Annotated in this window: 51 protein-coding genes (1 of these 51 running past the window's edge); 35 read left to right on the plus strand and 16 right to left on the minus strand. The window is 28.5% G+C overall.

Going from position 1 to position 57,671, the window contains the following annotated elements; translation table 11 throughout:
- Both RWJ08_RS05475 and RWJ08_RS05480 read right to left on the minus strand, forming a co-directional pair.
- Window positions 1-3,751 (minus strand): VaFE repeat-containing surface-anchored protein (locus RWJ08_RS05475; RefSeq protein ID WP_313961355.1); only part of this gene is annotated, 3,751 nt, incomplete at its 3' end.
- A 440-nt stretch (window positions 3,752-4,191) separates the two neighbouring features.
- Window positions 4,192-5,475, minus strand: a complete 1,284-nt coding sequence (locus RWJ08_RS05480) for an SH3 domain-containing C40 family peptidase (RefSeq protein WP_313961356.1) — start codon at window positions 5,473-5,475, stop codon at window positions 4,192-4,194.
- A 306-nt stretch (window positions 5,476-5,781) separates the two neighbouring features.
- Between RWJ08_RS05480 and RWJ08_RS05485 the strand changes: the two genes are divergently transcribed.
- From RWJ08_RS05485 to RWJ08_RS05520, 8 genes are all read left to right on the plus strand, one after another.
- Window positions 5,782-6,576, plus strand: a complete 795-nt coding sequence (locus RWJ08_RS05485) for a ParA family protein (protein WP_313961357.1) — start codon at window positions 5,782-5,784, stop codon at window positions 6,574-6,576.
- Window positions 6,576-7,406, plus strand: coding sequence for a ParB/RepB/Spo0J family partition protein (locus RWJ08_RS05490; protein ID WP_313961358.1), 831 nt, complete (start codon window positions 6,576-6,578; stop codon window positions 7,404-7,406). Before RWJ08_RS05485 ends, RWJ08_RS05490 begins: the two co-directional genes overlap by 1 nt.
- A 4-nt stretch (window positions 7,407-7,410) precedes the next feature.
- Window positions 7,411-8,559 (plus strand): aminotransferase class V-fold PLP-dependent enzyme, encoded by a 1,149-nt coding sequence (locus RWJ08_RS05495; protein WP_313961359.1) that lies wholly within the window; start codon window positions 7,411-7,413, stop codon window positions 8,557-8,559.
- Window positions 8,559-9,056 carry a DUF4446 family protein gene (locus RWJ08_RS05500; RefSeq protein WP_293439769.1) on the plus strand — a complete coding sequence of 166 codons (498 nt, stop codon included), beginning with the start codon at window positions 8,559-8,561 and terminating at the stop codon, window positions 9,054-9,056. Before RWJ08_RS05495 ends, RWJ08_RS05500 begins: the two co-directional genes overlap by 1 nt.
- On the plus strand, window positions 9,056-9,934 hold the full coding sequence (locus tag RWJ08_RS05505; protein WP_313961360.1) for a YegS/Rv2252/BmrU family lipid kinase: 879 nt from the start codon (window positions 9,056-9,058) through the stop codon (window positions 9,932-9,934). The genes RWJ08_RS05500 and RWJ08_RS05505 overlap by 1 nt, the downstream gene beginning before the upstream one ends.
- Window positions 9,935-9,943: 9 nt before the next feature.
- The gene (gene pta / locus RWJ08_RS05510) at window positions 9,944-10,915 is read left to right on the plus strand and encodes a phosphate acetyltransferase (RefSeq protein ID WP_248111539.1); all 972 of its coding nucleotides are present in this window, start codon (window positions 9,944-9,946) and stop codon (window positions 10,913-10,915) included.
- Window positions 10,916-11,466: 551 nt separating this feature from the next.
- Window positions 11,467-11,913, plus strand: a complete 447-nt coding sequence (locus tag RWJ08_RS05515) for a GNAT family N-acetyltransferase (RefSeq protein WP_313961361.1) — start codon at window positions 11,467-11,469, stop codon at window positions 11,911-11,913.
- Window positions 11,914-11,938: 25 nt separating this feature from the next.
- Window positions 11,939-13,174: a hypothetical protein gene (locus RWJ08_RS05520; protein WP_313961362.1), complete on the plus strand. Its 1,236-nt coding sequence runs from the start codon at window positions 11,939-11,941 to the stop codon at window positions 13,172-13,174.
- 14 nt (window positions 13,175-13,188) lie between these two features.
- On the opposite strand, the gene RWJ08_RS05525 is transcribed toward RWJ08_RS05520, so the two are convergent.
- The gene (locus RWJ08_RS05525; RefSeq protein ID WP_313961363.1) at window positions 13,189-13,662 is read right to left on the minus strand and encodes a hypothetical protein; all 474 of its coding nucleotides are present in this window, start codon (window positions 13,660-13,662) and stop codon (window positions 13,189-13,191) included.
- A 154-nt stretch (window positions 13,663-13,816) separates the two neighbouring features.
- Between RWJ08_RS05525 and RWJ08_RS05530 the strand changes: the two genes are divergently transcribed.
- The 6 genes from RWJ08_RS05530 to RWJ08_RS05555 all read left to right on the plus strand — a co-directional run bounded on the left by RWJ08_RS05530 (window position 13,817) and on the right by RWJ08_RS05555 (window position 19,442).
- Window positions 13,817-14,497 carry a response regulator transcription factor gene (locus RWJ08_RS05530; RefSeq protein WP_009354627.1) on the plus strand — a complete coding sequence of 227 codons (681 nt, stop codon included), beginning with the start codon at window positions 13,817-13,819 and terminating at the stop codon, window positions 14,495-14,497.
- A gap of 2 nt (window positions 14,498-14,499) precedes the next feature.
- Window positions 14,500-15,402, plus strand: a complete 903-nt coding sequence (locus tag RWJ08_RS05535) for a sensor histidine kinase (RefSeq protein ID WP_313961364.1) — start codon at window positions 14,500-14,502, stop codon at window positions 15,400-15,402.
- A 9-nt stretch (window positions 15,403-15,411) separates the two neighbouring features.
- Window positions 15,412-15,690 carry a GIY-YIG nuclease family protein gene (locus RWJ08_RS05540; protein WP_313961365.1) on the plus strand — a complete coding sequence of 93 codons (279 nt, stop codon included), beginning with the start codon at window positions 15,412-15,414 and terminating at the stop codon, window positions 15,688-15,690.
- Window positions 15,691-15,892: 202 nt separating this feature from the next.
- Complete coding sequence (locus tag RWJ08_RS05545; protein WP_313961366.1) at window positions 15,893-16,543, plus strand: MmcQ/YjbR family DNA-binding protein; 651 nt, start codon at window positions 15,893-15,895, stop codon at window positions 16,541-16,543.
- A gap of 153 nt (window positions 16,544-16,696) precedes the next feature.
- Window positions 16,697-17,461, plus strand: a complete 765-nt coding sequence (locus RWJ08_RS05550) for an ABC transporter ATP-binding protein (RefSeq protein ID WP_269754182.1) — start codon at window positions 16,697-16,699, stop codon at window positions 17,459-17,461.
- Window positions 17,451-19,442: an FtsX-like permease family protein gene (locus RWJ08_RS05555; protein WP_313961367.1), complete on the plus strand. Its 1,992-nt coding sequence runs from the start codon at window positions 17,451-17,453 to the stop codon at window positions 19,440-19,442. Before RWJ08_RS05550 ends, RWJ08_RS05555 begins: the two co-directional genes overlap by 11 nt.
- A 75-nt stretch (window positions 19,443-19,517) precedes the next feature.
- Here the strand turns inward: RWJ08_RS05555 and RWJ08_RS05560 are convergent, their stop codons facing one another.
- Complete coding sequence (locus RWJ08_RS05560; protein ID WP_313961368.1) at window positions 19,518-20,555, minus strand: choline/ethanolamine kinase family protein; 1,038 nt, start codon at window positions 20,553-20,555, stop codon at window positions 19,518-19,520.
- 482 nt (window positions 20,556-21,037) lie between these two features.
- On the opposite strand from RWJ08_RS05560, the gene RWJ08_RS05565 reads away from it, so the two are divergent.
- Genes RWJ08_RS05565 through fni form a run of 3 tightly spaced genes read left to right on the plus strand, consistent with a single transcriptional unit; the run spans window position 21,038 to window position 23,680 of the window.
- Window positions 21,038-21,580, plus strand: a complete 543-nt coding sequence (locus RWJ08_RS05565; protein WP_313961369.1) for an isochorismatase family protein — start codon at window positions 21,038-21,040, stop codon at window positions 21,578-21,580.
- A 10-nt stretch (window positions 21,581-21,590) separates the two neighbouring features.
- A complete protein-coding gene (locus tag RWJ08_RS05570; RefSeq protein WP_313961370.1) occupies window positions 21,591-22,652 on the plus strand; it encodes an LCP family protein in 1,062 nt (353 codons plus the stop codon).
- Window positions 22,653-22,663: 11 nt separating this feature from the next.
- On the plus strand, window positions 22,664-23,680 hold the full coding sequence (gene fni, locus RWJ08_RS05575) for a type 2 isopentenyl-diphosphate Delta-isomerase (protein WP_313961371.1): 1,017 nt from the start codon (window positions 22,664-22,666) through the stop codon (window positions 23,678-23,680).
- 56 nt (window positions 23,681-23,736) lie between these two features.
- Here fni and RWJ08_RS05580 read toward each other — a convergent pair whose 3' ends face one another.
- The 7 genes from RWJ08_RS05580 to rpmH all read right to left on the minus strand — a co-directional run bounded on the left by RWJ08_RS05580 (window position 23,737) and on the right by rpmH (window position 29,106).
- Window positions 23,737-24,981 carry an MFS transporter gene (locus RWJ08_RS05580; RefSeq protein WP_313961372.1) on the minus strand — a complete coding sequence of 415 codons (1,245 nt, stop codon included), beginning with the start codon at window positions 24,979-24,981 and terminating at the stop codon, window positions 23,737-23,739.
- 500 nt (window positions 24,982-25,481) lie between these two features.
- Window positions 25,482-26,852, minus strand: a complete 1,371-nt coding sequence (gene mnmE / locus RWJ08_RS05585) for a tRNA uridine-5-carboxymethylaminomethyl(34) synthesis GTPase MnmE (protein ID WP_313961373.1) — start codon at window positions 26,850-26,852, stop codon at window positions 25,482-25,484.
- A 62-nt stretch (window positions 26,853-26,914) separates the two neighbouring features.
- Complete coding sequence (gene jag / locus RWJ08_RS05590; protein ID WP_313961374.1) at window positions 26,915-27,625, minus strand: RNA-binding cell elongation regulator Jag/EloR; 711 nt, start codon at window positions 27,623-27,625, stop codon at window positions 26,915-26,917.
- A 17-nt stretch (window positions 27,626-27,642) separates the two neighbouring features.
- The gene (locus RWJ08_RS05595; RefSeq protein ID WP_313961375.1) at window positions 27,643-28,341 is read right to left on the minus strand and encodes a YidC/Oxa1 family membrane protein insertase; all 699 of its coding nucleotides are present in this window, start codon (window positions 28,339-28,341) and stop codon (window positions 27,643-27,645) included.
- 9 nt (window positions 28,342-28,350) lie between these two features.
- Entirely contained in the window at window positions 28,351-28,563 is a 213-nt protein-coding gene (gene yidD, locus RWJ08_RS05600; protein WP_009355122.1) for a membrane protein insertion efficiency factor YidD, read from the minus strand.
- Complete coding sequence (rnpA, locus tag RWJ08_RS05605) at window positions 28,560-28,901, minus strand: ribonuclease P protein component (protein ID WP_293439786.1); 342 nt, start codon at window positions 28,899-28,901, stop codon at window positions 28,560-28,562. Before rnpA ends, yidD begins: the two co-directional genes overlap by 4 nt.
- 70 nt (window positions 28,902-28,971) lie before the next feature.
- On the minus strand, window positions 28,972-29,106 hold the full coding sequence (gene rpmH, locus RWJ08_RS05610) for a 50S ribosomal protein L34 (RefSeq protein WP_004832453.1): 135 nt from the start codon (window positions 29,104-29,106) through the stop codon (window positions 28,972-28,974).
- 231 nt (window positions 29,107-29,337) lie between these two features.
- Here rpmH and RWJ08_RS05615 point away from each other — a divergent pair, with 231 nt between their 5' ends.
- The 14 genes from RWJ08_RS05615 to RWJ08_RS05680 all read left to right on the plus strand — a co-directional run bounded on the left by RWJ08_RS05615 (window position 29,338) and on the right by RWJ08_RS05680 (window position 46,206).
- The gene (locus RWJ08_RS05615; RefSeq protein WP_313961376.1) at window positions 29,338-29,883 is read left to right on the plus strand and encodes a GNAT family N-acetyltransferase; all 546 of its coding nucleotides are present in this window, start codon (window positions 29,338-29,340) and stop codon (window positions 29,881-29,883) included.
- Window positions 29,884-30,058: 175 nt separating this feature from the next.
- Window positions 30,059-30,907: a KilA-N domain-containing protein gene (locus RWJ08_RS05620; protein WP_313961377.1), complete on the plus strand. Its 849-nt coding sequence runs from the start codon at window positions 30,059-30,061 to the stop codon at window positions 30,905-30,907.
- 264 nt (window positions 30,908-31,171) lie between these two features.
- Window positions 31,172-32,719, plus strand: a complete 1,548-nt coding sequence (locus RWJ08_RS05625) for an ABC transporter ATP-binding protein (RefSeq protein WP_313961378.1) — start codon at window positions 31,172-31,174, stop codon at window positions 32,717-32,719.
- Window positions 32,720-33,204: 485 nt separating this feature from the next.
- The gene (gene dnaA / locus RWJ08_RS05630; RefSeq protein ID WP_313961379.1) at window positions 33,205-34,620 is read left to right on the plus strand and encodes a chromosomal replication initiator protein DnaA; all 1,416 of its coding nucleotides are present in this window, start codon (window positions 33,205-33,207) and stop codon (window positions 34,618-34,620) included.
- A 276-nt stretch (window positions 34,621-34,896) separates the two neighbouring features.
- A complete protein-coding gene (dnaN, locus tag RWJ08_RS05635) occupies window positions 34,897-36,003 on the plus strand; it encodes a DNA polymerase III subunit beta (protein WP_313961380.1) in 1,107 nt (368 codons plus the stop codon).
- Window positions 36,004-36,012: 9 nt separating this feature from the next.
- Window positions 36,013-36,234, plus strand: a complete 222-nt coding sequence (yaaA, locus tag RWJ08_RS05640) for a S4 domain-containing protein YaaA (protein WP_269722550.1) — start codon at window positions 36,013-36,015, stop codon at window positions 36,232-36,234.
- Between the two features lie 2 nt (window positions 36,235-36,236).
- Complete coding sequence (recF, locus tag RWJ08_RS05645; RefSeq protein ID WP_278478296.1) at window positions 36,237-37,337, plus strand: DNA replication/repair protein RecF; 1,101 nt, start codon at window positions 36,237-36,239, stop codon at window positions 37,335-37,337.
- Window positions 37,330-39,246 (plus strand): DNA topoisomerase (ATP-hydrolyzing) subunit B, encoded by a 1,917-nt coding sequence (gene gyrB / locus RWJ08_RS05650; protein ID WP_313961381.1) that lies wholly within the window; start codon window positions 37,330-37,332, stop codon window positions 39,244-39,246. The genes recF and gyrB overlap by 8 nt, the downstream gene beginning before the upstream one ends.
- 9 nt (window positions 39,247-39,255) lie before the next feature.
- Window positions 39,256-41,685 carry a DNA gyrase subunit A gene (gene gyrA, locus RWJ08_RS05655; protein WP_313961382.1) on the plus strand — a complete coding sequence of 810 codons (2,430 nt, stop codon included), beginning with the start codon at window positions 39,256-39,258 and terminating at the stop codon, window positions 41,683-41,685.
- A gap of 9 nt (window positions 41,686-41,694) precedes the next feature.
- Complete coding sequence (locus RWJ08_RS05660; RefSeq protein ID WP_293439793.1) at window positions 41,695-42,000, plus strand: STAS domain-containing protein; 306 nt, start codon at window positions 41,695-41,697, stop codon at window positions 41,998-42,000.
- 2 nt (window positions 42,001-42,002) lie between these two features.
- Window positions 42,003-42,350, plus strand: a complete 348-nt coding sequence (locus RWJ08_RS05665; protein ID WP_041953162.1) for a hypothetical protein — start codon at window positions 42,003-42,005, stop codon at window positions 42,348-42,350.
- A 4-nt stretch (window positions 42,351-42,354) separates the two neighbouring features.
- Window positions 42,355-43,119 (plus strand): SigB/SigF/SigG family RNA polymerase sigma factor, encoded by a 765-nt coding sequence (locus RWJ08_RS05670; protein WP_248111278.1) that lies wholly within the window; start codon window positions 42,355-42,357, stop codon window positions 43,117-43,119.
- Between the two features lie 393 nt (window positions 43,120-43,512).
- Window positions 43,513-44,895, plus strand: a complete 1,383-nt coding sequence (locus RWJ08_RS05675) for a DUF4026 domain-containing protein (protein WP_313961383.1) — start codon at window positions 43,513-43,515, stop codon at window positions 44,893-44,895.
- 357 nt (window positions 44,896-45,252) lie between these two features.
- Window positions 45,253-46,206 (plus strand): Abi family protein, encoded by a 954-nt coding sequence (locus RWJ08_RS05680; RefSeq protein ID WP_313961384.1) that lies wholly within the window; start codon window positions 45,253-45,255, stop codon window positions 46,204-46,206.
- 170 nt (window positions 46,207-46,376) lie between these two features.
- Here the strand turns inward: RWJ08_RS05680 and RWJ08_RS05685 are convergent, their stop codons facing one another.
- From RWJ08_RS05685 to RWJ08_RS05710, 5 genes are read right to left on the minus strand one after another with little or no spacing between them, the layout of a single operon-like run.
- Window positions 46,377-46,661 (minus strand): DUF5960 family protein, encoded by a 285-nt coding sequence (locus tag RWJ08_RS05685; protein ID WP_313961385.1) that lies wholly within the window; start codon window positions 46,659-46,661, stop codon window positions 46,377-46,379.
- On the minus strand, window positions 46,654-47,010 hold the full coding sequence (locus tag RWJ08_RS05690; protein ID WP_313961386.1) for a hypothetical protein: 357 nt from the start codon (window positions 47,008-47,010) through the stop codon (window positions 46,654-46,656). Before RWJ08_RS05690 ends, RWJ08_RS05685 begins: the two co-directional genes overlap by 8 nt.
- Entirely contained in the window at window positions 47,007-48,419 is a 1,413-nt protein-coding gene (locus RWJ08_RS07595) for a Y-family DNA polymerase (protein WP_399533518.1), read from the minus strand. The genes RWJ08_RS05690 and RWJ08_RS07595 overlap by 4 nt, the downstream gene beginning before the upstream one ends.
- Before the next feature lie 19 nt (window positions 48,420-48,438).
- Window positions 48,439-48,993 carry an ImmA/IrrE family metallo-endopeptidase gene (locus RWJ08_RS05705; protein ID WP_313961387.1) on the minus strand — a complete coding sequence of 185 codons (555 nt, stop codon included), beginning with the start codon at window positions 48,991-48,993 and terminating at the stop codon, window positions 48,439-48,441.
- Between the two features lie 8 nt (window positions 48,994-49,001).
- Window positions 49,002-49,400, minus strand: coding sequence for a helix-turn-helix transcriptional regulator (locus RWJ08_RS05710; RefSeq protein WP_313961388.1), 399 nt, complete (start codon window positions 49,398-49,400; stop codon window positions 49,002-49,004).
- Between the two features lie 311 nt (window positions 49,401-49,711).
- On the opposite strand from RWJ08_RS05710, the gene RWJ08_RS05715 reads away from it, so the two are divergent.
- The 4 genes from RWJ08_RS05715 to RWJ08_RS05730 all read left to right on the plus strand — a co-directional run.
- The gene (locus RWJ08_RS05715; RefSeq protein WP_313961389.1) at window positions 49,712-54,547 is read left to right on the plus strand and encodes a S8 family serine peptidase; all 4,836 of its coding nucleotides are present in this window, start codon (window positions 49,712-49,714) and stop codon (window positions 54,545-54,547) included.
- Window positions 54,548-54,694: 147 nt separating this feature from the next.
- Window positions 54,695-55,831, plus strand: a complete 1,137-nt coding sequence (locus RWJ08_RS05720; protein ID WP_313961390.1) for a cysteine desulfurase family protein — start codon at window positions 54,695-54,697, stop codon at window positions 55,829-55,831.
- The gene (gene thiI, locus RWJ08_RS05725; protein WP_313961391.1) at window positions 55,831-57,003 is read left to right on the plus strand and encodes a tRNA uracil 4-sulfurtransferase ThiI; all 1,173 of its coding nucleotides are present in this window, start codon (window positions 55,831-55,833) and stop codon (window positions 57,001-57,003) included. Before RWJ08_RS05720 ends, thiI begins: the two co-directional genes overlap by 1 nt.
- A gap of 170 nt (window positions 57,004-57,173) precedes the next feature.
- A protein-coding gene (locus tag RWJ08_RS05730; RefSeq protein WP_313961392.1) for a DUF6612 family protein crosses the window boundary here: on the plus strand, window positions 57,174-57,671 show its 5' portion. It continues 300 nt past the right edge of the window; only the first 498 of its 798 coding nucleotides appear in the window; it begins with the start codon at window positions 57,174-57,176; its stop codon lies off the right edge, out of view.

Here is a 57,671-nt window from a genome sequence, read left to right on the forward strand (position 1 = left end):
CTGTTCCACCTAAGTCTACTTTACTTACTTTTACTGGATTGAAGTTTTCTCTTACCACAACTGATTGATCTACATCATTTATGTCTTCGTGTGCTCCAATTTCAACATTATTTTCAAATAGCTTTTCAAATGCTACTAATGTTGTATCTTTTTCAAAGTATTTTGAATCTACATTTACACTTAATTCTATTTCACCTTCGCTAGCTTCAGCCACAAAAGTCTTTTCTGCTGTTAATTCTTTTCCATCAGCTAAGAATGGCTTTCCTGTTTCCTTGTCCATCCAAACAAGTTTAACTGTATATTCTTTTCCAATTACCAAATTCTTATAGCTTACTTTATCTGTTAATGTTAATTCGTCTTTTGCTTTTACTTCCTTTTCTCCATTAACTTTTGCTTCAGTCTTTAAGTCTGGTTTTGGTTGTTTTACTTTTACTGTTTGATTTTCATCATTTATATCTTTATGTGCTGCTACTAGAACATTGTCCTTATACACTTCTTCAAAAGCTACTAATTGTGTATCTTTTTCAAAATGTTTAGCATCAACAGTTACACTCAATTCTACTTCGCCGTTTTCTTGTTCAGCTACAAATTCTTTTTCTGCTGTAACTTCTTTTCCGTCTACTAAGAATGGCTTTCCTGTTTCCTTATCCATCCATACTAACTTAGCTGTATATTTCTTTCCTACTATTAAGTTCTTATACTTAACAACATCTGTTAATACTACTTTGTCAGTTGGTGCATCTTCTTTTTCGCCATTTACTTTTGCTTCTGTTTCTACTGTTGGTTTCTTACGGTCTGTTATTGTAACTTTTCCGCCTTCTGATTTTACTATATCATCTTCTGCTACTTTTGTTACTTTTACATTTCCGTCTTTATCAACTTCAAATTCTATATCTGTTACTGTTAAGTATCCTTCTGGTGCTGCTTCTTCATGGAATACATATTTTCCTGGTAACAAGTTTAACTCTTTTGCTGTATCTGTTGATTCCCAGCTTATTGTATTAACCTTTGTTCCATTATCATTTATCAAGTTTGTTCCATCTGCTGACTTAACTGTTATCTTTGCTCCAGCTAATTCTGTTCCACCTAAGTCTACTTTACTTACTTTTACTGGATTGAAGTTTTCTCTTACTACAACTGATTGATCTACATCATTAATATCTTCATGAGCAGCTACTTTTACACCATTTTGGAACATCTCTTCAAATGCTACTAATTTAGTTTCTTTAGTGAAATAATTTGAATCTACAGTTACATTTAATTCTACTTCACCATCTGCTTGTTGAGCTACAAATGTAGTTTCAGCTTTAATAGGGTTTCCTTCAGCTAAGAATGGTTGATTAGTTTCCTTATCCATCCATACTAAATTAACTGTGTAAGTTTTTCCAACTATTAAATTCTTATAGCTTACTTTATCAGTTAAAGTTAATTGACCTTTAGCTTTTACTTCCTTTTCTCCATTAACTTTAGCTTCTGTCTTGATTGAAATTTCTTTACGGTCTGTTATTGTAATTTTTCCGCCTTCTGATTTTACTATATCGTCTTCAGCTACTTTTGTTACTTTTACATTTCCGTCTTTGTCAACTTCAAATTCTATATCTGTTACTGTTAAATATCCTTCTGGTGCTGCTTCTTCATGGAATACATACTTACCAGCTCTTAATTTCAATTCTTTTGCTGTATTTGTTGATTCCCAAGAAACTGAATTTACACTTTTACCATTATCGCTAATTAAGTTTGTTCCATCAGCTGATTTAACAGTTATCTTAGCTCCCGGTAATTCTGTTCCACCTAAGTCTACTTTACTTACTGTCACTGGATGATATTTATAATCATCTACCATTGAGATAATAGTTGTTGAACCATCAACTTTTACAGTAGTTCCACTTACTGATCCATCTTTATTTACTGTAAACTTAATTGTAGTAGCTAAAGAGAATCCTTCTGGTGCTGCAGTTTCAACAAATGTATAATTACCAGGTTCAAGAGTTAATTGCTTAGCAGTTCCATCTGATATCCATTCTACTGATGGTACTTTAACTCCATTTTCTTTTATTGTAGCTCTTCCGTCATCTGAGCTCAATTTAATCTTTGCTCCTGCTAATTCTTTTCCCGCAACGTCAGTTTTTCTAAATTTAAAGTCATATTCCTTTGGTGTGAAAGTATTCTTTACATTCATACCTGAAACTTCAGAAGTATAACCTTCTGGAACTTTTACTTCTTTTACAGTATAAACTATAGGAATATCATCTCCGTTTGCATCACGTTTATCTGTTCTGTATTTAGGCAAATCTTTAAATTCATATTTCCAATCTCCGTTTTGATCCGGTTTTACAATTTGAGTTTTGCCAGGTACATCCTTCCCGTCAGCAACTAATTGGATTGTAATTTGTGATGGACGAACATTATAACCGTCGTCATTTACCCAAGTTTTTCTACCACAAATATTTGTTAAAATACGTTTATTTTTAACAGCTACAGTTGTTAATTTATTTAAATCTGGTTTAAATTCCAAGTTTTCACTTGTTGATTCAACTTGATATCCAGGAGGAGTACTGATTTCTTTTAGTACATATTTCTTAATAGGATTCAATGTTGTTTTAGAAATAGCTTCCCCATTATCTCCTGTAACCATTGTTTCAATTAATTCATCTGTATCTTTAACTCTAATTTCAAATTTCGCTTGTGGAAGTTTAATATTAGGGTCGATTGCATCTACTTTAACAATCTTTACTTTTCCCTTATTTCCTTCTCCTGTTCCTGAAGAACTAGCTGAATTAAATCCGCCATGATACTCTTTATGAATTCCATCACCTTTTAAAATAACTTTATTGACAATTTTATCATCAGGATAAGTGGTTTGATAACGTAATTGAAAACTCTTTTTTCCCGGACTTCCTATATTCAGTGTAAAGGATGACTTATCCCCATTAAACTTAATCATTGAATTAAGTTCAGCTTGAGAATATTCCTTGATAATTTTCTTTACAGTTCCAGTATTGTCAAATTCAACTTCTCTAAGTATTATTGTCCCATCAAGATACTTTGCTCCAGCTGGAGAAAGTTCATCTGATACAAAAGTATGTTGCATATTAAGATTTTTAGATAAATTGATTCTAACAACCCATTGAACTTTTTGTTCAGCATTATCAGGGTCATATGCATATTTAGCTAAATCCTCACCTTCCACTGAGCCCGGTTTATCTACATGGATTTTATGAGTAATAGGCTTTCCATGTACAGAAATTGTAAAAGTATTATCAGAATCAACTTTTATTTTACTCCTAACAAATGATGCCTCTAATTTCATTGTCCCTTTAACATTATACAAATTTTCTACCGATTTAGTAAAGGTTACAACAATTTTTCCTCCACCACCATTAACTGCATTGATTTTTCCTTTTGCTACAACAGTTCCTTTAGTGTCTACTAAGTCAAACTGTGTAGCTGAACCGGATAATGGAAATTGCATTTCTGTTGGTAATTGTACTTCAAAATAATCTCCTTGTTTTAAATTGTTACCATACATCGTTGCATCCCAATCAAGCTCTAAATCAAACTGATCAGTTGAATACAGTTTAGTAAGCGGAGAATCCCCTTCTTTATGCTTATGTTTATAAATATTAAAGCGTGTTACCTTAACATTTGGTTTTACTTCACCTGCTGCGTGAACAAATGATGCTCCAATAGTCTGAAGAACCATTGATAAAATCAAAAAAAACACTAAAAAACTTTTTGATCTTTGTTTCATATTTCCTCCTTATAAAATAAATAAATATACAATAAATAAACCTTCGTTTACTTCTATATTATATCAGAATAATAAACAAATGTCTATAGTTTTTGTAAAAAGTCATATAATAAAACGTTTTTATTTGCAAATTTTGATAAAAATTATTATAAGTTATTTGTTTATCAATTTATTTCAAGAGATATTTTACAATATTTCTCTTATATTAATGTTGATTTACATTTATTTTTACATTGTACAGCAAAATTTAGTTATAAGAAATTCTTAATTAATTTTCAAAAATTTTCACATGATAATATTATCCTAAATATTTATTGTAAATTTAATATATGTTAAACAATTTTCTTCTTTAATATATATATTATTATTAATGTTTCACAAATATTTTTTAACACAAAAAAAGACGGTATTAAACCGTCTTAATTTCAAAATTCAAAGAATTATTTTATAAGTCTAGTAGCTCCTACGAAAGTATTTCCGAAATAGCTTCCAAAAAGTTTACTTACAATAACACCAGTACCTGGAGTTGATGCATGAACAAACTTGTTGTTTCCAATGTAAATACCAACGTGGCTAATTCTTCCGCCACCATTATTAAAGAATACTAAATCTCCTTTTCTTAATTCTGATGATGAAACTCTAGTACCATAATTAATTTGAGTATATGATGTTCTACTTAAATTAATTCCTACTTGTTTGTAAACATAATATGTTAATCCTGAACAGTCAAATCCAATGTTTGGATTAGATGTTGCCCAGATATATGGTTTACCTACTTGTGCTAATGCTAACTCAACAACTGTATCTATGTCAGCATTATAAGTTTGATTTTCTTTCTTAGATGAACTATTTGAATTTGAACTATTTTGCTTCTTATTTTCTTGTTTTGGTTGTTCAACTTCTGGTTTCTTATCAGAAAGATAAGTTTTAATTACATAACCAGTCTTTCCATTGAAATTGAATTCTACCCATTCACCTTTATCAATACCGTTAACTTTTTCGCCTTTTGATAAAATACCAAGCTTAGATGAAGTAGCAGATTGTTCAGATCTAACATTTAAGTTTTCTGTAGCATAAAGGCTTACTTTCTTAACTGTAGCTTTTTTAGCTTCTTCCGCTTTCTTTTCTTCAGCTTTCTTAGCTTCTTCTGCTTTTTTAGCTTCATCAGCCTTCTTAGCTTCTTCTACTTTTTTAGCTTCTTCTGCCTTCTTGGCTTCTTCTGCTTTCTTTTCAGCTAATTTAATTTCAGTTTCATTCTTTTCAGGTTCAACAGTTTCCTTAGTTAAAAGTTCAACATCAATTGTTCCAACTTTATCATCAACAGAAACAGTTGCCATTTTATCCCCGCTCATTTCAACTTTAACAACAGATCCTTTTTCAACTTTAATAGTTTCTTCTGTATTATTGCTTAAAACTGGTTTTATTTCTGTAGATTCTTTTACATAATATGCATTTTCCTCTAACTCTGGCATTTTAGTATCTTCTTCAGTAACTAATGAATATATTTTATTTTGTTGATCTACTTTTTCTAATTCTGAAACAGAAGGAGTTCCTAAGGCCATACTTAAATTGCTAACTAATGTTTTATTTACTTCCTCAATATTTGTACTATGAATTTCAACTGCAACTTTGTCTGCTTCGTCTGCATAAGATATTGCTGCTGGTATACCAGTACAAACTAATGCACACAACATAGAAGTTGTCAAAACTTTCTTAATTTTCATAATTACCTCCTAACTCATAGACACATTTTACACTAACTATTGAAAAAAGTCAATAAAAAGTTACAAAAAAATTACAAAAGGTTACAAATAAGTTACAACATATTATTTTTTACATTGTTTCACGTGAAACAATAATTTTAAACCGCAAGCGTTTCACGTGAAACATATTTTTTTAATAAATTTTCTTAAATTTAAAAAAATACATAAAATTTATGGTATAATAATTATGTTAATAATATAAAAAACGAATCATTATATAGTATATGTTAATGAAAGTTTAGAAAATTAAGCAATAAGGGAAGTGTTATGAAAATTTTTGATGCTTTTAAAAAGAAAAGAGAAATGAGAGTAATCTCGATATTTAACCAAAAAGGTGGGGTTGGCAAGACAACAACTGTTGTAAATTTAGCGTCAGCATTAGGCTTTAATAGAAAGAAAGTTTTAGTAATTGATATGGATCCACAAGGGAATTCAACTTCAGGATTGGGAGTTGAAAACACAGAAATAACAATTTATGATGTTTTAACTCATGAAAAGGAAATAAATTATACTATCCAAAAGACTAAGTCTAAGAATGTAGATATTATTCCTGCAAATTCTGATCTTTGTGGCTTAGAAATAGAACTTTTAAGTGTAGATAAGAAAGAATATTTATTACAAAATGAAATAGGTAAAATACCACCTAATTATGATTTTATCATTATTGACTGTCCGCCATCATTGGGAGTATTGAGTATTAATGCTTTAGTTTCTTCTCAAAGTGTTCTAATTCCAATACAGTGTGAATATTATGCTTTAGAAGGTGTAAGTCAATTAATGAATACTGTTAATATAATAAGGAAGGGTTTAAATCCTGACCTTGAAGTAGAAGGGGTACTACTTACAATGTTCGACTCAAGAAATAACTTATCTGAAGATGTAAAGAGAGAAACAGAAAATTATTTTAAGGATAAACTTTTTGATACAGTTATTCCTAGAAATATCCGACTTGCTGAAGCACCAAGTTTTGGAGAGAGTATAATATATTATGATAAAAATTCTAAAGGAGCTATAGCTTATTTGTCTTTAGCTAAGGAATTAATCAAGAATAGGAGAAAATAATGAAGAAAAAAGGTCTTGGTAGGGGTCTAGGTTCTCTTTTAAGAGAAGAAGACTTTATTACTGATGAGAATTTATTAACTGTTGAGTTGAATAAATTGATGGCTAGAGAAGATCAACCGAGAAAAAATTTTGATGATGATAGTTTAGAAGAATTAGCCAATTCTATAAAAGCTGATGGTGTTATTCAACCTATAGTAGTTAGGAAAGTTGATGATAAATACGAAATAATTGCTGGTGAACGTAGATTTAGAGCTTCAAAACTAGCTGGATTAGAAAAAGTCCCTGTTGTTGTTAAGAATGTTACTGATAGAAAAGCCAGAGAACTTGCTTTAGTAGAAAATATTCAAAGAGAGGATTTAAATCCAATTGAAGAAGCTATTTCTTTAAAAACTTTAATGGAAGAGTATAAACTAACACAACAAGAGCTTTCAGATATAATAGGCAAGAGTAGATCTTACATTGCAAATAATCTAAGACTATTAAATCTATCAGATTATATTAAAGAATATTTAATTCGTGGAGAATTAAGTCCTAGTCAGGGAAGAACTTTACTTTCTTTAGAGACAGAAGAAGAAAGAAAAAAATATCTTGATAAATTACTTGTTAAAGAGGTTAATATTAGAGATGTTGAGAAAAAAGCTAAGCAAAGTAAAAATAAGAATGAAGATATTTTTATAAAGGATATTTGTGAGAGATTAACTGAAGTTTTAGATGCAAAAGTTAAAATTCACGAAAAGAAAAAAGGTGGTCAAATAGAAATAAGCTATCTTAATGAAGCAGATTTACAAAGAATAATAGATAGCCTGATGAATATATATAATTTGGAGTAATAATATGATTTATGTAGATAATGGAGCTACCACTTTTCCTAAACCTAAAATAGTAACAGATAAAATTATGGAATGTTCTTTAGGATATGCAGGAAATCCTGGACGTAGTGGTCATAAACTTGCTATGAAGATGGATTTAGAAATTTATGAGACAAGAGAAAAAATCTGTAAACTAATTAATGGAAATGAAGTTCTTAATGTGATTTTTACTTTTAATGCTACAGATAGTTTAAACTTAGCAATAAAAGGTGTCTTAGAAAAGGGAGATCATGTAGTAACTACATCAATGGAGCATAATTCTGTCCTAAGGCCTCTTAATCAGCTACGAAAAGATGGTATAATTGATTTAAGCATTGTATATGCTGATAATAAAGGCTATTTAGAACCACAAAAAATTTTTGATGCAGTAACTCCTAATACTAAGATGATTGTAACTACTCATATGTCTAATGTATTTGGAACTATTGTAGATATAAAAAGTATTGGAGAGTTTTGTAGAGATAATAATATACTTTATCTTGTAGATGCTGCTCAATCTATTGGAGTCTTGGATATAGATGTTCAAGATATGAATATCGACTTGCTTGCTTTTCCAGGCCATAAAGCTCTTTTTGCACCAATGGGAACAGGCGGCCTATATATAAAGGAAGGTATTAAAGTTAAACCTTTAAAACAAGGTGGTACGGGAAGTTATTCTCATAGTATAGATCAACCAGAATTATATCCAGACAGTCTTGAAAGTGGAACACCTAATGGAGTTGGTATTATAGCTTTGGGTAAAGGAATTGACTTTATAAATCAAGTCGGTCTTGAAAATATAAGAAATCATGAAATTAGTTTAAAAAATCATTTTATAGATTTATTAAAGGATAATGATGATATTATACTTTATGGGACTCTAGATGATAGGCAAGGTGCAGTTGTAAGTCTGAATGTTAAGAATATGGATAGTTCAGAAGTTTCTTATATCCTAAGTGATGAATTCGACATTTATACAAGACCTGGTTTCCATTGTGCACCACTTGCTCATAAGTCTTTAGGTACGGATGAATTAGGAGCAATTAGATTTAGCTTTGGATATTTTAATACTATCGAAGAAGTTGAACAATGTGCAAATGCTCTTAAAAATATAATAGAAAGGAATAAAAAGTAGTGAATTCAATATTAGAATTTTTAAATTCACATTCAGGGTTATTTTTAATAATCCTGTTAATTGTCTTAATATTTATGTTGTATCAATACAACCAAATTAATAAAAAGCTTAGTATTCAAAAAAGAAAATATGATATGCTTTTGAGAGGTAGGAGCGATTTAAATATGGGAGAATTGATTCAAGCTCACTCACAAGATATTTTTGAAATAGATAAAAAAGTAAATGAACTGGCATACGAAGTAGAAATTGCAAAAAAAGGCTTTGCACTTCCAATACAAAAAATTGGTTTCGTAAAATATGATGCTTTTCATGACTTAAAAAATAAATTATCTTATTCAATAGCATTATTAGATGGCTATAATGATGGTTTATTATTAACTACTATCTATGGTAGAGAAAGTTGCATAACTTATGCAAAAGAAGTAAAATCAGGGATAGTAAATCAAGAACTGTCAAAAGAAGAAGTTGAAGCATTAAGGATGGCATTAGAAAAATAATGAGAAAATTGATGTTTATTTTAAATCCTAATGCATCAGGTTTTAAAAAATTTGATTTTAAGGATGCTATAGAAAATTATCTTAAAGATAAAAACTTAGATTTTGATTATGATATTAAATGCTCAACCAAAGAAGGTGAATCCGTTTTTATTGCTGAAAATGCAGTTAAAGATGGTTTTAATGAATTAATCGCGGTTGGTGGAGATGGAACTATCAACGAAGTAGGCGATGTGGCTATAAAAAATAATTTAAAGCTTGGAGTAATTCCTGCGGGCACAGGAAATGACTATATGAATAGTCTGAACGAATCTTGTAATTTTGTAGTTTGTATGGAAAAGATTATAAGAGGAGAAACTATATTAGTTGATTACAGCTCATTTGTTGATAAGACTTTTTTCAATGTTGCCTGTGTAGGTTTTGGTGCTGAAGTTAATATCTATGCTCATAAAGTAAAAAAGTTAATTCCAAGTGGTTTTGCATATAAGGTAGCAATTCTTCTTGCCTTATTTGGACACAAAAGAAAGAGATATAAGATAATCGTTGACGATGTTGAATATGAAGATGACTATTTTTTGATTGCAATAGGTATTGGAAGTAAATTTGGAGGGAAATTAAATTTATTGCCATCAGCTGATATGCAAGATGGACTTCTAGACATATGTGCTATTAAATATAAATCAAAATTTGATATAATTAAAAAAATAAAGACAATCGTAAATGCAACTCATGTAAACGAGGACATTACTTCTTATTTCAAAGCTAAAAAAATAAAAATAATTTCAGATAATATCGAAATTAACTTTGACGGAGAAGATTTGACTGTAAATGATGAAGTTGAATTTATATTAAATGATAAAAAAGTGGAATTAATAATGTAGGGGGTAATTATGAATATTTTTGAAGAATTAACAGCAAAGATTAAAGGAACAAACAAGAAAATTGTATTTCCTGAAGGAGAAGATAAGAGAGTTTTAGGTGCTTGTGTTAGATTAAAAAAAGACGGTTTACTAACTCCGATAGTTTTGGGAAATGTTGAAGAAATCAAAAAAACAGCTAAGGAATTAAATGTTTGTATTGATGATATTGAAATCATTGATCCTTTAAAAGCAGAAGATTTTGACGAATTAGTTGAAAAATTTGTTGAACGTAGAAAAGGCAAAAATACAAAAGAAGAAGCTGAAACATTTTTAAAAGATGTAAATTACTATGGAACAATGATGGTACAAGTTGGAAAAGCTGACGGAATGGTTAGTGGTGCTGTTCACTCAACAGGAGATACAGTAAGACCTGCACTTCAAATCGTAAAGACTAAACCAAATGTTTCAAGAACAAGTGGAGCAATGGTTATGCTTGGAAAAAATGGTGAAAGATATGTATTTGCAGACATTGCTATCAATATTACTTTAGAAGCAAAAGAATTAGCTGAAATTGCCGTTGAAACTGCAAAAACAGCAGAATTATTTGGCATAGATCCAAAAGTTGCAATGCTTAGCTTCTCTACAAAAGGTTCTGCAAAACACGAACTTTCACAAAAAATTGCTGACGCTACACAAATGGCGAAAGAATTAGCACCAGATTTATCATTAGACGGAGAATTACAATTCGATGCTGCAATAGTCCCATCAGTAGGGGAACAAAAGGCAAAAGGCTCAAAAGTTGCAGGACACGCAAATGTATTTATTTTCCCTGATTTACAATCAGGAAATATAGGATACAAAATTGCACAAAGACTTGGAGGTTTTGAAGCAATAGGACCAATCCTACAAGGACTTAACAAACCTATTTCAGACCTTTCAAGAGGTTGTAACGAAGAAGATGTTTACAAACTTGCAGTAATTACTGCTGCACAAAGTCTATAATAAATTTTTGAAAAACAAAACCGATGTGGTTTTGTTTTTTTGTGGGGAAAAAAGTTAAGAAGGTTAGTGCAATTTTCACTTCGTAAAATTGTTATCCACGCCCAAATTACTTTGACATGCTTATGGCTTTAGGAGATCTCTCGACTATGCTCGAGATGACGTATTAGGAAAACTTGCTTTTCAAAGTACTATGACGTGAAATATTTTTTCTACAACATTTTTAATAATTTCAATTTTATTAAATAATGTTTTTATACTTTTTGAAGTTTGTTTACTTTTAACGTCTAGCTATTAAACGAAGGTACTTTCCTTATACGTCATTTCGACCGGAATGAGCGAAGCGAATGAAGTGGATCTAGCCCTAACTTTGTTTACTTGTAAACAAAAGTAGGTCTGACGGAGCAATTGTATCTTTAGATACAATTGTGCTGGATATTTCATACTTTTGCTTTAGCAAAAGTAAATGTATCGTAGATACATTAAAAATATTTAAAAAGTGGAGATTTTCTTTAAAATTTGGTAAAATGTAATAAATCAATTTGGAGGTGCTTATGGAATTTTTAGATACTTCTTTTTTACAAAATAATGAAATAAAATTAGTTTTAGATAAATTTTATCCCGGAAATTTATCTATCAACTGGGTCCCCGCCTATAGTTTTTATATATGCGACTTAAAAGGAAATAAAATGGGAAAATGTGATTTGAGAATTGGGCATAGTGAAGGTCTATATTATGGTGGAAATATAGGATATACAATTTACGAAGAATACAGAGGTAATCACTATTCAGCAAAAGCCTGTAAACTCCTTTTTGAACTGGCAAAAAAGCATGATATGGAATATTTGTATATCACTACAAATCCCGATAACCACGCTTCAAATAAGATATGTGAATATCTAAATGGAGAATTTTTAGGCATCTTTGAGTTACCCGAAGATAATGATATGAGAATAAACGACAAAGAAACACATAAAAGCATCTATAAATTTGTATTGTAAGAAATAATAATAAATGGAGGAAACTATGCCCGTATGCTATTTTAATCAAGATTATGAAAATAAATATAGATGTGAATATTCAATTACTGATGATGATTTTAATGTTGAAGTTGAATATGATATACATGATGAAATACCATATATAGATGGAGTTAAATGCTTTACTATTAATACAGAATATGATAATCGAGATATTCTAATTATAGATTATGAAAACAAAAAAAATTATCTTCTAAAAAATGCATTTTATTCAGGAGGTACTACAATATTAGGTAACCCTGATAAAAATTCAACAACAATATTTCAATCAAATGTATATTTTAGTCACATCGATTTTAATAAACTTATAGAATTAAAAATTAAACCAAAAATTTCAAAAATTAAAATATTTAGTAAAATAATAAATTATCTTATAGGCTATCCTAATTTGGAAGAAATTAAAACTGATGAAATTTATTCTATTAATTTGTCAAAAAACAAAAAAGAAATAATAAAATCTATTAATAAAAAAAATATAAAAAATATAATATTAGGCGATTCTTGGAAAAGCTCTTTTAATAGAAAAGACCATAATATTTCAATAAACTTTGATGGATATATCGAAATTCAATTTTTCAAAAGAGTAGATTATGATAAAATATCAAGTTATATTAATGAGTTAATAACATTTATGCAAATTTATATTCCAAACAAATTCTTAATAGAAAAATTGTATGTAGAAATTGACAAAACATATTTTAAATTTTCTACCTATTTTAATATAGTCAATTATACAGAAAAAAATATTGATATATCAATTTCTACTCCATTAATAGAATTTTTAGAAAATTGTTATAAAAATATACCATATAGAAATAGTGCTTCTAAATTCAGAAATATTCCTTATATAGTCAATAGTACTACAAAAAGTCTAGAAGATAATTTTTTAATGTTATATAAATTTATAGAATGTTATTATCAAAATGGTAGCAATTCTATTATAAAAGGTCTAACAGACCACTATTCTTCAATAGAAACTTTAATAAAAAATGAATTTTTAGACCAAACAGCTTTAGAAATAGTTAAATTAAGAAATCATTATGTTCATTCTGGTTATTATATAAGAAATAATTGTCTAAAAATAAAAAAAGAAAAGATAATATCAAATATTGATATCCAATGGATTTTTTTAAGAACTAGACTTCTTTATCTTGTTGCAATTGATATTATCTTTAAAGAAATGTTGGGCTTTGAAAAATACAATTATAAAAAATTTTTTTAAAATATCATTAATATTTATTTAATTTCATAATCAATATGACGTTTTTTTAATTCCTTTAAAAAATAGTCATATTTTTTTTGCTCTTTATCCTCTGAAATATGCCCAATTCCAAAAGTATATCTGAAAAATCTACCTTTTAATTTGATAGCTACCTTATAAGCACGATTGCTTCTATATTTCGAAGTAGATATAATTTTTACACCTTCTATATTATCTATATCAATAGGAAGTAAATGATTTGAAGTGTATAACTTATTTTCTTTAAAATAACAAATCATTTCATTACGAAATTTTAATTTAAAAAGAATTCTAGTAAGAATAATATATGCTAAAATGAAATAACCTAAAATTGATAAAGAAAAAAATATATATGTACCAATGTATAAATCATTATAAGATAAGACAGTATAGGCTATATAAAAGCCTGAGCATAAAAACAATATAAAAATTATTCCTATCATTAAATATATTCCAAATTTATTTTTCATTTTTTACTCCTATTTCTAATTTAATTTTATTATAATAATTCTACCATATTTGCTTTTAGATAACTACATTTTACTTTAACTAAAATAATAATTATGCTATACTTATTTAAAAGAATTTTTAATTTACAATAAAATACTCAAAGGAGTGATATTTTTGAAAATTTTAATTGTCGAAGATGATGAAAATATATTTGAAATGTTGAAAAAGGAACTTTTGCTTTGGAATTATGAAGTAAAGGGGATTTCAAATTTCAATCAAATAGTCGAAGAATTTATCGAATACCAACCACATTTGGTTTTAATGGATATTATGTTGCCATATAATAATGGCTATTTTTGGTGTGAAGAAATCCGTAAACATTCAAATGTTCCAATTATTTTCATTTCTTCAAAGAGTGAAAATATCGATATTGTAATGGGGATTCAATTCGGAGCTGACGACTATATAACTAAGCCGATAGATTTGAATGTAACTTTGGCAAAAATCAAAGCAATCTTGAGAAGAAGTTATGATTTTACAAAGGACTTTGAATTTTTAAGTTTTGCAAATGTATTTTTATATATGGATAAGAATATTATTAAATATAATGACAACGAAATTTCCCTTACAAATACGGAAACAATGATTTTGGAAACTCTTTTTAAAGCCAAAGGAGGAGTTGCTTCAAGGGAGTCAATTATGGAAAAATGTTGGCATGGAGATGATTATATTGACGACAATACTTTAGCAGTCAATATAACAAGACTTAGAAAAAAATTTGCAGATATTAATTTAAATGATTTTATCCAAACCAAAAAGGGAAGTGGATATTATCTAAATTCTAAAACGGAGTAAAAATGGATAAGTTTAAAAATTATATTTCAAAAATTTTACCTGTAACGGTAACAACAATTTTTATATTATCAATATTTTGGGTTGTTTTTTTACTTATGAATTTAGAATTCGAAAGTTACTTCCTAGCCTTAGAAATAGTAATCTTTTTCTATATTATATATCTGGTATTCATGGCATTTTTAACTAAAAAAGAGGAAAAACTAAAAAGTCAGATACTAGAGCTTGAAGAAGCTAATTTAAATTTAAGAAATGACTTTTTAGCAAAGGAAAAAGAATTACAAGAGTATTTTTTAATTTGGATTCATCAGATTAAAACTCCAATAACTGCAGGTAAATTAATCTGCGATGGCGATATTGAAAATGAAAATGTAAAAAATATAAAAAAAGAGTTGATTTATATTGAAGACTATACCAATATGGCTTTAAGCTATCTTAAAATGGCTAATCACAATACGGATATGGATATATCACTTGTGAATTTAGACGACATTATTAGGCCTTTAATCAAAAAATATGCCATTCTCTTTATTTCAAACAATATAAAACTTGAATATGAAAAGCTTAATGTAAAAGTAATTACAGACAGCAAATGGTGTATGGTAGTAATTGAACAACTATTATCAAATGCAATAAAATATACTAAGAATGGAATTGTTTCAATATCTTTTAACGAAAAAGAAAACTATCTTGAAATAAAAGACAATGGAATTGGAATTAAGGATTCGGATCTTCCGAAAATTTTTGATAAGGGATATTCAGGATTTAACGGAAGACAAAATCAGAAATCAACAGGAATAGGGCTATTTTTAGTTAAACAAATTTTGGATAAACTCGGACAAAAAGTTAAATTGGAGTCAAAATTAGGCGAAGGAACAAGCGTAAAAGTCTATTTTAATATAGATTAGGAGAAAATTATGTTTTATGTATATATAATTCCTAATAATTTTAGAAATGTTTTGTATATTGGTGTCACAAAAAATATTGAAAGAAGATTATATGAACATAAAAACAAATTAATTGATGGCTTTTCTAAAAAATATAATTTGAATGTATTACTTTTTTATGAAACTACAGAATATGCTTTAGATGCAATCGCTCGAGAAAAACAGTTGAAGAAGTGGAATAGAGATAAAAAATTGGCCTTAATTAAATCTATAAATCCTGAATTAAGAGATTTATCAGACGATTGGTAATTGTTTTGGTATTTCTTTCAGAAATACTATTGCTTGTAAACAAGCAATAGTTGAGATCTCTCCGCTTCATTCGCTTCACTCATTTCGGTCGAGATGACGTGTCAGGAAGATTTTTTTACAAAGTGCTAAGACGTGAATTAGTTTGTTTTCTATACAAATTTTAAAAAATTTTTGAAATTCGATTACTAATTAGGAGAAAATTATGTTTTATAATGAAATATTTGATAAAAATATTTTTAATTCTAAACTTGCAATTGCATATGGTTTTTCAAAGGTTGGAGATTATTATATTTTACAATCAGATATTGATGTAGAAAATTTTAATGTGATTGTTAAAATAGGCAAGGACTCTTTTGAGGTAAATGTTATTGAATTACCTTTTAATGAAGAATATATTTTATTCAATGTTTCAGACAGCAAGGGTAAATTTGTTTCAAAAATTAGAAAAAAAGTTAATGAACTTATTGAAGATATTGTAAAAAGCTGTTTTGTCTCTTTGGATTATAGAAAAATATTACTGGACTATGTAAGGGAAAAATACGGAACACTTCCGGAAGAGCCTTGGGAAGATAATAACCATGCTACAATAAAGACAACAAATACTAAAAAATGGTATGGAATTTTTATGTCCATTCCTTATAAGACTTTGGGATTGGAGAAAAGCGGAAAGATTGATGTTTTAAATGTAAAACTTAATCCGGAACTTATAGAAAGTCTGATTGATAAAAAGCATTTTTTCCCTGCCTACCATATGAATAAAAAATACTGGATTTCAATTGTTTTGGATTCAGATGTTGATTTAAATTTAGTCAAGAGCTTAATCGACGAAAGCTTTAGATTAGTTGAAAAATAATATAAAACTAATGGGAATTTCATACCTAACATTTCAATAACCTTACAAAATTGTAAGGTTATTTTTGTTTTTGTAATATTAGATAAATGTTAGGCGTAAAAATTTTTGCTAAAATATTATTGTAAACGAAAATAATATTTTTTGGAGGTAATTATGAATATATTAGATGTTAAAAATTTAAAAAAGATTTATGGAGGAATGGGACGTGTAAAAACTGAAGCCCTTAGAGATGTAAATTTTTCTGTTGAAAAAGGAGAATTTATAGCTGTTATGGGAGAATCTGGAAGTGGAAAAACAACTCTTTTAAATATAATAGCAACATTGGATAAGGCAACTGAAGGATCAGTTTTTATTGGAGGAAAGAATGTAAACTCTTTAAGCAATTCAGAAGTTGCAAGTTTTAGACGTGAAAAGTTGGGATTTGTTTTCCAAGATTTTAATTTATTGGACTCTTTTTCAAATAGAGACAATATTTATCTTCCACTTGTTTTATCAGATGTTAAACCTGCTATAATGAATGAAAAAGTAGGAGAGATTGCTCCTCTTTTAAAGATAAGTGAAGTTTTGGATAAATATCCTTATCAAGTTTCAGGCGGACAAAAACAAAGAGTTGCAATAGCAAGAGCAATTATAACTAAACCTGATTTGCTTCTTGCAGATGAACCTACAGGAGCATTGGACTCAAAGTCTGCAGATATAGTTATGAAAACTTTTTGCGATATAAATAACAGTGGACAAACCGTTTTAATGGTTACTCATTCTGTAAAATGTGCTGCTTTTGCAAAAAGAGTAATTTTCATAAAAGATGGTAGAGTTTATCACGAAATTTATAAAGGAAGTGATGACAACTTAACTTTTGCTGAAAAAATAAATCAAGCTCAAATCATGTTAAACGGGGTGAATAACTATGAAAAGTAAAATGGCTTCAAAATTTGCTTTTAGAAATATGAAGGCGAATGCTTTGCTTTTAACTCCATTTTTAATAGCAAGTAGTATTATGGGAACTCTATTTTTTGTAATGGCTTCCCTTGGACAAAATCATTATATAGAAAAAAATCATGAATATGTAGCAATCCTTATAAAATTTGGAATTTTTATAGTTGGAATTTTCACATTTATATTTATCCTATATGCCAACAGCTTTTTAGCAAAGAGGAGAAATAAGGAATTTGCCCTATATGGTATTTTAGGTTTAGAGAAAAAACATATTGCTAAAATTATTTCAATAGAATATATACTAAACTTTTTGACAGTTAGTTTCTTTTCAATAACAGGTGGATTTGTTCTTGGAAAATTAGCATTTGTTCTACTTAACAAAATAACTAAAAATATGACTGCAAAAATAATGGACTATAATTTTTCAATTTCTTCTGCAATATTGACTTTAATATTCTTAGCTATAATATTTATATTGATATATTTAACAATGATATTTAGAATTGGAAAATCAACTCCTATAGAACTTCTTTCAAAGCAAAAAAGGGCAGAGGGAGAACCGAAAAGTAAGTTTATCCTTGGAACTTTAGGCTTTATAATTCTATGTGCTGGATATTATCTTTCAGTTACTTCAAAAGGGAATCTCAGTAGCTTTTTTGCATTTTTTCCTGCTGTTATTGCTGTAATAATCGGTACTTATCTGGTATTCATCGCTTTTAGTATTTTAGTTTTAAAATTATTAAAAAGAAATAGAAATTTATATTACAAAGCAAAAAATTTCCTTTCAATATCAGGAATGTTATACAGAATGAAATCAAATGCAGTTTCACTTGCAAGTATTACACTTCTTTCAACTTCAATTATAGTTACTTTAGCTACAACATTGACTATAAATTCAAGTATAAAAGACCTTACAGATTCTATTCATCCTAATGATTTTTATTTATCCTCATCAGTAACTGGAAATAATAAAGATATACTAGCAAATGGAGAAGAAAGAAAAAAAGAAATCTTAAATATTTTAAACAAAGAGTTAAAAGAAGATGAAAAAATTAAAAATCTAACAGTCAAAAAGACTATAATGAATCCTGTAATAAATGAAAATGGAAAGATTACTCCTTTAGGTAAAAGACGTGAATTATCAGCATTTTTAATCGTTGAAACATTAGAAGATTATAATAGAAACAATAATACTAATTATACTCTTAATGATGGTGAGGTGATATACTCCACTAACTCTAAAAAGCTTAATAATTATGATAGTATGGATTTTGCTGGAAAAAATTATAAATTAGTAAAAGTAAAAAACTTATTTCCTATGAGCATATCTGCTGAAGGGATGATAATTATTGTAAAAGATAATGAAACTTTTATAAAAATGTTAGAAGAATATACTTATAATTATAATGAAAAACAATTAAAATATAACCTAGATTTTAATTTTGATTTAGAGTCTGCTGATAAAGAAGCTTTTTATTCAAGATTACAAACAGATTATAACATATTTGTTCAACAAAAAGATGTATTTAGTCATTCTTTGTCTTCAAAAGCTGAAGTTGATGCTTTTGCTTATGAACTAAATGGCGGTCTATTATTTTTCGGAATGATTGTTGCATTAATTTTCATAACAGGAACTGTGCTAATCACATATTATAAACAAATTTCTGAGGGCTTTGAAGATAAACAAAATTACCACATAATGAAAAATGTAGGACTTCCTGACTCAATAATCAAAAAGAGCCTTAGAGTACAAATATTGTGGATTTTCTTCTTACCACTTATAGTAGCAACAATTCACTCAATATTCGCCTTTCCAATCCTATACAATATACTTGGAGGACTTGGATTTAAAAACATAAAAATTTTCACAATGAGTTTTGCTACAATTGTACTTTGTTTCTCTGTAATTTACTTTATAATCTACTCAATAACTTCAAGAGTTTATTATAAAATTATAAGATAAGAACCCCTCCCTTCCACGATACCTTGCATCGGGTGGGTGCCCGAGAACAATAATATAAACAAAAAAATCACTGTTTTACGCAGTGATTTTTTCTTGTCTATTTTTATTTTTCTTTAGCCATTTTTCAACGATTTTATAATAATCTCTAGCATATTCATATTGTTTTGTAGCATATTCTCCAAAATGAATACCAAAGTCTAATTTATATTCACACCAATTGCTCCAAAGTAGTCCACAACAAGCAATGTAAGCATAAATTTTTATTTTTGTAATCTCATCTACTTCGCCATTAAAATAAATGTCTATCAAATTGTCAACTTGATTTTTATCATATAGAGAATATATACAGAACATTGCAATATCAATATCCGGATCTTGCATAGCAGCATATTCCCAGTCGATTAAACGGAGAGTTCCATCAGTTGCAAATAAAAAATTATCACAATTTGCATCTATATGAGTTAAACATTTTGGCTTTCTATTTTTTTCTATAAAATCTTGTAGCGAAAAAATCTTTTTCTTCACGTCTTCATAATCCTCATAAATAGAATTTTTATTTTCCCATAAAGATTCGTAGAAATTAATTTTTTCAAAAACATCGAACTCATGACCTACTTCTAAACCTAAGGAATGTAATTCTTTTATTTTATCCATACATTTTCTTAAGTCATCATGATTTTTATCATCACAATTTCTTGAATTTTCAATAAATTTTGTAATCTTATATCCATTGTCTGCATTAATATAAATTAATTCATCACAAATATTTTTATCTTTAATTAAAGAATAAACTTCCGCTTCTTGAACTCTATCTATAAGTTCAGAAGTTCCCTCTCCAGGTATTCTCATAATATATTTTTCGTTATTTACTGTAAATATAAAGGAATTATTTGTCATTCCCTTTTTTAAAACTTCAATCTCTTGAATATCATCAATATCAACATTTAAAGCCTCACAAATAATTGAAATTGCTTTTATATGTGTGTTATTAATGGCTTTTCTAATCTCTTCTAATTCTTCTTTAGAATATTCATTTATCTTGGATAAATCAATTTGGTTACTGTATTTATTTATGTAAAGACTCTTTAGTATATCTAAATCTATTTTGTTCATAATTCCTCCTTTTTTATCCCTGTCTGAACATTATATATTAATATCAGTAAAAAAGCAACTTTTTAAGCAAAATTAATTTATAAAGTTGAAAAAAATATCCATAAAGTGTATAATATTAATAGTTTTACGCCAGATGGTAAAACTATTAATTTTTCATCATAATTACCTTAATTTAATTATCAAAAAGGAATTATGATTTAATTATCTAGTTTTACGCATAATGGTAAAATTAGATATATTTCACCATAATTACATTAAATAAGTTACCAAATAGGAATTATGGTATAATATTTATAGTTTTATGCCCTATGATAAAACTATTAATATTTCATCATAATTACAAAAAAATTATCATTAAATAATTATGGTTAATATATTTAACTACTTATAATATAATTTATCAATATAATTATAAGTAATGGTTTGATTTTCAAGAATAATTGTGATAGAATGGTTATTCAATTTTAGATTTGGAGATTTTTATGAAAATTGAAAATACAATTTTACTGGTATTAGATTTTCAAGAAAAATTAATGCCAGTTATACAAAACAATGAAAACATTGTAAAATACACGAATATTTTGATTAAGTCCTGCAAAGAACTTAATATTCCTATAATTTATACTGAACAATATCCTAAGGGTCTTGGCGAAACTGTTTTAGAAATTAAAGAGTCTTTAAAAGACTCAAAAGCAAAGTATTTTGCAAAGAACAGTTTTTCAGCCTATCCACTTATCAAGGAAGAAGTTTTAAAACTTAAAAAAGAAGGAAAAACTTCTATTATTGTTGCGGGTGTAGAAACACATATTTGTGTATATCAGACGATAAAAGACTTAAAGAGTGACTTTGAAATTTATGTTCCTTTTGAAACTGTAGGTTCAAGAAATTCTGAAAATTATAAGAATGGATTGGACTTAATTAGAGAAATGGGAGCAAGTGTTACCAATGTTGAAACTATACTTTTTGATTTAATAAAAAGTTCAGAGCACAGTAGTTTCAAAGTAATCAGTAAGTTGATAAAGTAAGGAGTTTTATATGAAAAAGAAATTTATAATAACTTTTATTCTATCTTTAGCTCTATTTGGTGGAATCTTTTGGGTTGCAAATAGAATTTTAGATATTATGGAAGTTACTTCAAAAGTAGAATTTGTAGGTAGCGATTTAGGCGAAGGAAATAATATTGAACAACGTGTTGAAAATGAACTTTTATTCTTAGTTTTAGGTTTAGATAGTGATGATTTCAGTGGTGTTACAACTGAGCAAAACAGAACTGACACTATGATTTTATGTAAAGTTAATTTTGAAACAGGAAAGATTGATATTCTTTCAATCCCTCGTGATTCAAGAGTTATGGTTAATGGAAAATTAGATAAAATAAACCATGCTCACCACTATGGTGGTCTAAAAATGGCTGTAAAAACTACAAGAGATTTCTTAAATTTAGACATAGACTACTATGTAAGAGTAAATTTCTTCTCTGTTAAAGATATTGTAGATGTCCTTGGTGGTGTTGAAGTCGATGTTCCTGTTCAAGTTGACGTTGCAGAAGATGATGTCCACTTAAAACCAGGTAAACAAGTTCTAAACGGAAAACAAGCCCTACAATTTGCAAGATTTAGAGCAGGATATATAGAAGGTGATGTTGGTCGTGTTAAAGCTCAACAATTACTTATAAAAGCATTAGTTAAAGAGTTGACTAAAGCTAAAAATATTGCAAAAATCCCTGAAATTTTAGAAGTTGTTAAAAAGACTGTGAATACTAATATTCCTTTCTCTACAATTACAAAATTAGCTTTAAAAGCAAATAATTTAAGTGTAGATAAAATGAATACTCAAATAGTTCCAGGAGAATCTGCTTATATAAACAATATAAGTTATTTCGTTCCTAATCGTTCAAAATTGAATGCTCTTGTTAAAGAGATGTTCAGTGATTATCTACTAAGTCAAAATAACAATACGCAAGTAGATACAGACGAAAAAAAGAATAACAATAACAATAACAACAACAATAAGAATAATAATACTAACAATAATAAAACTAATAATAACAATAAAACTAATACTAATAAAAACAACAAAAAGAACAATAATAGATAATTAGGGTGAATATGGAAAACGAGAGAAAAAAAGAACATTTGGAAAATTTTTTAAAGAGCAATTTCAAATCCAATACTCTATTTAACAATGTATATATTGAACATTTTGCGTTGACTGATTTAAATTTTGACGAAATTGATACATCAGTAAACTTTTTAGGAAAAAAATTGTCTTTCCCACTTCTCATAAATGCAATGACAGGTGGAGCAGAGACTTCCTATGATGTTAATGAAGACTTAGCGAGACTTTGTAAAAATTTTAATATAGCATTTGAAAGTGGCAGCCAAAAAGTTGCCCTACAAGATGATGAACTTGTAGAAACTTTTACAATAGTAAAAGATATTTTAGATGAAAAAAATATAATAATTTCAAATCTTTCTGCATTATCAAGTCTTGAAGATGCAAAAAAAGCTGTTGAAATGTTAAATTCTGACGCTATTTCTCTCCATCTAAATCCCGCTCAAGAGATTGTTCAATTTGAAGGAGATAGGAATTTCAAAGGAATTTTAGAAAACATTGAAAATATCGTAAAAAATTTAGATGTTCCAGTAATCATAAAGGAAACAGGTTGTGGAATATCTAAAAAAACTTGTGAAAAACTTTTGAATGTTGGTGTAAAATACATTGATATTAGTGGTTATGGTGGAACAAATTTCATTGAAATTGAAAATTTGAGAAGAACAGACTTAGATTTTACAAATATCTACGGTTGGGGAATTCCAACTGCAAAATGTATTATAGACTGTAGAAAAATCTCAAAAGACTTTACTCTAATAGGATCTGGTGGAATTAAAACCGGAGAAGACATTGCTAAGGCGATTATACTCGGTAGCGATATGATTGCTATTGCTGGGGAAGTATTAAGATATTTAATTCATGGTGGATATAAATTTGCTGAAGATTATTTAAAATCTCTAATCTATCAAACAAAGATGATTATGTTACTTCTTGGAGTAAAAAACATTGAAGAACTTAAACAAGTTGAATACAAAATATTTGGAAAATTAAAAGAAATATGTGAATATTAAAAAATGAGAGTTTTGATAACTCTCATTTTTTTATAAATTATTTTAAGGGGGACTTCTTAAAATTTATTTATCTTTAAATCTACTTTTAACATATATGGAAGAACTATAAGCACTATTAAAGCTATTCCTGAAAATATAAATATATATCCACTTTTAAATTTATCAAATAAAAACGAATAAAATAATATTCCAAGTGGCATTAGAAGTTGACAACCTGTTCCCAAAATACTGAAAACTCTTCCTTGATATTCAAGGGGAACCGCCTTTGTAAACCAAACCATTACCGGAGTATTTATAAAATTTGCAATAAAATTAACTCCAAAAGCAAATATCATAAATATTATAAAATATGAAAAGATACTAAATTTAAATAATAATGCAATTCCCAAAAGTATCAAGAATCCTGAAAGCCCTCTAATACATTTAAAAGAAAATTCCAAAGGAGCTTTAATGTCCTTCATCATTGATAAAATTATTGATGAAACTATTACTGCCACCGGAAAAGTTGCGTTTATAATCCCGTAAAGATAATCTGAAATCTTAATTTCATTAATCAAAACATAGGGAAGGCCAATTGAAACTGATGAAAAAAAGAAATTTATAAACATCGCAAAGGAGATAATAAAGACCAAAGCTTTTTTATCTTTCATATAATTTAAACCTTCAACGAACATCTTTAAAACTTTTTGTTCTTCATTATTCTCTATCACTTCTGTCTTTATAAAATCAAAATTTATAAAAAGTACAACCAATATAGTTATAAATTCAATTACCGCTTCCAAAAGTACAAAATGAATTAAATCCAATTTTGTAAGTAGAAAAACCGCTAAAATTGGAGAAATTATATAAACTCCTGAAGATGCCATTTGCTCAAAAGATTTTACCTTTTGAATATGCTCTTCACATACAAGTTTCTTTGTAGAAGATGAAAAAGAATTATTTAAAAATTGATCAGCAACCCTTAAACAAATTAATAACATATAGGTATTAATTAAATTTGTTTCAGTATTAGAATTTAAACTTAGAGCATATAAAATCAAACTTACAATGCTAAAAAGCTGAGCAATTACAATTACAATCTTCTTATTGTATTTATCTACAACTCCTCCTACAAAAGGAAGCAAAACAAGCGCAACCAAAGGTCCTATAACTTGAGAAATACCAAAATTTAAAGCAGATTCAGTCTTTTTCAAAATTAAAAGTCCAATAATGAATGACAAAATAGAACTACCAAAATTTCCAGTTATAGTTGTCATTATTAATTTTATCATCTGTTTTCTTGATTCTTTTAAAATATCCATGACTTTTACCTCTTAATACTTTATTTTGATTATATTATATAATGTATAATATACTATGTCAATAGTTTTTTATGATTTTTTATATAATGGAGGATTTATTGGGGGAATTTCTTTGCAAAGTACTATGACGTGAACTTTTTTTGTTTTCTATACTCTTTATAAACAAAGATATGTATATATTCTCTTAATTTCAATTAAGATGACGTGTTTGGGGGGTGTTTCTATTCAAAATACTACTACGTGAAATATTACTATAAAATAATTAGATTAAATTATCTACTAAATAAAGAATTTTTTTAATTATTAAGCAAATTAAAGTTTATTTACTATTATAATGTTAAGCTATCAAACGAAGATATTTCCCTTATATGTCATCTCGACTGGAGTGAAACGGAATGGAGAGATCTCATACTTTTGCTTTAGCAAAAGTAAATGTATCGTAGATACATCAACTACAGCAAACTAATCCATCCCACAAAAAAAGACGGCTTTCACCGTCTTTATTTTCCAATACAGAAGTTTGAAAAGATATTGTCCAAGATATTTTCGGAAATATTTTCTCCGATTATTTCTCCAAGCACTTCGTAAGCTCTTCTTAAATCCACTTCGCAACAGTCGATAGGCACCATATTTTTTAAATCTGCATAGAAAGATTTTAAATATTCTAATGAGCTCTTTAGACTATTTTCATGTCTTACATTTGTGATTAAAGCCTTGTCTTTAATCTCTATTTTGCCGTCGAAGAACATATCTATAATTGCCTGTTCAAGTTTTGAAATTCCTTCATTTTTTAGAGCGGATATTTCTATTAACTCAAAATTTACCTTTTCTTTCAATTTTTCTTCATTCAATTTTTTATCCAAATCTACTTTATTTAAAATTCCAATAGATTTAGTTGTATTTGCAAGATTTATTATCTTTTCATCTTCTTCGTCAAGTTCTCTTGAAATGTCGAATAGTACTAAGTTTAAGTCCGAATTTTCACTTGCTTCGATAGATTTTTGTACTCCAATTTTTTCAACGACATCAGCAGTATCTCTGATTCCTGCAGTATCATTTATATTTAACTTAATTCCTGAAAGCTCAATGTCTTCCTTAATCAAATCTCTCGTAGTTCCTGCAATATCCGTTACAATTGCTCGTTCCTGTCTTAAAATTCTATTTAGTAGGGAAGACTTTCCAACATTAGGCTTCCCAATTATTGAAACATTTATTCCGTCTTTTAAAATTTTTCCTTTATTAGACTCTCCAAGTAATTCTTCCATTTCAGCCATCAATTTCTCAGTCTTTAAAATTACATTATCAAAAGGTAATTCCTCCTGCATATCTTCTGTAAAATTGATAGAATACTCAACAAAACTTAAAATATCTAAAAGTTCTTCTCTAAATTCTTTAATCTTTTTACTCAAATGTCCTTCAAGTTGATTAATCGCACTCTTATGAGAAAATTCTGTTTTTGCCTTTATTAAGTCAATAACTCCTTCAGCTTGGGATAAATCAAGTCGTCCATTTAAAAATGCTCTTTTTGTAAATTCTCCCTTTTCTGCAAGATCTGCTCCATTTTCAAGACATAAATTTAAAACCCTTTTAAGACATACAATGCCCCCATGAGTAAAGATTTCAACTACATGCTCTCTCGTATAAGTATGAGGTGCAAACATAAAACAAACCATAACTTCATCAATAAGTTCATCTTTATCGTAAATATGCCCATATTTCATCATTCTATTGGATTTTTCATCTATTTCTTTTTTATCCTGAGGTTTGAAAAAATTTTTTACAATATCTATCGACTTTTCACCACTAAGTCTTACAATTCCAATACCTGATTCGCCTGTAGCAGTAGCAATAGCAACAATAGTATTTTCCATATTTTCTCCTTGTTGTTCCACAATAAAGCAAAAGAACGCCTAAACGTTCTTTTAATTGCATATTAAAATTTAGGTTTGATAACAACCTTTCTATGTGGCTCTTCACCTTCGCTCACAGTAAATACACCTTTCATATTGTGTAAAGTTGAGTGAACAATTCTTCTCTCATAAGCATTCATAGGTCTAAGTCTCATAACTTTTTTATATCTAATAGCCTTTTTAGCAAAAGTCATTGCCATTTCTCTGATTGATTCTTCTTTTCTCTTCTTATATCCATTTATATCTAAGAAAACTCTCTTTTCTAAGGAAGTATTTCTTCTAGCAAAAATACTTACAATATATTGAATACTTTCTAAAGTTTCTCCAGATTTTCCAATCAAAACTTTAAAATCATCAGATTTATTTATATACAAATTGACAGCTTCTTCATCTTCATCAAAAGTTATTTCACCGTCAACTCCCATTTTCAAAATTAAGTCTTTTAAAAATCTTTCAATTTTTTCTATATCTTCGCTTTTAGCGGGAACTTCTTTTTTACAACAAGTTTCTTCAACAACTTCATCAACAACTTCTTCTATAAACTCATTATAATTTTCTTCTTTTTCTTGTTTTAAAGAAACTTCAACTAAAGCATCTCTTGAACCAAAGCCCAAAAAACCACTCTTTGGTTTTTCAATTACTTTAACATCAACATCTGAAATATCTGCTGATAATTCTGCTAAAGCAAGTTTAACAGCTTCATCAACAGTTTTTGCTGATTTTACAACAGTCATTCTTTTGCTCCTTTCAACTAATTACTCATCTTTTTATTTTCGTAAGCAGTCAAAGCTAATCTCAATAAAATTTCTACAATATTTGTCATAGCCCAATAAAGTGCAAGACCAGCAGAGAAACTCTTAGCAGAAATAAATATTACTAATGGGAATATATATTTCATAGTTTCCATAGATTTTGCACCAGGATTATCCTGTTGATCTCTATTACTCAAATCAAGGTAAACATATTGAGTAATTGCATTTATCAAAGGAAGACCATATAAAAGTGGGTCTGGTGCTGACAAATCCTTAATCCAAAGGAAATTTTTCATAACATCTGCATTTGCATCCCCAAAAATATATAACAATGGCTCTCTCATTACTGCAAACATCGCTATAACTAAAATAAAGTTAAAAATCAAAGGTAAACAACCACCAAGTTGTTTAATTCCATGTTCTTTATTAAATTCCATAAGTTTAAGATTCATAGCTTGTGGATCATGTTTATATTTTTCTCTTATCTTTTGTTGCTCTTTAGCAAACTTTGCTTGAATCTTTTGATTTTTTATACTACTTAAAAATATTGGGAAAAGTACAATCTTAAAAATTATAGAAATTATAATAATACTAATCGCTAAATATGAAATACTTGAAGGCTCATTAGGTAAAACCGAAGCAACCCCTTCATAAATAAATTTTAATACAGATCCCATTAAATTTCTTAAAAATGCCATTTATTCCTCCTATTTTAGTGGATCATACCCACCTTTTCCAAAAGGATTACATCTTAAAATTCTCCAAATAACTAAAAAACTTGCCTTAAAAAAATTGTATTTCTGATACGCTAAAATCGCATATTCCGAACAAGTCGGTGTAAATTTACATTTTCCATGTCCCCAAAGGCCAGAAATATATTTTCTATAGAATTTAATTAATAAAATCATCAATTTTCTCAATTTAAAACCTTCTTTAAAGCATAATTTATAAGTCTTAACAAAGACCTCTCAAGTTCAATGTAATCAATTTCTAAAGTGTTTTTTTTCGGTAAAATTACCATTTCATAACCTAATCCTAAATCACAAACATTAAGTCTTATTATCTCTTTTATTCTTCTCTTAATCAAATTACGTTTATTTGCTTTTCCAAACTTTTTAGTAACGGAAACACCGAACTTAACTTTTTTTCTATTTGTCGGTCGGATAAAAATGGTAAAATCTTTATTCCAAAAATTTTTTCCACGCTTGTAAACAGTTTGAAACTCTCTATTTTTTCTTAATCTAATTTCCTTATTCATATATCATCTTTCCATGCTTCAAACACAAAGCAAAAAGCTGAATTTTAGAAAAGGCCACACTAATGTTGGCCTATGCTGATAAAACTTTTCTATTTTTAAGTCTTCTTCTCTTTAATACAGCTCTACCTGCTTTTGTACTCATTCTCTTTCTAAAACCATGAATTTTACTTCTTTTTCTTCTATTCGGTTGATAAGTTCTTTTCATAATATAGATGACACCTCCTTATTATAATCACCTTTAGGTTATTTAATAAAACACTACCATAGATTATAAGCTATTTTAAGTATAATTGTCAAGTAAAAATATAAAAATTTTATAAAATTTTTATACAGATTCAAAGCAAAATTTTTAATTCATAATACAAGTATTTACATTCAACAAAAAAGATGATATCATTAAGTTAAAGTGATATTGGAATTTATGTGAGGGATAAATATGAAATACACACCAGAAAAATTTGAACTAAAAGATGGTAGAATCTGTGTAATTAGAGAAATTCAAGTAAAGGATGCTGCAGAAACTGTTGAATATTTGAAGACTGTTATGGGAGAATCTGATTTCTTGTATTCTTATCCAGAAGAAATAACTATGTCTGCAGAAGAGGAAGCAAAAATGATAAAAGGCTTTAATGAATCTGATAATACACTTATGCTTGTTGTCGAAATGGATGGAAGACTAATTGCAAATGGCATGATTACAAGACTGACAAAAAAGAAAATGTGCCATCGAGGGAATGTCGCTGTTTCTGTGCTAAAAGAATTCTGGAACTTAGGAATAGGAAAGAAGTTGCTTATTTGTCTTGAAAAGCAAGCTAAGAAATGGAATCTTTCCCAAATTGAACTGGATTATTTCTCAGGTAATGAAAGAGGAAGGGCTCTTTACGAGAAAATTGGATTCGTACAAGTTGGAGAAACTCCTAATGCCTTCATTTTGAAGGATGGAACACGATACAACAATATAAAAATGATAAAAGGTATTTAAAAAATTTTGGGTTTCGTTTCATAATAATCACAGTGGCAATTAGTCAAGGTAATACAAGAGTTTTAGAGCTTATATCAAAATTTAAAATCAAAAAGAATAGTTGGTGTGCTATTTAGAGCAGTTATCACAAAAATAAATGTTGTTATCATTACATCAGCATAAAGGAGGAACTCATATGTCTAATGCGAAAAAAGACATAATTGAAGCAAAAGGTTTTGCGATTCAAATTTACACTGAAGACTTTAAAAACGACTATATAAGTCTAACGGATATTGCAAGATATAAAAGCGATGAACCAAGCGATGTAATAAAAAATTGGATGAGAAGGAAAGATACAATTGAATTTCTTGGTTTATGGGAAAGCTTAAACAATATGAATTTCAATTCGGTCGAATTCGACCGAATTAAATCAGAAGCTGGATATAATTCCTTTACATTGTCTCCTAAGAAATGGATAGAGAAAACACAAGCAATTGGAATTATTTCAAAAGGTGGAAGATATGGCGGTGCATTTGCACATACAGATATTGCCTTTGAATTTGCTTCATGGATTTCTGCTGAATTTAAGATGTATGTAATTCAAGATTACAAAAGACTTAAATCAGATGAAAACTCAAGATTGTCGTTGGGATGGAATCTTAATCGAGAAATTTCAAAGATTAACTACAAAATTCATACAGATGCAATCAAAGAATATCTCTTAAAAGATCTTACTAATGAACAATTATCCTATAAATATGCAAGTGAAGCAGATATGCTAAATGTTGCATTGTTTAATAAAAGAGCTAAACAGTGGCGTGAAGAAAATCCAGATTTAAAAGGTAATATGAGAGACTATGCAAGTCTCAATGAATTACTTGTGCTAGCAAATATGGAAAGCTACAATGCAATCCTTATTGGTAAATGTATGAATCAAAAAGAAAGAATGATAGAACTTAGAAAACTTGCTAGAACTCAGCTGCTGTCAATTGAAAAGCTGAACAATACAGGTATTAAGAGTTTGGAGGATAAGTCAAAGAAATAGAGAGATGATTAAATGGTGGTAACTTAAATGTAAAAAAATTTTAAAGAAAGTCATCCAAGGATTGATATAAACATAGGCAAACGGATAGTATCAGTTACTTATTATATTTACAAAGTTTTTGGAGGAAAAAAATGAAAAATAATTATACATTTAGAAAATTAATAAGAATACTCTCTTTGCTTTTTATATTTTTGACTGTATTTTATAGTTTACATATAATGCAATAATATTCAAATAATTTTTATAAATAGGGAGGATTTTGTTTTGAGTTATTTATGTTTTTTAGTAATAATGATAATTTTGTCATTAGTTTCAGTTGTATTTAGCCTAATTGCACCGATTATGGTTCAAATTTGGAGTAAAAGTGTAGAGGGAATTACTATCTATAGAATTTTACTTTTATCTATAATTATGGCTGTTTTTATGCTAATAAATATTTTATTTATTGTAATAAAAGAACACTATTCAAGAAAGTTAAATAGAGAGAATTTTTTCGACTATCTAAAAGATATTTTAACTTTAAAATATGATTACATAATTTCCGAAGGAATAATGAAAATTTTGGATAAGACAATAATGAGTGTTAACAATATTTATCTGTTTATCACAGGGGATAATATCAAATTAATAACAAATTCACTCGTTATGGTAGTTGTTTCTGTTTGGATTTTATATATTAATAAATACATATTTCTTGCTTGTTTGGTAGTTGTTCCTATAAATATTTTAGGCTTTGCCAAGATAAACAAAGTGCTATTGGGAAAATCTAGAAATATGGAATTACAGGTTACTACAGGCTGGCAAAAAGTTTTATCCGTCATATCAAATACTGAATATATAAAACAACAATCTAATCCAGATATTATTAAAAATTATTTAAGTGATACTGTAGATACTATTTACAATTCAATGTCTGATGTAAATATGTATTCTATAAGTACTTCTACCTTAATTCACAGTATTAATTCAATTTTTCAAACTGTTATATTAACTTATGGTGTTTATAATTTTGCCTTTGTTGGACATGATTATTTTTCATTGATGATACTTATGATTTTAATTCCAACATTTTTTAATACATTAAGTTCTCTTGTTGGTTCAAAACTAAATAAAAGAAATTTCACAATAGCTAAAGAATTTAAGGAAAATTTAGAAAATATGAGTGAAATTTATAGTGGAAATAATCTTGAAGAGATAAAAAATATTTCCTTTAATATTTCAAAATTAAAACTTCCTACACATAGTATTGATGTAAACATTGTTGGGGAATTTTCAAAAGGAGATATAATTAGAATAAAGGGAGACTCCGGTAGAGGAAAGAGTACATTCTTAAAATCAATTATTGGATTTAGAGAAAATGAAGGAATTTTTATAAATGGAAATAATATAAATTCATATAATTTATTAGCTTTAAGAAATAGAATTGAATATATGGGTCAAGATGCTTATGTTTTTCAAGGCTCTTTAGAGGACAATTTATTTTTCGGTATAGAAAATTATAAAGATAAAATTGACAGTCTAAAACAAGATCCGCTCTTAAAAACTATCTTCTCGTCTAAAGACTTGGACTCTGATATTTTTAACTTGGGTGCTGATTTATCAGGAGGAGAAAAACAAAAAATTGCTTTAGCAAGAGCAATTAATTCCGATGTGGATATACTTCTATTAGATGAAATCACTTCAAGCATTGATAAAGAAAGTTCTGTTGAAATTTACAACAGAATAAAAGAAATATCAAAAGATAAAATTATTTTTATAATTTCTCACGATGATATTGTCGATGATATTTGTAATAAAGAAATTTTAATATAAAATTAATCCATTTGCTTTTTGCAAGTGGATTTTTTGTGCAATAAATTTTAACGTAATATTTTTGTTTATATATTTACAATAATTTGCATATTAAATGTAATAAATTTGAGTTTTTTTTGGATTTTTGGTATAATTTAACTGTGAAAAGATGTGTAAAATTTTTTAAATATTAAAAAATTATTAAAAATTTTCAATAAAATTATCTACAAATTATTTTTTTACAAAAATGTAATATGTGGATAAGTAGAATAAATATGTGGATAAATTGTTTATTTTTTACTAATAAATATTTTATAGTTTAACAAAATTTGAAAAAATACAATTTATTTTATAAACAAAATAACTTTTATAAAAATGTGGATAACTTTTTAAAATATTTAATTATCTTTTTAAAAAGTCTTTATTAATATTAAAATTTCAATGTTTTAAAAATTTTATCTGCTGTGGATAAATATGTTAATAACTTAGAAAATGGGGAGTAGTTTATGTTTGAGAATGAAATAGTGGTTGATAGCTTATGGCTTGAAGTTTGCAATGAGTTAAAAGATAAACTCGGAGAAAGTCGATTTGCGACTTGGATTGAAGTTTTAAAGCCAATTTGTTATGAAAATCATAAGTTAATGGTACTTTGTCAGTCTAATTATATTAAAACTTTTATAAATGGAAATTTTAAAGATTATATTGAAGATGCAATAAATAATCAACTTTTTCCTTTAACAAAAGAAAAAACTGAGCTTTTACCTGTTGTCGCTACTGATGAAATCTATCTAGAAGCAATTAAAAATTTAGGAGGTCAAACTTCTTTCTTTTCAAAATCTTCTGAAAAAGGCTCAAAAAAGGGAAAATTAAAGAAAATTTCTTCTTCAAATAATTCTTCAGCTTTTTCAGAGAGATTTACTTTTGACAATTTCGTAAAGGGTAAAAATAATGAATTTGCTATGGCTGCAGCTGAAGCAGTTTCCAAAAATCCTGCTGGTACTTACAATCCACTTTTCATTTATGGAAATTCAGGACTTGGAAAAACTCACCTTATGAAAGCTATTGGCTATGAAATTCACAAAAATTTTGATTGTAAGGTCTTATATTTGAGTAGTGAGAAATTTACAATTGACTTGATTGACTCAATTAGGGATAAAAATCAAAATTCAGAATCTGAATTTAGAAAGAAATATAGAAATGTCGATGTTTTGCTTATAGATGATATTCAATTTATTGCAGGAAAGACTGCAACACAAGAGGAATTTTTCCATACTTTTAATGAATTATACAGTAGAAATAAGCAAATTATAATTTCATCAGATAGACCACCAAAGGAGATTAAAAATCTGGAGGACAGACTTAAGAGCAGATTTAATATGGGTCTAACTGTTGATATTCAACCACCTGATTTTGAGACGAGAATGGCTATTTTACAAGATAAGGTAAAGTATGAGCCAATAGCTCTTTCAAATGAAGTTTTAGAATTTATTGCAATGAATATAAAGACGAACATAAGAGAGCTCGAAGGGGCTTTAATTAATGTTTTGGCTCATTATAAATTAAAACAAGATGCTCCAATGACTGTTGATTATGTAAAGGGAATTTTATCCCAAAAACTTAATGAACTAAATAGGAGAGAATTGGATATTGATTTGATAAAGGAAACTGTAAGTGAGTATTTTAAAATAGAAGTTTCCGATTTAAGCTCTAAAAATAGGGCTAACTCAATTGCTTATCCAAGACAGGTTGCGATGTATCTTTGTAGAAATATGTTAGACTGTGCTTTAGGAAATATAGGTTCAGCCTTTGAGAAAGATCATACTACCATAATGCATGGGGTTAAGAAAATTGATGAAAAGATAAAGACTACTGAATCTGTAAGAAAAGATATAGAAAACATAAAGAAAATGTTAGAAGATTAGTATTACAAAAAAGTAATATTATTTTTAAAGAAATTTTTAGTTATTCGACTTATACTGTTTATAAGTATGTTGATAAGTTGTTGATAACTTTGTAAGATTTTTTTCGTTGTTAATATGTTTATAAGTCTATAATTATTTTGTGATTTATACAGTAGTTATACAGTAAATAAATATTGATATTTCAATGTTTGAAAGGGTTGTTTAAGATATCCACAGCCCCTACTACTATTACTACTAAATTATATATTTTTTATATGTGAAAAAAAGGAGAAAATTATGGAAATAAAGATAATGCAAAATGAACTTTTGGGTTTGATAAATATATCTTTAAGAGCTATAAGTTTAAAAAATAACACTTCAATACTAGAAGGAATTTTATTTATTGCAAAGGATAATAGATTAACTTTAAAGTCAACTGATTTGGAACTTGCAATTGAAACTTCAACTGAATGTAAAGTTGAAAAAGAAGGAGAAGTTTTACTTAATGCTTCAATGATTTCTAATATAGTGAGAAAATTACCCAATGATGAAGTATATATAAAGGTTGATAGAGAAAAAGTCTTTATTCAAAGTGAAAATGCTAAATTCAATATAATTGCAATGGATATTTACTCATATCCTGAATTTCCAACTTTTGAAAATAAAGTGGATTTTTATGTTCAAGAAAATTTGCTTAAAGTTGCAACTAAACAAACTATTTTTGCAACAGCTATTGATGATTATAGAATAGTTTTAAATGGTGTCGATGTTGAAATTGAAAATAAAAATGTTGATTTTGTTGCACTTGATGGACATAGAATTGCAAAGAGAAGTTTTAAGATAGAAGAAGATATTGAGAAAAAAGTTATAATTCCACCAAGAGCTTTAAACGAGATTTCAAAGATTGTTCCTGAAGGCTCTGTTGTTGGAATTTCACTTGTAAGAGGTAGTGCTATTTTCACTTTTGAAAATACAATCTTTTCAACAAGAGTAATAGACGGAGAATATTTGAATTATAAGGCACTATTTTCCTACGAACATAAGACAAAAGTTATTGTTTCAAGACGTGATTTAATAAATGCGATTGAAAGAGCAAATATTATCTATAAGGCAGAAAAGGGTGATTTAGTTACTTTTACAATAGATGATACTAGTATTTTAGTTGAAGGATCGTCTGAAATTGGAGATTTAAAAGATATTATCGACATCAAAAAAGAAGGAGATAATTTAAAGATTGCCTTTAATTCAAAATATGTTTTAGAGGGATTAAAGACAATAGAACAGGATTTTGTTGAAATTACATTTAATGGTAGAGCAGGAGCTTGTATCATAAGACCTGAAGATGAAAATATAGATTATACTTATTTAGTTTTACCTGTTTTGTTGCAAGATTCTCAATACTAGGAGTTTAAAATGGAAGAAATTATTATTGATACCGAATTTATAAAATTGGATTCGTTGTTGAAATATGCAGCTGTTGTTCAAACTGGAGCTGATGCTAAATTCTTTATTTCTGAAGGATTAGTTTTAGTTGACGGAGAAGTTGAAACAAGACGTGGTAGAAAAATTTATGACGGAATGACTGTTAAGATATTGGCAGATGAAGAAGTAAATTTGATTGTTAAAAAGAGGTAGAGTTGATAGTTGAAAAAATACATTTGACCAACTTTAGAAATTTAAAAGATATTTCTTTTGAGTTTAAAGAGAATATAAATGTTTTTGTCGGAAAAAATGGAATCGGAAAGACGAATGTTTTGGAGGCGATTTATATTTCTCTTGTTGCGTCAAGTTTTAGGCAGGCAAAACAAGAAGATTTTATAAGTTTTGGAGAGAATTTTACGAAAGTTGATACTTTTGTAAATGAAAAGGGATTTGAAAATAAAATTTCTTTTTTATATACTGACGATAAGAAAAAAGTTTTTAAAATTGATGATATTAAACTTAAGAGTATAAATGAACTTTACGACTTTTCAAATGTTATTGGATTTTTCCCTGATGAGCTAAAAATTATTACAGAAAGTCCAAATTTTAGAAGGAATTTTTTTGATAGCTTTATTATGAAGATGACAAAGGGCTATAAACAAAAATTAAATTTATATAGAAATGTTATTTTCAGAAGAAATTTACTCTTAAAGGGAATGAATTTATCCAGTTTTTATAAGCAGGAGATGAATGCTCTTACAAAAAAACTTGCTCTTTTGTGCTATGAAATAAGTATGGAGAGAAAAAAGTTGATTGATTTGATAAATATGGAAATAAATTCAATTCATCAACAATTATCAGGAGAAACTCTTTCTATAGAGTATGAGTCAATTTTATCGGATTATAAAAAATCAGAAAATGAATGTCTAAAGGAAATTTTAGAAAATTTTTCTAAGTCCTATAAATTGGATAGTGAAAATAAGACTACAAACTTTGGTATTCACAAGGAAAATTTTAAATTTATCTTAAATGGTAAAGATGCAAAGAGTTTTTCTTCACAAGGTCAAAAGAGAAATATTATAATTACAGTTAAGATGTGTCAAAAGAATATTTTTGAAGAGTATAAGAGAGTAAAGCCAATAATTTTACTCGACGATCTATTTAGTGAATTGGACGAAGATAGAAGATATGAAATTTTGGAATATTTAACGGATAATCAAGTCTTTATAACGACTACAGATAAATCTTTTGTAAATAATTTTAAGAATATTAATGTTATAGAAATGGAAAAAGTGAGAAAGGAAAAATATGAGTAAAGAAAAAATTAGAAATTACGGGGCGAAAGACATTAAGGTTTTAACAGGTCTTGAACCAGTTAGACTTAGACCTGGTATGTATATAGGTTCGACAGGAGTAAAGGGACTTCATCATCTAGTTTATGAAGTTGTTGACAACAGTATTGACGAAGCTTTAGCAGGAGTTTGTGATACAATTACAGTTACAATCTTTGAAGATAATTCTGTAAGAGTTGAAGATAATGGTAGTGGTATTCCAGTAGAAGTGCATCCACAAACTGGAAAATCAACACTTGAAACAGTTTTGACAATTCTACATGCTGGTGGTAAGTTCAATAACAATGCTTACCAAGTTTCAGGGGGACTTCATGGAGTTGGGGTTTCTGTTGTAAATGCTCTTTCAGAATGGCTTATTGCAAATGTAAAAAGAGATGGAAAACTTTATGAACAACAATTTTCAAGGGGAAATGCTACTTCAAAGCTTGAAGTGGTAGGTACTTCAAAAGAAACTGGAACAATAATAACTTTTAAACCTGATTCTGAAATTTTTGATACAACTATCTATGAAAAAGAAATTTTAAGAAACAGATTTAGAGAAATGGCATTTTTAAATAAAGGTGTTAAAATTATTTTTACAGATGAAAGAGAAGATTTTACAGAAACTTTTCATTATGAAGGTGGAATAAAATCTTTTGTTGAGTATATGAATAGAAATAAAAATAGTCTTCATAGCGAAGTTATTTATTTTCAAGGACAAAGAGGAGATTCACAAATTGAAATTTCTATGCAATATACAGACGGATACTCTGAAAATGTCTTAACTTTTGCAAATAATATCCATACACCTGAAGGTGGAAGCCATTTAGTAGGATTTAAGACTGCTCTTACTCGTACTTTAAATGACTATGGAAGAAAATACAATTTAATTAAGGATAAGGATGCAAATCTTCAAGGAGATGATACAAGAGAAGGTCTTACAGGAATTGTATCAATAAAACTTCCTAATCCACAATTTGAAGGACAAACTAAGGCAAAACTTGGAAATAGTGAAAGCCGTGGTATCGTTGAAGCATTCCTATACGATAATTTGATGACTTTCTTAGAAGAAAATCCAAAAGTTGGTAAAATTATTATAGAAAAGGCTCAAAGTAGTGCAAGAGCGAGAGAAGCTGCAAGAAAGGCAAGAGATTTAACTCGTAAAAAATCCATTCTTGACAATACTACTTTACCTGGTAAATTATCCGACTGTCAAGAAAGTGATATTTCTGTAAATGAAATTTATCTTGTCGAAGGGGACTCTGCGGGTGGTTCTGCAAAACAAGGTAGAGATAGTAAATTCCAAGCAGTTTTACCACTTAAAGGTAAGATTATGAATGTTGAAAAGGCAAGAATTGACAAGATTTTAGGTTATGAAGAAATTAAATCAATGATTACTGCTTTTGGAACAGGAATCGGAAAAGATTTTAACTTAGATAATTTAAGATATGGAAAAATAGTTATAATGACAGATGCCGACGTTGACGGTGCACATATTAGAACTTTGATTTTAACATTTTTCTATCGTTATATGAAAGAATTAATCGAACAAGGTCATGTATATATTGCACAACCACCACTTTATGGAATTATTAAAGGTGTTAAGGTTGTAAAATATTGTTGGACTGATGAAGAATTACAAGCTAGTTTAGATGAACTTGGTCGTGATTCACATAGAATTCAAAGATATAAAGGTCTTGGGGAAATGAATCCTGCACAACTTTGGGAAACAACTATGAATCCTGAAAACAGACTTTTCCTACAAGTAAATATTGATGATGAAGAACTTGTGTCAATAGACGAAACTTTCTCAACTCTTATGGGAGATAAGGTTGAACCAAGACGTGAATTTATAGAACAAAATGCGAAATATGTTGAAAATATTGACGCATAGGAGGAATAGATGGCTGATATAGAAAATAAAATGAATATAGTCGATGTAGATATCGAAAAGGAAATGAAAAAGTCATACCTTGAATATGCCATGAGTGTTATTGTTGCAAGAGCTTTGCCTGATGTTAGAGATGGTTTAAAGCCTGTTCATAGAAGAATTATTTATGCAATGCAAGGTCTTGGACTTTTACCAGACAAGCCTTATAAAAAATCTTCAAGACTTGTTGGGGAAGTAATGGGTAAATATCATCCTCATGGTGACTCTGCAATTTATGATGCAACTGTTAGACTTGCGCAAGATTTTAACTTGCGTTATCCTCTTGTTGACGGTCAAGGTAACTTTGGTACTATTGACGGAGACGGTGCTGCCGCTCCTCGTTATACAGAAGTTAGAATGCAAAAACTTGCTCTTGAAATGTTAAGAGATATTAATAAAGATACAGTTGACTTCGCACCAAACTATGACGAAAACGAAAAAGAACCAGTTGTTTTACCAAGTAAATTTCCAAATCTTTTGGTAAATGGTGCAGCTGGTATCGCCGTTGGTATGGCCACAAATATGCCACCACATAATTTAAATGAAGTAATTGATGCAACTTGCGAATATATCGACAATTTTGATATTTCCGTTGATGAACTTATGAAATTTGTTAAAGGTCCTGATTTTCCAACAGGTGCAAATATCATGGGACTTGAAGGAATTAAACAAGCTTATCATACAGGACGTGGAAAAATTACTGTAAGGGCTGTTGCAAATATTGAAGAACATAATAATAAAACTAGAATTATAGTTACAGAAATTCCATATCAAGTTAATAAAACTAATTTGATTATGAAGATTGTTGAACTTATCAAAGATAAGAGAATTGAAGGAATTTCAGACTTAAGAGATGAAAGTAATATGAAGGGGATTAGAATTGTAATCGAATTAAAGAGAGATGCTAATCCGAATATTATTTTAAATAATCTTTATAAACATACACAAATGCAAACTACTTTTGGGGTAATAAACCTTGCACTTGTAAATGGTGAACCTAAAGTTTTAAATTTAAAGGAATTAATCGGACATTATGTTGAACATCAAAGAGATGTAATCACAAGACGTTGTAGATTTGAACTTAAAAAAGCTGAAGACAGAGCACATATTGTTGAAGGACTTTTAAAAGCGATTGATCATATCGACGAAATAATTAAGATAATTAGAGCTTCTTACTCAGACGCGCAAGAAAAACTTATGGAACGTTTCGGTTTTACTAAAATTCAAGCTGAAAGCATCCTTGAAATGCGTTTAAGAAGACTTCAAGGTCTTGAAAGAGAAAAATTACAAGATGAATATAATTCTTTGATTAAAGAAATTGCAAGACTTAAAGAAATTTTAGGAAATGAAAGATTAATCTTAAATATAATTAAAGAAGAATTAATAGAAATTAAAGAAAAATTTGGCGATGACAGAAGAACTGAAATCAAACCTAATTTTGATGAAATTGAAATTGAAGAGTTAATTAAAGAAGAAGATGTTGTAATAACTCTTACAAAACAGGGTTACATCAAGAGAATCCCTTCTGATACTTACAAAGTACAAAACAGAGGTGGAAAAGGTGTTGTTGCCCTTACTACAAAAGAAGATGACTATGTTGACAGTCTTTTCGTAACTTCAACTCATAGCTTGATTTTATTCTTTACAAATAAGGGAAGAGTATATAAACTAAAAGCTTATGAAATTCCTGAAGGAAAAAGACAAGCAAAAGGTCAAAATATTATAAATCTTTTAGAATTAATGCATGGAGAAAAAGTAAATGCAGTAATTCCAGTAAAAGATGCAGAAGCTGATGAATACTTGATTATGGCTACAAAGAAAGGTACAATCAAGAGAACATCTGTTGAACTTTTCAAATCAATTAGAAAAGTTGGAATGAAAGCAATTAATTTAGTTGACGATGACGAACTAATCCAAGTTAGAGTTTCACCAGTTGAGGACTCAGCAATTCTAGTTACAAAAAAAGGTCTTGCGATTAAATTTGCACTTTCAGATCTTAGAGAAATTGGAAGAACTGGACAGGGTGTAAGAGGAATTAAACTTGATAAAGATGACGAAGTTGTTTCAATGAATCTTGACTCTGAAGGAAAACACCTACTTGTATTCTCTGAATATGGCTATGGAAAGAGAACTTTAGCGTCAAACTACAAAGTGCAAAATAGAGGCGGAAAAGGTGTTAAAACTTATAAAGTAACTGAAAAAACTGGTTTTGTAGTTTCATCTAAAATGGTAAATCCAAATGATGAAGTCATCGTACTTTCACAAAGTGGAGGAATTATTAGACTTCTTGTTAAAGACATACCAGTAAAAGGTAGAGATACACAAGGTGTTATAATAAAAGATGTAAATAAAGACGAAGATAAAATCGTTGCAGTTGCAAAATATGTAAATGATGTTGAATAAGGAGATGCTATGGAATTAAAAGTTGATTTAAGACAAGAGGGAGAAAAACTTTTTGTCGACTTACAAGGTGATTTGGATATAAATTCCAATAAAGAATTTAAAGAAAAAGTTAATTCCGTTCAAGGAGTAAAAAAAATAACAGTGAATTGTGAAAATCTTTCATATATTGATTCAACAGGACTCGGTGCTTTTATAAGTATCTACAAACATATAAAAGAAAAGGGAGAGAAACTTGTTATTACAGGCTTAAAACCACATATCAAAAAAATCTTTCTTATAACTGACTTAGATAAAGTTTTTGAAATCGAGGGGTAATTATGGATAAAATATTTGTAAAATTTCCTTCAGAAAAAAAATACATTTCAACTTTAAGACTTTCAATCTCTTCCATAGCTAATACAATCTCTATGGATATTGAAAATATCGAAGATTTAAAAGTTTCAATTTCTGAAGTTGTAAATTTATTTGTAGATGAAAGTGAATTTTTTGAAATCAGTATGGATGTCTTTGATGATAAAATCGAAATTGAAGTAATGCCTGACATTTCCCTTTTAGGAATTCAAGAAAAAGAAGAAAATAAATTTGCTTTACTAATTTTGGAGAATTTAGTTGATAAAGTAGAATTCAGAGAAAATAGTGTACTTTTAGTTAAAAATAAAGGATAAAAAAATGAAAAAGGTATATAACAAACCGGACTCAGAACAAATAAAAGCTCTATTTAAAGAGTATTTTGAAAATCCCACACCAGAACTTAGAGACAAACTAATAGAAAAAAATCTATATATGGCTGAAATTTTAGCTAAAAAATATGTAAATCGTGGAATAGACTATGATGATCTATTCCAAGTTGCAAGTCTTGGCTTAATCTATGCCATAGATAGATATGACATCTCAAAAGGCTTTGAATTTTCAAGTTTCGCTATGCCGACTATCGTTGGAGAAATAAAGAGATATTTCAGAGATAAAGGTTGGGTAATTCGGGTTCCAAGAAGAATACAGGAGAACTCTAAAAAAGTTAATAATGCAAAATATCATTTAACACAAGAGCTTGGAAGAACTCCAACAATTAAAGATATTGCAGACTATGTAGAACTTTCTGAAGAAGAAGTGTTGGAAATTATGGAAGCTAGTAAAGTTTATACACCTCAATCATTAGATCAAAGTTTTGAAAATTCAGATAGTGAAGACAAAGACACAAACTTAATTGATATTGTTGGAGAAGAAGACAAAGAATTTGACTTTGTTGACAATCAAGATTTTATTAAAAAAACTTTAGAAAAACTAACTGAAGTTGAAAAACAAATAATACTTGGAAGATATTTTGAACAAAAAACACAAGTTGCCCTTGCAAAAGAGCTAAACATTTCACAGATGACAGTAAGTCGTCTCGAAAAAAAAGCCCTTGCAAAATTTAGAGAAGAATTAAATATGTAAATTTAGGAGAAAAATCAACGGGAATCCGTTGATTTTTTTGTTTAGGAAATTTGTTTAGGAAAGATTGTTGATTTAAAATAAATATTTCACGTCATATAAGTTAGCAAAGGAAAGCCTCCAACACGTCATCTCGACCGGAGTGAAACGGAGTGGGTCTAGCCCTAACTTTTGTTGTTTATTCATAAACAACAAAAAGTAGGTCTGACGGGGTCGTTGTATCTTTGATACAATGACTCTGGAAATCTCATAAAGCCATGTAATTGTTAATACAATGTTTGTAGTATATTTTAATGGAATTATCTACAATATATTTAAGTTAAAAAACATTGAATCTACTCAATTATTGTGATATACTTCTTATAAGTTTTTAATAAATTACAAAGGAGAAAAATAATGAGTTTTTTTAAAAAGGTTGTTAACAGATTATTTAATGGTTCAAAGGAAAAGAAAGAAGAGTATTCTAATGACGAGTATTCTCCTACTTTGATTAAAGAAGCACCTCTTACTTATTGGGAAGAATTTTCATATATGTTGGCTTTAGTACCTGAAAATTACACAATTACTGAAGATACTTTTGCTAATATTAAAGCCATAGATGGTGTTGAAATTAAAGAAAAAATTATGCCAAGTGAAGATTTACCAGGAAAACTTGTTATATCCTATGATGGAGTAGAATATGATGTAGGATTTTATATTGGAGATTTTTATACAGAAGAAATGTATCAATGGCAATTACAATATTTTACGGAAGAGGAAAAAGAAGAGATTTTAAAAGTAAAAAATGCCTTAAATGTTTATATGAAGTTTGAAGGCAATCCTAAAAAATGTTATCATTTACAGCTAAAACTTGTCTATGCTATGATTCCTGAAATGGTTGCTCTTTGTGATGAAAGTGCTGAGAGATTATTAAATAAAAAATGGGTTGAATTAGCAGCAAATTCTAATGTGCTTCCTGCTCCTATAAGTTTATATACTGTTCAAGCTGTTTATGATGAAAATGAAGTTTGGCTACATACACATGGATTATGTAGATGTAATTTGCATGAAATTGAAATTTTAGGTTCAAATAAGGACGACTCCGGAACACATTATGACTTAATTTCAAGTTATGCTTGTAGATTGTTAGATGAAAATAATCCTGTTGAAGAGGATGATGGAAATGAAATTGGTGAAGAAACTATAAATATGGGAGTTTTTTACAATGGAGAACCAATAGTTGCTACATCTAAAAAATGGATAAATGCTTTGAAATATTATCCTAAGGATATTCTTGGAGGTATTGAAGATAGAAAAGAATCACATAATTCTAAAACAAATATACTTTTCCTTTATGGAAGTGAAGAAGAGTTTAATAAAAATTATTTAAGAAAGCCTACAGAGTTCACAAAAAAACTGGAGAATAATCCTCTGTATTATATAAGTTCTGAAGAAACTGCAAGAATGAGTTCTTTGGCGAGAGAAAGATTTTCTTATGTTGAAAGAATGCTTAAGGAAAAACAAGATGGTAAAGATATTGGGATTATTATTAAATTAGGTCTTGAAACAATTGATGAAGATGGTAATTTGGATAAGAAAAATCGTGAACATATTTGGTTTGAGGCTCTTTATATGGAAGGAGATAGTTTTAAGGCAAGATTGACTCAAGAGCCTTATAATATTCCTAATTTACATGAAGGCGATGAGGGGACATATTCTATAGATTATGTGAGTGATTGGAAAATTCATACTGAAAATGGTGTCGTAAGTCCAGAGACTGTATATTTATTGGATTTATAATATTATATGTTAAAAGTAAACAATTTTATCCCTTAAATTAAGGTATATTTTAAGGGATAAAAAGATTATTAAGGAGAAATCTAAAGAGAGGACATAGGCAGAGCTGCAAAATATATAAGATTAAAATAGTGAAAAAATCAACGGAAATCCGTTGATTTTTTGTGGAGGAATGAGTAGAGACATTTTATATAGTAAAAAGGTAAAAAAATATGGTATAATAAAGTTGAAGAAGCACATTTATAATAATATAAGCTGACATATGACGCTTGACGACTGGTAATATAAAAGCTATAATCTACGTATAAGATTAGGTTAGGAAGCATACGATGCCCTGACCGTTTTTTTTGGAGAATAAATATGAAAGAATATAAGACCTTTAATCAACAACTAGTAATATTAAGAAAAAGAGGATTGATTGTACCAACAGATGGAAGTCCAAAGAGATTTCTAGAACAAGAAAATTATTATAATGTAATAAATGGTTACAAAGATTTATTCCTACAAAAAAATAATTCTGGAGATAGATTAGTTCCAGAGGCATATTTGCCAAATACACATTTTGATGAATTAAAAGCTTTATTTTTATTTGATCGAGAATTAAGATTTTTATTTTTAAAATATATATTAATTTTTGAAAATTCATTTAAGACTGTGATATCACATGAGTTTTCTAGAAAATATCCTAAGCCTAATTCATATTTGGAAATAAAAAATTATGTTGATAATAATCCTAAAAAGGTTTTGCAACAAATAGCTATTTTAACTAAGACAATTCATGATAAGGTTGATAAAAATGGAGCAATTAAACATTATATAGAAGATCATGGATCAGTTTCATTATGGGTATTAGTTAATTATCTTACTATAGGAAATTTAGCACATTTATATGATATTTTAATAGATGCTGATAAAAATACTATAGCAAAATATTATTTAGATAAGTATAAAAAACAGTACAATATAGCATCAATGCCAAGATTTTCAAGTGAAGATTTAGGCTCTGCATTAAAAGTTATAAATTTGGTGAGAAATAAATGTGCTCATGACGAAAGATTATACAATTCTAATTTTGGAAATATTAGAGTTTCAAATATTGCTAATTATTTTGGTTTTAATAATTATGATAATAAAAAAATTATAGTTGCTATTATTTATTTGAAGGTTTTATTGGATAGAAACTATTTTAAAAAGTTTTATTCTGATTTAAGAAAAATTTTTGAAAAATATCAAAAAGAATTTAATACAGTTAAATTTTCAGATGTTTTAAGAATAATGGGTATAGAATTATCAGATTTACAAAGATTACAGTAAATATTTAGCTTAATTTTAAATAATAATTAAATTTTTCAAAAGACAGTGCTGATACTGTCTTTTTCTATTTTCTCAAATAAATAATACAAATTAATAGAAAAATAACGAATAGAAACTCTCCCTTAAATATTCAAAAATCCCTTAAAATAAATACTATTTTAAGGGATTTTTTACATTGAAAATTTATGTCTGATGTATTCATATCTTAATACTTTTGTATTGTCAAGATGAGTATGTTCTTTAAAGATAAAGTAATGGTCTTTTTTATCTATGGAGTTTATGGCATTTAGTCTAAAGTAGTGTTTTTTAGTTTTTACCATAAGTTTTAAGATATCGTCAGTTAAAAAGGTAAGAGGGATATTAATATCTGAAAATCTGTAAAAGTCTTCTTCAAATTTCTGGTAATTACTACTAAAATAGTCAAATTGAACATTGTTTTTTTCAATACTATTCATCTTCAATCACCTCTGCAATTGTCAATTTCAAAATTTGTGAATACAAAAAGTTAGGAGTTCTATTTTTCATATTTAGATACAGTTTATCCTTTGTCATATCGTAGATTTTTCCAAGATATGGCTCTTTTTGTAAATTTGTATAGAGTAAAATTTTTTTATTATTAAAAAATGCCCATGACAAGAAAAATAGCTTTTCTTCCTCGTCCATAGCATTTGTAAAATCAATGGTATCTCCCTCTTTTGAGAGAGCTGTGGAATGTTCTGAAATGAAAAAACCCATCCACTTAGCCATTCCTCTGTCTAAATATTCTCTTGCTGACTTATAGGGCAAGTAACTACGATTAATCATAAAATTCCGTCCAAACCTCCACAATGTCCACCAATTAAGGAGCTTCGTTCTTTAACCCTTGAGCCTTCCATTAATGCTGTTGCTTTTTGAATTGATAGATAGCCAAATTTATCTCTTATTTCATCAATGGCTTTTTCTAATTTTGTGTTTTTTTCTATATTTTTTATATTGTCAAATAGGCTTATAACTGTATAATTTTTATCCGTCAATTTGTCGAATCTAACTCCGATATTTCTTACAGAGCCACCTCTATATTTTTCTCTAAATAAGGATAGAATGTGATTTGTAAGCTCTTTGGTACTCTGTGTAGGCTCAATTTTCTTACTTGAGTTAATCGACTTTAATTCCTCATCATAACTAAAGCCGATATGAATTGAAATTACAGTTGCTTTTTTATTTATTCTTCTAAGTCTTGTTGCGACCTGTTCTGTCATCTCTCTAAGTACAATTTCAATTTCTGAACTTTTACTGTAATTTCTAGGAAGAATCTGTGAATTTCCAATTCCCTTTGACTGTGGAATATAAGGTCTTGTAACTTTGCTCTCATCTACACCATTCGCATGAAACCAAAGCTGAACTCCGATAATTCCAAACTCTTTTTTTAATCTGTCAGGATTTGCATTTGCCAAGTCCTCTATGGATTTTATATGAAGTTTTTCAAGTCTTTTTGCTGTTCGTTCCCCAATTCCCCAAAAGTCCGTTAATTTTTCTATTTTCCATAGCTTTGTTTCAACATCCTCATAAGACCAATTAGCCCTCATATTTTTGTTTTTCTTAGCTTCATTATCCAGAGCCAATTTTGCAAGTAGAGGATTTGAATTACTCATACCAACAGTTGAAAAAATTCCAGTTTCTCTCCAGATTTCATTTTGAATTTTTGCACATATTACATCCAGTTTTTCTTTTCTGCTCATGTTTTTATCCGAAATAAAATAGTCCAATGAAGTAGTTAAATCAATAAATCCCTCATCAATGGAATAGGGATAAATCTCGTCTTTATCTGCATAGTTTTGGAGAATTTTTTGTATTTTTAAATTATCTTCGATATAAAGCGCCATTCTAGGTGGAACGATAAAAGTTTTGGCTGCCCATTTCTCAATATAGTTTACATATTCTCTCGTTATTTTAATATTTTGTCTATAAGCATTTGCATAATTAAATTTTCTTGTATTAATATCAAAAGGAAGATCTCTGCTTCTTCCAACATTTTTCTTTCCGAAAACTTCTTTAAAAATAGGAGAACTTGCAAGTATCAAGCCTTTTGAATTGTCAGCTCTACTCATAACACAAAGGGAAGTGTTTAGAGGATGTAGCCCTCTTTTAACACATTCCACACTTGCATAAAATGACTTCATATCAACAAATGCAATGTCTGAACGGGGCTCTTTAGAATAATCTATTAAACCCATAACTCCTCCTTATAAAAAATTAAATATCATTCCAATCGTCATCAAGTGGCTTATAATCTTTTAAAAATGTAGAATCAGGGGCAAAATTGCTATCTTGATTAATATCCAGTAAATTCATCTTTGCCATTTCAGAAATTTTTAAATTTAAAAGATTGATGTCAACCCCAAGTTCATAGGCAAGCTCTCTATCGCTTTGTGCATATTTTATCATTGAGATAATATCTTCATCAGAAATTAAAAGATGTGCAGCAAAGACATTCGCTTCCATTTCATAAATATTTGTAGGATTAAAAATTCTGCTCTCGTGAAAACTTGCGCCTTTAATACATTCTTTTCTATGCAGTTGGTCATGACCTAGCTCGTGAGCCAATACAGTTTTCTTAAGACTTCCCACATTATTCGGTATAAAGATAAATCTATTTCTTAAAATAACTCTATACATACCAAGTAGAGAATTAGTCGGATTCATATATAATAAATTAATATTGAGCATTTTAATAAGTTTTTCGGGATCTCTAGTTTGATATTTCTTAACAAGGTTATTAACCTTGTCATAAATCCATTTATTACTCATTTTTTTACCTACTTTTTATTTTTTCCATACTTTTTATTCTTTAATTTTGATTGCCAATATGCCTCTGAAATAGCTTCAAAAAGTACATCCTTATCTTCTTCAGGAAGCTCTCCACCTGCAAAAAGTCCAGTCATAGACTCAACTAAACTTTGTGCATCCTTTGCTCCCTTATATCCAAAATTATCTGCAGAATTTAAAATAAAATATTCCTCATCAGTAAGTAAATAATTTACATTTACATCAAAAATACTTGCCAGTTTCTCATACATCTCCATTTTTCTAGGTCTTAAGTCCTTTGCCTCATAATTACTAACTGTCTTAGAAGTTGTGCCTAGAAGCTTGGCAAGCTCTTTTTGAGTTAGTTTTTTTTCTTCTCTTAAAGTTTTAATTTTTTTACCAAAGCTCATTTTTCTTCCTCCTTTATAGAAGTTAAATTTCTATTTAATTTAAAAATAATCAATATTTAGAAATTTAACTTTGAATAATTTTATAAAATAGAAATTAGATTACTATTATTATAAATTAAATTTCTATAAAAAGTCAAGAGCATTTTAAAAATATTTTTAATTTCTAAAAAAATTCTTTAAAATTTAACACTTCTTTTAAAATATTACTTTAAATAGTATATACAAAACTAAATAAATATGTTATACTGATAAAGTAGTATATTTTATACTCAAGAAATTTATTTATTTTTACGTTTAAGGAGGATTTTTCTATGAAGAAAAGATTTTTGACTCTGCTATTAACGTTTTCATTATTATTAGGAAGCACAAGCACTCTTTTTGCTAATGAAAAAGTTAATACAGCTCCAAAAATTACAAAAACTGAAAATAAGTTTAAAGGCGACGAAAACGAAGAAAAAACTTATATTGTAGTTTTAAAAGAGGATTCTAAAGTAGATTTTGAGAGCTTAAAGACAGCAGAAGGAAAGAAAGCAAGAGAAGCTAAAAGTAAAGCATTAATCAAAGCTTTTAAAGATGAGCTTGCTAAAGCTGAAATAAGTTATGAAGCATATTATGAATATGACTTGTTATTTGCTGGAATTGCTTTAAAAACTAAGGTTAAAAATATTAAAACAATTTCAAAAATGAATTCCGTTGAATCTGTTGAAGTTTCAAATGAATATTTAAAACCTACAGTTAAAGAATCTAATAAAGAATTTAATTCTAAGAGAAGAACAAGAAGTTTAGATTCAAACAATCTAATGAAAGTTACAGACGAACTTAGAAAGAAATATAATGGTCAAGGTCGTGTTGTATCTGTATTAGACACAGGTGTTGATATAAATCATGATATCTTAAGAGTTACAGATGTTTCAAAAGGAAAATATCCAACTAAAGCGTCTATGGATGATAAGATGAAAGAGGCTGGAATTAGTTATGGTAGCTGGAGAACTGACAAAGTTGTTTATGCTCATAATTACAGCACAAACGGAAAAAATGTAAAAGAAGAAATCAGAGAAGAATCTCATGGTATGCATGTTTCCGGTATTTCAGTAGGTAATCCTAAAAATGAAGCTGAATTTAATAAAGAAGATGGATCAACTAAAAAAGAAAGAATTATAGGTACTGCTCCTGAAGCACAACTTATTTTTATGGGAGTTTTCCAAGGACAATCAACATTTACTCATATCTATGCGAAAGCTGTTGAAGACTCTGTAAAACTTGGTGCTGACAGTATTAACTTAAGTTTAGGAGCTCCTAACGGATCTATCGCATCTGTTGGGAAAGCTATGGAAAAAGCTATTGCTTATGCAAGAAAAATGGGAGTTATCGTAGCTATCGCAGCTGGTAATGACGGCCATTTTGGTGCATTCAATGACAAACCTCCTGTTACAAATCCTGACTATGGTACAGTTGGAAGTCCAGGGGTTGCAAAAGATGCTTTGACTGTTGCAGCTATGTATACTGATGTTGAAAGAGTAAGAACTATAAGTATTGAAGGAGTTAAGGGTGGATTAAAGACAGGTGATTTCTTCCCTGCTTATGATGATGAGGGAGATCCTATTCCTGAACAAAACTTTATCCCTTCTGATCAAGATTCACAAAGCTATAATGTAGTTGATGCAGGTCTTGGAAATACAAAAGATGACTATAAAGGCAAAAATGTTAAAGATAAACTTGTTATCGTAAAAAGAGGTGGAGCTACTTTTGCGGATAAGATTATTATGGCTCACTCTGAAGGTGCAAAAGGTGTTATAATATATAACCACGAAGACGGTGGAGATGATATCATTAATATGGCATTTGGAGAACAAATGTCACAAGTAAAGATTCCATCTGTATTTGTTGGAAACACAGCAGGCAAGAAAATTCTTGAAAATTTAGATAAAAAAGTTAAGTTTACAAAACAATTAAGCATTATACCTTATGCTAATGGTGGACAACTAACAGACTTCTCATCTTATGGTTGGGCATCTGATGGAACTTTTAAACCTGATATAACTGCTCCAGGTGGACTTATTTATTCTTCAATAAATAATAATAAATATACAACAATGAGTGGTACTTCAATGGCAACTCCTCATATAGCAGGTGCTGTTGCCCTTATAAGAGAAAGTTTAAGCCAAAGACATCCTGAAATTAAGGGAGAACAAGAATATGATATTCTAAAGGCAATGATGATGAGTACAGCAGATCCTGTTAAGGAAGCTGGAACTGAAAATTATGTTTCTCCTAGAAAACAAGGCGCTGGTGCTATCAATGTTGAAAAAGCTACTTCAAGTGAACTTTATGTATTAGATAGCAATAATAATCCAAAAGTTTGGTTAAATGATGTTGATAGTAAATTTGATATCAAATTAAAAGTTGTAAATATTGGAAATGAAGCAAAAACTTTAAAATATAAAACAGTTTTAGGTACTGATGAAAATGATGGTAAAAAATTTGCTTTAAAGACAAGAACTCTTGAAACAATTCAAGGAAAAGAAATCACTGTACCTGCAAAGGGTTCAGTAGATGTAACAATAACAGTTGATGCAAGTAAGTTTGAAGAAAAATTAAGTAAACAAATGCCAAATGGTTACTTTTTAGAAGGCTTTGTATTCTTTGAAGATGCAAAAGACGGAACAAAAGAAGTTAATATAGCATTTAGTGGATTTAAAGGAAAATGGGCAAATGTACCTCTTTGGGAAAAACCTGTTTATGAATTTGATTTAAACAAAGAATTTCCAATGTATATGTTACAAGGAAATACTTATACAGGAGATGTTACATCTCTTGTAACTTCTGAAAATAATCCTTATGCAAGAGGAAAACAATGGAATGACGGTAAAGGAACACAATATAATTTTGTTGGAAGCAAGGGAGAAATTCCTTTAGGTTTCGATGCTGGTAATTTCAAATTTTCAAAAGAAAACTTGGCAATCTCTCCAAATGGAGATAATAATAAAGACTTTGTTGCATTCAAAGGTGTGTTCTATAGAAATGCGCAATATATAAAAGCTAGTGTTTACGATGAAAAGGGAAATCTTGTTTATGAAAATGGCTCAGGTTATGCATATAAAAATAGTGATAACTACAGTGCAGATGCTTCAAGATCAAACTATGTAAATCAAACTTATTGGGCTGGAACAACAACTGATGGCAAAGCTCTTCAAGAAGGAAAGTACAAATATGTTATAAGTGCTAACTCTGAAACAGGCGGTTCTGCTTTTGCTGAACAAAAAACAGAATTTGAAGTAAAAGTTGACGTTACTGCTCCAAAGATTGCTAAACCTAAGGTTGAAGGAAATATCTATAAACCAGAAATTACAGATAATCTAAGTGGTGTTGAAGAAACATTCTTAAGATATATTGATAAAGATGGAAAAACTCAATGGATTACTGCTAAAGATGATGGTACTTTTGAAATTCCTGAAGGAATAGATCACAAGAATATTTATATTCATACTTTTGACCATGCAGGAAATATCGCATCACTTAATTTAGATGGCTCAGAATATGGTGCACCTGAACAACAACCAGAAGATTTAGGAGCAAATATTAAGCCAGTATTTAGAGTAACAAATTATCAAGACTTTGAAGGAAATCATATAGAAGGTTCTGAAAAACTTAATATGTTCCCAATAGAAATTAATTGGAGACAAGATGTTGGAGTTAATGATGGAAAAGGTTGGAAATCATTAAGTGATTACAACTATTCTAATGGATTAGTAAATGTTACTCCAGGAAGTTATGAATTCTACATTGCTCAAATTCCTGATGTATATGAACCATTAAAAGAACAAACAAAGACTGTTAAAGTTGAAAAAGGTAAAGAAGCAGAAGTTGTTTTTGAAACAAAACAAAAAGAAGAAAAGATTCCAAAGGGATTTGGAGAAGTTAATATCAGATTACAAATAAACGACTATTCTGATAACTATATGGGACCAGGCGCTACTTATGTAATCAAAGATAAAGACGGAAAAGAAATTAATAGAGATACTTTAAAAACATATACTAAACTATATGAAACTGCAGTAAAAGATAAAAACGGAAAACTAACAGGCCTTAATTTCTTTAAAGATTTAATGACTATTTTACCTGTTGGAGAATATACTGTAGAAATTAAAACAAAAGATGATTCTCTAAAATTTGAAACAACTTCAATTAAATTTACAGTTGAAGAAAACAAACCAAAGAGAGTAGTTTTCAAAACACAAGAAACTATCAATGATATTGTAAATATTTCCTTTGAAGGTTTAGATAAACTTCCTGAAGGAATCAAAGTAACTCTTGAAAATCTTGAAACAAAAGAAAAAATCGCTCTAAAAGAAAGTAAATTTAATAAAAAAGTATTCTATGGAGATATTCCAAATGGTAAATACAAAGTTACAATAAAAGTTCCAGAAGGATACAAAGTTGATAGAGATTCATTTGATATTACAGTTAATAATGCTAAAGTTAAAGAAATTGTAAATATCAATAAGTTAGTAACACTAACAGATAAAAATAAGAAAGTTACAGTTTCAAGTTTTGATTTAAAAGAAGATTGGACTTTAGTTGCTGAAGTTAAGGATAAAAATTCAGTTGAAAAACTAAAAGATTCTGAAGCTGATTTATATGACATTTACTTCCTTGATAAAAATGGTCAAAAGATTAAATTACCTAAGGGAGAATATAATGTTTCTATAGTAAAGGCTGAAGGAAAGACTGCAAAAGATGTTTACTATGTAAATGAAAAAGGCGAACTCGATGCAGAAAAATTTAAAATTAAACAAGACGATAAAAATGTAACATTTACAACAACTCACTTCTCAGGTTATGCAGTTGATTACGGTAAGATTAATCAAGATCCACAAAAACCAGAGGACCCACAAAAACCAGAAGATCCTCAAAATCCAAATCCTAACCCAGGACAACCAGGACAACCGGGAGATGATAATAATCAAAAACCTGGACAAGATGGAAATAACCCAACAAATCCACCTAAAGATAATAGTAGAAAGAGTTCTAAGAAAAAAGGACTTGTTAAGACAAATCTTGATTCTAAAGTTTTAGGACTTGTTGTAGTTGCAATTGGCTCTTTGGGAATGACAGTAGTTGTAGGTAAAAAAAGAAAAAATAAATAGAAAAAGATAATTTAAAAAGTGGTTACAATGTAACCACTTTTTTGTGTCTTTTTAAGAAGAAATGCTTTATCTAAAAAACTATTATTGCTTATTTCATCATTTTATATTAAAATATTGTTAATGAAAAGAGTTTTTTAAGGAGTTATTATGATTTATTTAGATAATGCCGCGACTACGAGAGTTCGCGATGAAGTTATAGATATTATGGTCAAATATTTAAAAGAAAATTATGGAAATCCATCATCTCTTTATGATTTTGGGTATTCCGTTTCTAAAGATATAAATTCTTGTAGAGAAGTTATAGCAAAATATATAAATTGCAAGGCTGAAGAGGTATTTTTTAACTCCTGTGCAACAGAGGGTAATAATACTGCAATTTTTGGAGCGATTTCAACTGCAAAGGGAAAAAATATTGTTTCAACGGAGATAGAACACTCTTCCGTTTTTAATGTCTATAAATTTTTAAAAGAGAAAAAAGAGATTAGATTTTTAAAATTGGATGAATTTGGATATATCGACATTGAGAGTGTAAAAAATCTTGTAGATGAAAATACTGAAATAGTTTCAATAGCCTATGTTCATAATGAGCTTGGTATTATTCAAGATGTTGAAAGCATTGGAAAAGCTATTAAGGAAAAGAATAAGAAATGTATTTTTCATGTTGACTCTGCACAGGCTTTTGGGAAAGTCAATATTGATGTAAAAAAATCCAAGATTGATATTTTAACTTTGAGTGGGCATAAAATTCATGCTCAAAAAGGAATTGGAGCAATTTATGTAAGTAAAAATATAAATTTAAGACCTTTTGTTTTGGGTGGAGGTCAGGAAAAAGACTTTAGATCCGGAACGGAAAATGTGGCTGGAATAATGGGTTTAAAGGTCGCTACTGAATTTATGTATGAAAATCTTGAGAATAGAAAAAAACATTTGGAAAATTTAAGAGATATTCTGATTTCAGGTATTTCAAAAATTGAAAATCATAAATTTTTAACTAATAAAGACGGAGTTCCAAATATTGTAACAGTCGCTTTTGAAAATATTAGAAGTGAGGTGCTTTTACATTTCTTGGAGAGTGAAAAGATTTATATTTCAACAGGATCTGCTTGTAGTAAGGGTAAAAAGAGTAGAACTTTTGATGGAATAGGTCTTGATAACAAATATAATGATGGAGTTGTAAGGATTTCTCTTTCCGAGTTTAATACAGAAGAAGAAATTAAAGTTTTTATTGAAAAATTAGAAAAGTATGTAAATGAAATTAGAATGATTATGAAAAGAGGAAGATAATGGATTATTTAATCAGTGTTAGCTTTGGAGAGTTGACTTTAAAAGGAGATAATAGAAAAGATTTTGAAAATAGAATAATAAGAAAGATAAAAAAGGCGATAGCAGATTTTGAAGTTGAAGAATTTTACAAGGAGCAGGGAAAAGTCTATATAAAGGCAGATAGAGAGCTTTTTGACGAAATGATTGAACAAATAAAAAAGGTTTTTGGAATTTTTTATATCTGTGAAGTTTTAAGAACTGAAAAAAAGCTTGAAAATATAAAAGAAGCTACAAGAGTTTTAGTGAGTGATTTAGGAATAAATGAAGAAAAGACTTTTAAAGTTTTTGTAAATAGAGTTGATAAGAAATTTACTCCAAAATCTCCTGAACTTTCAAGAGAGCTTGGAGGAGTTGTACTTAGAAATTTTGGAAATCTTTTAAAGGTTGATGTTCATAATCCACAAATGCCGATTTTCGTAGATGTTAAAGAATATGTTTATGTTTATGTAAAGAGATATAAGGGCTTTGGTGGGCTTCCAATAGGCTCAAGTGGAAGAGGACTTTTGCTTCTTTCAGGTGGAATCGACAGCCCCGTTGCTGGTTTTGTCATGGGTAAAAGAGGTATGGAAATTGGAGCAATACATTTTCATTCCTATCCTTTTACAAGTGAAAGAGGAGAGGAAAAAGTTAAAGACCTTGCAAAAATACTTTCAAATTATGTTGGAAAATTTACAATGACAAGCATAAATCTTTTACCTATTCAAAAGGAAATTGCAAGTAAATGCCCTGAAAAAGAAATTACTATTCTAGGCAGAATTTTTATGATGAAAATTGCAGAAAAACTTGCGATTAAACAAAATTATCACGCTTTAATTACAGGAGAAAGTCTTGGACAGGTTGCAAGTCAAACTATTCAAGGAATTACAGTTGTGGATAAATCTACTGAAATTTCAATTTTAAGACCTTTAATTGCAATGGATAAAACTGAAATCATTGACATTGCAAGAACGATTGACACTTATGAAACAAGTATCTTACCTTTTGAGGACTGTTGTACTGTGTTCTTGCCAAAACATCCGGTAACAAAGCCAAAGATTGAAGATATAAATAATAGTTTAGCTCTTTTAGAAGTTGATAAACTTATTGATGAAGCATTGGCAAATAAGAAAGTGTATGAAATAAACGAACTATAATATAGAAGAATTTTATATACAATTATGTGAATAGCTTTATTAAGGATTTGAACTAAAATAGTGTTTTTTAAGAATAATTTCAGATAATATTAAGCGAATTAATTTAATCACTTTACTTTTTATTAGAAATGTATTACTATATAGTTGTACATTTATTAAGGAGGTGTATTATGAAAAAAACACAAAAAATAATGATGGCTCTTGCTCTTTGTTCAATTTCTATTGGAGCGGTTGCTTGTTCATCTAGTAAGATAAGCAATGAAGACCTTGTTAAAAAAGTTAATGAAGCTACAAAATCAGTAACAAGTTTAAAATCTAAAAATGCAAGTACAGTAAGTATAGATGTTAATAGTAAAAAAGTAACAACTAAATTTGATTTAGAAACTGAAATGACTAAAGAACCATCAGTGGTAAAAATTAGTGGAAAGTCTGAAACTTCCGGAAATACTGTTATTAATAATCAGTATATTACTACAGATACTTATTATTTTCAAAATAATTATAATAAACAGTGGTATAATCTTAAAGAAGAAAGTACTAGAAAATTATATGATGGTCAAAAAAATTCAGCTGATTATGCAAATATAGTTGAACTTTTGACTGCTTTGGAAAAGAATTTGAAAATAGAACAAAAAGATTCAAACTATGAAGCTACTTACTCAGGAACT

It is taken from the genome of uncultured Parvimonas sp., from assembly GCF_963524015.1.
GTDB lineage: Bacteria > Bacillota > Clostridia > Tissierellales > Peptoniphilaceae > Parvimonas.

What these genes read in the sequence shown, in the direction of transcription:
- fni (WP_313961371.1), top strand. Translation starts at nt 22,664, where the DNA reads ATGGAAAACGAGAGAAAAAAAGAACATTTGGAAAATTTTTTAAAGAGC.
- mnmE (WP_313961373.1), bottom strand. Translation starts at nt 26,852, where the DNA reads ATGGAAAATACTATTGTTGCTATTGCTACTGCTACAGGCGAATCAGGT.
- thiI (WP_313961391.1), top strand. Translation starts at nt 55,831, where the DNA reads ATGGATTATTTAATCAGTGTTAGCTTTGGAGAGTTGACTTTAAAAGGA.
- gyrB (WP_313961381.1), top strand. Translation starts at nt 37,330, where the DNA reads ATGAGTAAAGAAAAAATTAGAAATTACGGGGCGAAAGACATTAAGGTT.
- RWJ08_RS05570 (WP_313961370.1), top strand. Translation starts at nt 21,591, where the DNA reads ATGAAAAAGAAATTTATAATAACTTTTATTCTATCTTTAGCTCTATTT.
- RWJ08_RS05580 (WP_313961372.1), bottom strand. Translation starts at nt 24,981, where the DNA reads ATGGATATTTTAAAAGAATCAAGAAAACAGATGATAAAATTAATAATG.
- RWJ08_RS07595 (WP_399533518.1), bottom strand. Translation starts at nt 48,419, where the DNA reads ATGGGTTTAATAGATTATTCTAAAGAGCCCCGTTCAGACATTGCATTT.
- RWJ08_RS05565 (WP_313961369.1), top strand. Translation starts at nt 21,038, where the DNA reads ATGAAAATTGAAAATACAATTTTACTGGTATTAGATTTTCAAGAAAAA.
- dnaA (WP_313961379.1), top strand. Translation starts at nt 33,205, where the DNA reads ATGTTTGAGAATGAAATAGTGGTTGATAGCTTATGGCTTGAAGTTTGC.
- RWJ08_RS05555 (WP_313961367.1), top strand. Translation starts at nt 17,451, where the DNA reads ATGAAAAGTAAAATGGCTTCAAAATTTGCTTTTAGAAATATGAAGGCG.
- rpmH (WP_004832453.1), bottom strand. Translation starts at nt 29,106, where the DNA reads ATGAAAAGAACTTATCAACCGAATAGAAGAAAAAGAAGTAAAATTCAT.
- RWJ08_RS05710 (WP_313961388.1), bottom strand. Translation starts at nt 49,400, where the DNA reads ATGAGCTTTGGTAAAAAAATTAAAACTTTAAGAGAAGAAAAAAAACTA.
- RWJ08_RS05670 (WP_248111278.1), top strand. Translation starts at nt 42,355, where the DNA reads ATGAAAAAGGTATATAACAAACCGGACTCAGAACAAATAAAAGCTCTA.
- RWJ08_RS05660 (WP_293439793.1), top strand. Translation starts at nt 41,695, where the DNA reads ATGGAATTAAAAGTTGATTTAAGACAAGAGGGAGAAAAACTTTTTGTC.
- pta (WP_248111539.1), top strand. Translation starts at nt 9,944, where the DNA reads ATGAATATTTTTGAAGAATTAACAGCAAAGATTAAAGGAACAAACAAG.
- RWJ08_RS05685 (WP_313961385.1), bottom strand. Translation starts at nt 46,661, where the DNA reads ATGAATAGTATTGAAAAAAACAATGTTCAATTTGACTATTTTAGTAGT.
- RWJ08_RS05485 (WP_313961357.1), top strand. Translation starts at nt 5,782, where the DNA reads ATGAAAATTTTTGATGCTTTTAAAAAGAAAAGAGAAATGAGAGTAATC.
- RWJ08_RS05540 (WP_313961365.1), top strand. Translation starts at nt 15,412, where the DNA reads ATGTTTTATGTATATATAATTCCTAATAATTTTAGAAATGTTTTGTAT.
- gyrA (WP_313961382.1), top strand. Translation starts at nt 39,256, where the DNA reads ATGGCTGATATAGAAAATAAAATGAATATAGTCGATGTAGATATCGAA.
- RWJ08_RS05480 (WP_313961356.1), bottom strand. Translation starts at nt 5,475, where the DNA reads ATGAAAATTAAGAAAGTTTTGACAACTTCTATGTTGTGTGCATTAGTT.
- RWJ08_RS05520 (WP_313961362.1), top strand. Translation starts at nt 11,939, where the DNA reads ATGCCCGTATGCTATTTTAATCAAGATTATGAAAATAAATATAGATGT.
- RWJ08_RS05620 (WP_313961377.1), top strand. Translation starts at nt 30,059, where the DNA reads ATGTCTAATGCGAAAAAAGACATAATTGAAGCAAAAGGTTTTGCGATT.
- RWJ08_RS05545 (WP_313961366.1), top strand. Translation starts at nt 15,893, where the DNA reads ATGTTTTATAATGAAATATTTGATAAAAATATTTTTAATTCTAAACTT.
- RWJ08_RS05705 (WP_313961387.1), bottom strand. Translation starts at nt 48,993, where the DNA reads ATGAGTAATAAATGGATTTATGACAAGGTTAATAACCTTGTTAAGAAA.
- RWJ08_RS05675 (WP_313961383.1), top strand. Translation starts at nt 43,513, where the DNA reads ATGAGTTTTTTTAAAAAGGTTGTTAACAGATTATTTAATGGTTCAAAG.
- RWJ08_RS05715 (WP_313961389.1), top strand. Translation starts at nt 49,712, where the DNA reads ATGAAGAAAAGATTTTTGACTCTGCTATTAACGTTTTCATTATTATTA.
- RWJ08_RS05515 (WP_313961361.1), top strand. Translation starts at nt 11,467, where the DNA reads ATGGAATTTTTAGATACTTCTTTTTTACAAAATAATGAAATAAAATTA.
- RWJ08_RS05595 (WP_313961375.1), bottom strand. Translation starts at nt 28,341, where the DNA reads ATGGCATTTTTAAGAAATTTAATGGGATCTGTATTAAAATTTATTTAT.
- RWJ08_RS05615 (WP_313961376.1), top strand. Translation starts at nt 29,338, where the DNA reads ATGAAATACACACCAGAAAAATTTGAACTAAAAGATGGTAGAATCTGT.
- RWJ08_RS05525 (WP_313961363.1), bottom strand. Translation starts at nt 13,662, where the DNA reads ATGAAAAATAAATTTGGAATATATTTAATGATAGGAATAATTTTTATA.
- jag (WP_313961374.1), bottom strand. Translation starts at nt 27,625, where the DNA reads ATGACTGTTGTAAAATCAGCAAAAACTGTTGATGAAGCTGTTAAACTT.
- RWJ08_RS05560 (WP_313961368.1), bottom strand. Translation starts at nt 20,555, where the DNA reads ATGAACAAAATAGATTTAGATATACTAAAGAGTCTTTACATAAATAAA.
- RWJ08_RS05690 (WP_313961386.1), bottom strand. Translation starts at nt 47,010, where the DNA reads ATGATTAATCGTAGTTACTTGCCCTATAAGTCAGCAAGAGAATATTTA.
- RWJ08_RS05720 (WP_313961390.1), top strand. Translation starts at nt 54,695, where the DNA reads ATGATTTATTTAGATAATGCCGCGACTACGAGAGTTCGCGATGAAGTT.
- RWJ08_RS05535 (WP_313961364.1), top strand. Translation starts at nt 14,500, where the DNA reads ATGGATAAGTTTAAAAATTATATTTCAAAAATTTTACCTGTAACGGTA.
- yaaA (WP_269722550.1), top strand. Translation starts at nt 36,013, where the DNA reads ATGGAAGAAATTATTATTGATACCGAATTTATAAAATTGGATTCGTTG.
- RWJ08_RS05665 (WP_041953162.1), top strand. Translation starts at nt 42,003, where the DNA reads ATGGATAAAATATTTGTAAAATTTCCTTCAGAAAAAAAATACATTTCA.
- RWJ08_RS05495 (WP_313961359.1), top strand. Translation starts at nt 7,411, where the DNA reads ATGATTTATGTAGATAATGGAGCTACCACTTTTCCTAAACCTAAAATA.
- RWJ08_RS05550 (WP_269754182.1), top strand. Translation starts at nt 16,697, where the DNA reads ATGAATATATTAGATGTTAAAAATTTAAAAAAGATTTATGGAGGAATG.
- RWJ08_RS05680 (WP_313961384.1), top strand. Translation starts at nt 45,253, where the DNA reads ATGAAAGAATATAAGACCTTTAATCAACAACTAGTAATATTAAGAAAA.
- dnaN (WP_313961380.1), top strand. Translation starts at nt 34,897, where the DNA reads ATGGAAATAAAGATAATGCAAAATGAACTTTTGGGTTTGATAAATATA.
- RWJ08_RS05490 (WP_313961358.1), top strand. Translation starts at nt 6,576, where the DNA reads ATGAAGAAAAAAGGTCTTGGTAGGGGTCTAGGTTCTCTTTTAAGAGAA.
- rnpA (WP_293439786.1), bottom strand. Translation starts at nt 28,901, where the DNA reads ATGAATAAGGAAATTAGATTAAGAAAAAATAGAGAGTTTCAAACTGTT.
- RWJ08_RS05505 (WP_313961360.1), top strand. Translation starts at nt 9,056, where the DNA reads ATGAGAAAATTGATGTTTATTTTAAATCCTAATGCATCAGGTTTTAAA.